At 43.9% G+C, this 52,436-nt stretch carries 55 protein-coding genes; 23 read left to right on the forward strand and 32 right to left on the reverse strand.

Going from position 1 to position 52,436, the window contains the following annotated elements; translation table 11 throughout:
* The first annotated feature begins 332 nt into the window (after window positions 1-332).
* The 3 genes from I2D69_RS14350 to I2D69_RS14360 all read left to right on the forward strand — a co-directional run bounded on the left by I2D69_RS14350 (window position 333) and on the right by I2D69_RS14360 (window position 4,063).
* Window positions 333-2,402: a CHAT domain-containing protein gene (locus I2D69_RS14350; RefSeq protein WP_195380117.1), complete on the forward strand. Its 2,070-nt coding sequence runs from the start codon at window positions 333-335 to the stop codon at window positions 2,400-2,402.
* 187 nt (window positions 2,403-2,589) lie between these two features.
* On the forward strand, window positions 2,590-3,213 hold the full coding sequence (locus tag I2D69_RS14355; protein WP_195380118.1) for a hypothetical protein: 624 nt from the start codon (window positions 2,590-2,592) through the stop codon (window positions 3,211-3,213).
* Between the two features lie 187 nt (window positions 3,214-3,400).
* Window positions 3,401-4,063, forward strand: a complete 663-nt coding sequence (locus I2D69_RS14360) for a hypothetical protein (RefSeq protein ID WP_195380119.1) — start codon at window positions 3,401-3,403, stop codon at window positions 4,061-4,063.
* A 31-nt stretch (window positions 4,064-4,094) separates the two neighbouring features.
* Here I2D69_RS14360 and I2D69_RS14365 read toward each other — a convergent pair whose 3' ends face one another.
* From I2D69_RS14365 to I2D69_RS14405, 9 genes are all read right to left on the reverse strand, one after another.
* Window positions 4,095-5,603: a recombinase family protein gene (locus I2D69_RS14365; protein WP_050005656.1), complete on the reverse strand. Its 1,509-nt coding sequence runs from the start codon at window positions 5,601-5,603 to the stop codon at window positions 4,095-4,097.
* Window positions 5,604-5,692: 89 nt separating this feature from the next.
* A complete protein-coding gene (locus I2D69_RS14370) occupies window positions 5,693-5,869 on the reverse strand; it encodes a hypothetical protein (protein ID WP_167541534.1) in 177 nt (58 codons plus the stop codon).
* Window positions 5,870-6,002: 133 nt separating this feature from the next.
* Window positions 6,003-6,206 (reverse strand): hypothetical protein, encoded by a 204-nt coding sequence (locus I2D69_RS14375; RefSeq protein ID WP_242853486.1) that lies wholly within the window; start codon window positions 6,204-6,206, stop codon window positions 6,003-6,005.
* A 507-nt stretch (window positions 6,207-6,713) separates the two neighbouring features.
* The gene (locus I2D69_RS14380; RefSeq protein WP_195380120.1) at window positions 6,714-7,136 is read right to left on the reverse strand and encodes a sigma-70 family RNA polymerase sigma factor; all 423 of its coding nucleotides are present in this window, start codon (window positions 7,134-7,136) and stop codon (window positions 6,714-6,716) included.
* 457 nt (window positions 7,137-7,593) lie between these two features.
* A complete protein-coding gene (locus I2D69_RS14385; RefSeq protein ID WP_021651276.1) occupies window positions 7,594-8,670 on the reverse strand; it encodes a hypothetical protein in 1,077 nt (358 codons plus the stop codon).
* Complete coding sequence (locus I2D69_RS14390; RefSeq protein WP_044961423.1) at window positions 8,667-9,542, reverse strand: ABC transporter ATP-binding protein; 876 nt, start codon at window positions 9,540-9,542, stop codon at window positions 8,667-8,669. Before I2D69_RS14390 ends, I2D69_RS14385 begins: the two co-directional genes overlap by 4 nt.
* Window positions 9,543-9,629: 87 nt before the next feature.
* Window positions 9,630-10,808 carry a HAMP domain-containing sensor histidine kinase gene (locus tag I2D69_RS14395; protein WP_044961421.1) on the reverse strand — a complete coding sequence of 393 codons (1,179 nt, stop codon included), beginning with the start codon at window positions 10,806-10,808 and terminating at the stop codon, window positions 9,630-9,632.
* Window positions 10,796-11,470, reverse strand: a complete 675-nt coding sequence (locus tag I2D69_RS14400; protein WP_021651273.1) for a response regulator transcription factor — start codon at window positions 11,468-11,470, stop codon at window positions 10,796-10,798. The genes I2D69_RS14395 and I2D69_RS14400 overlap by 13 nt, the downstream gene beginning before the upstream one ends.
* Before the next feature lie 42 nt (window positions 11,471-11,512).
* Entirely contained in the window at window positions 11,513-11,698 is a 186-nt protein-coding gene (locus I2D69_RS14405) for a helix-turn-helix domain-containing protein (protein WP_050005652.1), read from the reverse strand.
* Window positions 11,699-11,845: 147 nt separating this feature from the next.
* Here I2D69_RS14405 and I2D69_RS14410 point away from each other — a divergent pair, with 147 nt between their 5' ends.
* Window positions 11,846-12,211: a helix-turn-helix transcriptional regulator gene (locus I2D69_RS14410; RefSeq protein WP_004064252.1), complete on the forward strand. Its 366-nt coding sequence runs from the start codon at window positions 11,846-11,848 to the stop codon at window positions 12,209-12,211.
* A gap of 169 nt (window positions 12,212-12,380) precedes the next feature.
* Here I2D69_RS14410 and I2D69_RS14415 read toward each other — a convergent pair whose 3' ends face one another.
* From I2D69_RS14415 to I2D69_RS14525, 23 genes are all read right to left on the reverse strand, one after another.
* Window positions 12,381-13,796, reverse strand: coding sequence for a relaxase/mobilization nuclease domain-containing protein (locus tag I2D69_RS14415; protein WP_195380121.1), 1,416 nt, complete (start codon window positions 13,794-13,796; stop codon window positions 12,381-12,383).
* A gap of 79 nt (window positions 13,797-13,875) precedes the next feature.
* The gene (locus tag I2D69_RS14420) at window positions 13,876-14,166 is read right to left on the reverse strand and encodes a CD1845 family protein (RefSeq protein ID WP_118564839.1); all 291 of its coding nucleotides are present in this window, start codon (window positions 14,164-14,166) and stop codon (window positions 13,876-13,878) included.
* A gap of 174 nt (window positions 14,167-14,340) precedes the next feature.
* Window positions 14,341-14,682, reverse strand: coding sequence for a plasmid mobilization relaxosome protein MobC (gene mobC / locus I2D69_RS14425; RefSeq protein ID WP_021419845.1), 342 nt, complete (start codon window positions 14,680-14,682; stop codon window positions 14,341-14,343).
* The gene (locus I2D69_RS14430) at window positions 14,682-14,864 is read right to left on the reverse strand and encodes a DUF4316 domain-containing protein (RefSeq protein WP_003500078.1); all 183 of its coding nucleotides are present in this window, start codon (window positions 14,862-14,864) and stop codon (window positions 14,682-14,684) included. The genes mobC and I2D69_RS14430 overlap by 1 nt, the downstream gene beginning before the upstream one ends.
* 12 nt (window positions 14,865-14,876) lie before the next feature.
* Window positions 14,877-15,467, reverse strand: a complete 591-nt coding sequence (locus I2D69_RS14435; RefSeq protein WP_217498479.1) for a hypothetical protein — start codon at window positions 15,465-15,467, stop codon at window positions 14,877-14,879.
* A 132-nt stretch (window positions 15,468-15,599) separates the two neighbouring features.
* On the reverse strand, window positions 15,600-16,001 hold the full coding sequence (locus I2D69_RS14440; RefSeq protein ID WP_195380122.1) for a cysteine-rich VLP domain-containing protein: 402 nt from the start codon (window positions 15,999-16,001) through the stop codon (window positions 15,600-15,602).
* Window positions 16,002-16,199 (reverse strand): hypothetical protein, encoded by a 198-nt coding sequence (locus I2D69_RS14445; protein ID WP_005927616.1) that lies wholly within the window; start codon window positions 16,197-16,199, stop codon window positions 16,002-16,004.
* Entirely contained in the window at window positions 16,196-16,843 is a 648-nt protein-coding gene (locus I2D69_RS14450) for a DUF4366 domain-containing protein (protein ID WP_195380123.1), read from the reverse strand. The genes I2D69_RS14445 and I2D69_RS14450 overlap by 4 nt, the downstream gene beginning before the upstream one ends.
* The gene (locus I2D69_RS14455) at window positions 16,830-17,096 is read right to left on the reverse strand and encodes a DUF4315 family protein (protein ID WP_005927622.1); all 267 of its coding nucleotides are present in this window, start codon (window positions 17,094-17,096) and stop codon (window positions 16,830-16,832) included. The genes I2D69_RS14450 and I2D69_RS14455 overlap by 14 nt, the downstream gene beginning before the upstream one ends.
* A 22-nt stretch (window positions 17,097-17,118) precedes the next feature.
* Window positions 17,119-18,786 carry a C40 family peptidase gene (locus I2D69_RS14460; RefSeq protein ID WP_195380124.1) on the reverse strand — a complete coding sequence of 556 codons (1,668 nt, stop codon included), beginning with the start codon at window positions 18,784-18,786 and terminating at the stop codon, window positions 17,119-17,121.
* Window positions 18,787-19,065: 279 nt separating this feature from the next.
* Window positions 19,066-21,393: a VirB4-like conjugal transfer ATPase, CD1110 family gene (locus tag I2D69_RS14465; RefSeq protein WP_243026484.1), complete on the reverse strand. Its 2,328-nt coding sequence runs from the start codon at window positions 21,391-21,393 to the stop codon at window positions 19,066-19,068.
* 19 nt (window positions 21,394-21,412) lie between these two features.
* The gene (locus I2D69_RS14470; protein WP_003500106.1) at window positions 21,413-21,799 is read right to left on the reverse strand and encodes a PrgI family protein; all 387 of its coding nucleotides are present in this window, start codon (window positions 21,797-21,799) and stop codon (window positions 21,413-21,415) included.
* A gap of 44 nt (window positions 21,800-21,843) precedes the next feature.
* The gene (locus I2D69_RS14475) at window positions 21,844-22,497 is read right to left on the reverse strand and encodes a hypothetical protein (RefSeq protein ID WP_195380125.1); all 654 of its coding nucleotides are present in this window, start codon (window positions 22,495-22,497) and stop codon (window positions 21,844-21,846) included.
* Between the two features lie 9 nt (window positions 22,498-22,506).
* Window positions 22,507-23,148 (reverse strand): septation protein SpoVG family protein, encoded by a 642-nt coding sequence (locus I2D69_RS14480; protein WP_195380126.1) that lies wholly within the window; start codon window positions 23,146-23,148, stop codon window positions 22,507-22,509.
* Between the two features lie 42 nt (window positions 23,149-23,190).
* A complete protein-coding gene (locus tag I2D69_RS14485) occupies window positions 23,191-24,057 on the reverse strand; it encodes a VirB6/TrbL-like conjugal transfer protein, CD1112 family (protein ID WP_005927637.1) in 867 nt (288 codons plus the stop codon).
* Between the two features lie 40 nt (window positions 24,058-24,097).
* Complete coding sequence (locus tag I2D69_RS14490; RefSeq protein WP_016306504.1) at window positions 24,098-24,313, reverse strand: Maff2 family mobile element protein; 216 nt, start codon at window positions 24,311-24,313, stop codon at window positions 24,098-24,100.
* A gap of 89 nt (window positions 24,314-24,402) precedes the next feature.
* Complete coding sequence (locus tag I2D69_RS14495) at window positions 24,403-26,226, reverse strand: VirD4-like conjugal transfer protein, CD1115 family (RefSeq protein ID WP_195380127.1); 1,824 nt, start codon at window positions 26,224-26,226, stop codon at window positions 24,403-24,405.
* Complete coding sequence (locus I2D69_RS14500) at window positions 26,223-26,693, reverse strand: PcfB family protein (protein WP_173829575.1); 471 nt, start codon at window positions 26,691-26,693, stop codon at window positions 26,223-26,225. The genes I2D69_RS14495 and I2D69_RS14500 overlap by 4 nt, the downstream gene beginning before the upstream one ends.
* 91 nt (window positions 26,694-26,784) lie before the next feature.
* The gene (locus tag I2D69_RS14505; protein WP_173829576.1) at window positions 26,785-27,834 is read right to left on the reverse strand and encodes a hypothetical protein; all 1,050 of its coding nucleotides are present in this window, start codon (window positions 27,832-27,834) and stop codon (window positions 26,785-26,787) included.
* A gap of 14 nt (window positions 27,835-27,848) precedes the next feature.
* Complete coding sequence (locus I2D69_RS14510) at window positions 27,849-28,562, reverse strand: antirestriction protein ArdA (protein ID WP_195380128.1); 714 nt, start codon at window positions 28,560-28,562, stop codon at window positions 27,849-27,851.
* 4 nt (window positions 28,563-28,566) lie between these two features.
* The gene (locus I2D69_RS14515) at window positions 28,567-29,652 is read right to left on the reverse strand and encodes a DNA cytosine methyltransferase (protein ID WP_144100237.1); all 1,086 of its coding nucleotides are present in this window, start codon (window positions 29,650-29,652) and stop codon (window positions 28,567-28,569) included.
* The gene (locus I2D69_RS14520; protein WP_003500157.1) at window positions 29,639-29,995 is read right to left on the reverse strand and encodes a hypothetical protein; all 357 of its coding nucleotides are present in this window, start codon (window positions 29,993-29,995) and stop codon (window positions 29,639-29,641) included. The genes I2D69_RS14515 and I2D69_RS14520 overlap by 14 nt, the downstream gene beginning before the upstream one ends.
* Before the next feature lie 309 nt (window positions 29,996-30,304).
* The gene (locus I2D69_RS14525) at window positions 30,305-31,693 is read right to left on the reverse strand and encodes a ParB/RepB/Spo0J family partition protein (protein ID WP_195380129.1); all 1,389 of its coding nucleotides are present in this window, start codon (window positions 31,691-31,693) and stop codon (window positions 30,305-30,307) included.
* A 462-nt stretch (window positions 31,694-32,155) separates the two neighbouring features.
* Here I2D69_RS14525 and I2D69_RS14530 point away from each other — a divergent pair, with 462 nt between their 5' ends.
* The 19 genes from I2D69_RS14530 (at window position 32,156) to I2D69_RS21175 (ending at window position 52,376) form a co-directional block, all read left to right on the forward strand.
* On the forward strand, window positions 32,156-32,476 hold the full coding sequence (locus tag I2D69_RS14530) for a helix-turn-helix transcriptional regulator (RefSeq protein WP_202017102.1): 321 nt from the start codon (window positions 32,156-32,158) through the stop codon (window positions 32,474-32,476).
* 133 nt (window positions 32,477-32,609) lie between these two features.
* Window positions 32,610-33,167 carry a transposase gene (locus I2D69_RS14535; RefSeq protein WP_202017103.1) on the forward strand — a complete coding sequence of 186 codons (558 nt, stop codon included), beginning with the start codon at window positions 32,610-32,612 and terminating at the stop codon, window positions 33,165-33,167.
* Entirely contained in the window at window positions 33,152-34,696 is a 1,545-nt protein-coding gene (locus tag I2D69_RS14540) for a YifB family Mg chelatase-like AAA ATPase (RefSeq protein ID WP_173718819.1), read from the forward strand. The genes I2D69_RS14535 and I2D69_RS14540 overlap by 16 nt, the downstream gene beginning before the upstream one ends.
* Window position 34,697: 1 nt before the next feature.
* Window positions 34,698-35,453 (forward strand): DNA-processing protein DprA, encoded by a 756-nt coding sequence (gene dprA / locus I2D69_RS14545; RefSeq protein WP_173718820.1) that lies wholly within the window; start codon window positions 34,698-34,700, stop codon window positions 35,451-35,453.
* Between the two features lie 489 nt (window positions 35,454-35,942).
* Entirely contained in the window at window positions 35,943-36,293 is a 351-nt protein-coding gene (locus tag I2D69_RS14550; protein ID WP_173718821.1) for a hypothetical protein, read from the forward strand.
* Window positions 36,294-36,695: 402 nt separating this feature from the next.
* Entirely contained in the window at window positions 36,696-37,676 is a 981-nt protein-coding gene (locus I2D69_RS14555) for an Abi family protein (RefSeq protein ID WP_173718822.1), read from the forward strand.
* A 506-nt stretch (window positions 37,677-38,182) separates the two neighbouring features.
* The gene (locus I2D69_RS14560; protein WP_173718823.1) at window positions 38,183-39,196 is read left to right on the forward strand and encodes a hypothetical protein; all 1,014 of its coding nucleotides are present in this window, start codon (window positions 38,183-38,185) and stop codon (window positions 39,194-39,196) included.
* 257 nt (window positions 39,197-39,453) lie between these two features.
* Window positions 39,454-42,189, forward strand: a complete 2,736-nt coding sequence (locus I2D69_RS14565; protein ID WP_173718824.1) for a hypothetical protein — start codon at window positions 39,454-39,456, stop codon at window positions 42,187-42,189.
* Window positions 42,189-44,738: a hypothetical protein gene (locus I2D69_RS14570; protein WP_173718825.1), complete on the forward strand. Its 2,550-nt coding sequence runs from the start codon at window positions 42,189-42,191 to the stop codon at window positions 44,736-44,738. The genes I2D69_RS14565 and I2D69_RS14570 overlap by 1 nt, the downstream gene beginning before the upstream one ends.
* A gap of 200 nt (window positions 44,739-44,938) precedes the next feature.
* Window positions 44,939-45,814, forward strand: a complete 876-nt coding sequence (locus I2D69_RS14575; RefSeq protein ID WP_173718826.1) for a hypothetical protein — start codon at window positions 44,939-44,941, stop codon at window positions 45,812-45,814.
* Between the two features lie 139 nt (window positions 45,815-45,953).
* The gene (locus tag I2D69_RS14580) at window positions 45,954-46,256 is read left to right on the forward strand and encodes a hypothetical protein (RefSeq protein WP_173718827.1); all 303 of its coding nucleotides are present in this window, start codon (window positions 45,954-45,956) and stop codon (window positions 46,254-46,256) included.
* A gap of 595 nt (window positions 46,257-46,851) precedes the next feature.
* Window positions 46,852-48,174: a diadenylate cyclase gene (locus I2D69_RS14585; RefSeq protein WP_173718828.1), complete on the forward strand. Its 1,323-nt coding sequence runs from the start codon at window positions 46,852-46,854 to the stop codon at window positions 48,172-48,174.
* A 103-nt stretch (window positions 48,175-48,277) separates the two neighbouring features.
* A complete protein-coding gene (locus I2D69_RS14590; RefSeq protein WP_227199183.1) occupies window positions 48,278-48,469 on the forward strand; it encodes a hypothetical protein in 192 nt (63 codons plus the stop codon).
* A gap of 182 nt (window positions 48,470-48,651) precedes the next feature.
* Window positions 48,652-49,386, forward strand: a complete 735-nt coding sequence (locus I2D69_RS14595; RefSeq protein ID WP_173718829.1) for a hypothetical protein — start codon at window positions 48,652-48,654, stop codon at window positions 49,384-49,386.
* Window positions 49,387-49,564: 178 nt separating this feature from the next.
* Window positions 49,565-50,008: a hypothetical protein gene (locus tag I2D69_RS14600; protein ID WP_173718830.1), complete on the forward strand. Its 444-nt coding sequence runs from the start codon at window positions 49,565-49,567 to the stop codon at window positions 50,006-50,008.
* A gap of 1 nt (window position 50,009) precedes the next feature.
* Window positions 50,010-50,693 (forward strand): hypothetical protein, encoded by a 684-nt coding sequence (locus I2D69_RS14605; protein WP_173718831.1) that lies wholly within the window; start codon window positions 50,010-50,012, stop codon window positions 50,691-50,693.
* Window positions 50,694-50,704: 11 nt separating this feature from the next.
* Window positions 50,705-51,100, forward strand: a complete 396-nt coding sequence (locus tag I2D69_RS14610) for a protein-export chaperone SecB (RefSeq protein ID WP_173718832.1) — start codon at window positions 50,705-50,707, stop codon at window positions 51,098-51,100.
* Window positions 51,101-51,419: 319 nt separating this feature from the next.
* Window positions 51,420-51,815: an AAA family ATPase gene (locus I2D69_RS21170; protein ID WP_331464915.1), complete on the forward strand. Its 396-nt coding sequence runs from the start codon at window positions 51,420-51,422 to the stop codon at window positions 51,813-51,815.
* Between the two features lie 105 nt (window positions 51,816-51,920).
* The gene (locus I2D69_RS21175) at window positions 51,921-52,376 is read left to right on the forward strand and encodes an AAA family ATPase (RefSeq protein WP_331464914.1); all 456 of its coding nucleotides are present in this window, start codon (window positions 51,921-51,923) and stop codon (window positions 52,374-52,376) included.
* Window positions 52,377-52,436: the final 60 nt, after the last annotated feature.

Here is a 52,436-nt window from a genome sequence, read left to right on the forward strand (position 1 = left end):
ACGGAGAGACAAGATAGAAGAAAAGCGGTTGTATTACTTGGAACTGGAAAAACTGTGCCAAAAGAGTTAAAAGAACGTTTGATGAATGATACATTGAAACATAATAGAAAGAAAAATAAAATGTAAATTTTCTGAAATTTAGATAATCAAAGTTATTGAAACTTTGATTGGGCATCGAAAGTTTTAATTATCTGGCGCATTGATTATTAGGGGGCGGTTCTTGATGGACTGTCCCCTAAAGTCCTTTTTCTTGTATGTTATGAATCTTTTTAGAGGTACACGGTACTAGCTATTTACCGTATACTTTGTAGTGTAGAAATGAGGGAATATAAATGGAATATTATTTTACATATTTTATAGTGTTCAAAAGTAATGAAAATGGTTTTAGTGGACCTATAGTTTTGTTTAGAAATTTAGAATCGGTAAAAAAGAATACTAATGGGACGATGCATCTGTTAGATGATGATTTGAATGGAACATTAGGTGCAATAGAGTATATAATGCATTTGCCTAGAAATGAATTTGATGTATATGATTTAGATGAAGAATTTATGGCATCATCATATGATACACCGCATCAAATTGTTCTTGTTCCAGATTATGTACTTGTTAATTTGAAGATAGATAATATTGCTCCCACTATGTTCATTTTAACTGAAGATTGCAGTAAAGATATAAAAAACAACTGTGAGAAAAGAAAACCATTGCTAGGAACATACTATACTCATGAGTTAAGCCAAGAATTGATCAAAAAGCAGTGGGAAAAAATTTGGCTGTCAAAAAGAACAAATGATTTTGAATTTGAGGAAGTTAAGGATATTAACATTCACTTTAGGTTAGAAGGAGAAAAACTAAAAGCATTACCGGCTCTTTATATTAGCCGACAATTTGGAAAAGCAAATGATTTACTGTTTGAGATATTCAATTGTAGTGAGATAGAAAAAAAGTGTATTGACATACAATGGAAAAACATATCGCATCTTAACGCCTTGATTTCAATGAAAAAAAAAGGTATAACTTGTTGGGATGATAAAGTATATGACGATGAGATTGTTAAACAAATGTATAAATTTGATATTAGTGTTGTGATAACTTTCCCCGGTATTCCTAAATCACAAAAAAAGTATGGCTTATCTGCCTGTATATTATCTGAAAATGAAAAACAAGCTATTAGGATAATGGGAGTACATAGAGCAATTGCACGTGGTGGAATTTTAATGGAATTATCATGCGCAGAAGAAGAATTATATAAAAAATATGGAGAACTTGAACAAAGATGTAAGAATGGAACAAATAATAAATATGTTTGGAAGACATTTAGCGATTTAGGAAAGCTACTTGGTAGTTGTTTTAATAGTTTTCAAATAGAAGTTCTAAAAAGAGCAAAAGATATTACTATATTTTCTGATTTTCCAATAGGATTAGCAATTTTAGAAAATGATGAAGTTCCATTGCAATGTTATAAAAGTATTTCTTATAGACCGTTGACCCCATTAACTAGACAATTGCAATTGGAATTACTTAAAAAAAACCAAGTTTATTTAGGAAAAAAATGTAAAGTTGCTATAGCGGAATGCATTATCAATAATGATGAGAATAAATATGTATATCTAATGAGTGATTTTGTGCGTAGTACATTGATTGACATGGAAAAAAAATATGAAGGTTTCTCAGTTACCTATCAACAAACTTATAGTGTTGAAAGTATACTTGAATTTATTAAGAACAATCAGGACGCAGATATATTATACATTTCAGCTCATGGATATTATAATATCAAACAAAATATGGCTGGAATAATGGTTGGCGAAGAATTTTGGATGGCTTCTGAGGATATCAATGTACCTCCGATAGTGATTTTAAGTGCGTGTCATTCTAGTCCAAGAGGAATGGGGGCTGTTAACATAGCAGATATGTTTATTCGTAATGGGGCTATTTCGGTTTTAGGAACATTTATTCCAGTAAATGCACATAGAAATTTGATTTTAATGACAAGATTGTTTACATATATTGTTGAGGCTCAACGAAAAAGTAGACAATATAAGACATTAAGTGACGCATGGTGTGGAGTAGTTGCGACAAATGCTATACATGAATTAATGTCTGAATCAAAAAGTTTTAATAAGTGGATGCATGATACAAATAGTAAAGGAAAGCCGAGAATAATTGAATTTCAATTAGAAAGGTGTGTTGGAAAGTTACGGCCAACACATATTTACTCAGATACTATAAAAATCATTAAAGAAATGTTAGCGGAAGAAGGTATGGAAGGAAGGTTTGGAAATATACTTAATACACGAGATTTTTTCCCAGAATCATTCTTTTATCAATTTATTGGGTATCCAGAAAATATTTTTTTATATAATGATATTTTTGAAGAAACGTACAGCAACCTACTTTAATGATTTTCATTTACGTGGATAAGATAATCAATGTCTTTCTACCCTTAAAGAAGCTGATCTTTTATCTTTTTATGGAGCTTATTTAAGTTTTGTTGGTGCGTTATCATTAGGCTTTTTCTTATATAAAAGAGAAGAAAAGATTTCATGTGGAGAAGGGATAAGAGAAGCTGCATTTTTAGAAGAAGGAATGGAAGAAAGTTCAAAAAAGTTTATGAATATAGAGTATTATGCTAAGAACGGAATTACGTTACCAATGATTCCACAATGGGAGATGTATTATAACAGTTTGGCAAAACATATAGGATATCAAGGTGCTGCTTTATATATGGAATTAGTGCACTTTTTTGAAACTGTAAGTAAATTAAATAGTGCTATTGAAACTAGGTCTGTAGAAGATGTAAGAATAATATATGAAGTATTTTTACAGTATGAATACTATAATTGTGGAGAGTATAATTATGTAGAAGCAAAAGGTGCATTGAATGCAATTTCTAATGGTAAATTTGAATTAAAGACTTGGATTGATGATGAACTGGATATAATACATGAATTAGAAGAAAAATATTATGATGTTGTAGAATTGTGGATTTATAATTATATGGCTATACATCAGATTGATGAGTGTAAACTTGTAATCATTGAGAAGGAATTGGTAGATGAGCTTCTTAAAAATTTAGAAATAGAAAGATGGATTAAATGTGAATGTGAAAAAAGAAGAATTGTTTTTGTTGTGGAGAATATTTCTTATGATATGTCTGTTAAATCTTCAATTTTAAATTATTCCAGTGGAACATATAGTAGGAAATATTAATAAAATGGAGAAATTTAATATATTTACTGTAGGAGTATTGTGATTTTTGTCGAGTTTAGTCGTATATATTATAAATAATCTGAGATGTATTGTAGTGTAAACGGGAGGAAAAATATGTTAAGTGGTCATTTGGTAAACTTTTATGGCATTAAAGAATTTAATAGGCCACAAATCAAAGGAGGAAACTTTGAAAGATTTTGAAGCATTTATAAAAACGTATTCAACTAGAGATTTTATATATTTTTTTTCTCAAAAATCTGTTGAAATATATAGAGAGCATATATATGGGGATGAAACCACTTTCGGATGTTCTATGACTTTTCCTTTGGAGTATTTTCAATATGGATTTTATTATAGAACTGGAAATGTGATGTTGCTTGCATGGGATATTCCTAATATGGCATATCTTTCCATTATAAACGCAAATGATTATAGAAAAAATGTAATGACAGAGGAAATGGTTGGAATAGGAGTTAACTTATATAGGGAATACGAAAACAAACATTCTGGAAGTGAGTATCTAAAAAATGCTGGATTGCCTGATATACACAAATTTGTAATGGGTATGAGTTATGAGCAGTTTAAGTATAGAAATCCTGAATGGATATATCAGAATTTTAATCGCAATTATCACATACTTATTGGTTCATCTAATATTAACCGGAATAAGCTCGTAGATGCCAATATGATTACAAAAGAACTTTTTGAACTTACTGTAGAAGAAACTCTGGCAGTGGAATGGACTGTTTTGTGGTTATGTTACAATTGCCCAGCACCTTTGAGTTTATCCGAAAAAAAATATAGAAAAAAAGATGAAAACATCGGTGTACAAGGGGTACAAACAAGATAAAATAGAAATGAGGGGCGATAGAGCGGAAATGTCAGATTTTCCACTCTATCTGAACACGGTCGCTGGTGGCCTTGATCGTAGAGATCAAACCATCGGCGGCTTTTCTTTTGTCGTCAAAATCTATGCTGTCCCAGTTGTCGAGATAATAGGACAACTTCTTTATCTGCTGGGGCGATATGGTTTCAACACTCAATTCGGCGATTGCCTTTGAAATAGTCTGGCGTCGGGTGTCCAGTTCTTCAATTTTTTTGTTAGCGTAGGCAAGCAAGGTCGCATTGGCTCCGGTCAGCGTATCCAGCAGCTTTTCAATTTCTGCCTCCACCTGTGCCAGTTCCACTTGATAGGCTGTCAGTTTCGGATTGACTTTTTCCTCCCTGCCGTGGAGTATCTGAAAATCTTTGAACTTTTCCTGCATGGCCGAGAAAATGAATTGCTCAAATTCTTCTTTGCGGATTTTCCCGCAGCCCGGACAGCCTTTATTTTCCGTCCGTTTGGTACAGCGGAAATACCCGGTGCTGTTTGGTACATGGGTGGCTTTCAGAGCATACCCACAATGACCGCACTTGATTTTTCCGGCCAGCCAAGTGTTCTTCGGTTTTCGTCCCTGCTGGAAGGTGGTATTTGCCATAAGTTTTTTTCGACATTTCAGCCATGTGTCAGAGGAAATGAGTGCTTCATGAGGAGCGATAACAAGTATCTGGTCTTTTAAGCACCTGTCCTTGTCCTCCTTCACATCCCGTCCCTGATAGAGATAGCAGCCGTTTGTTCCGGCAAAGTCAGAAGCGTCATTGACAATCGCTGCACCCTGACTCTTGAAAAATTCGTACAGATCCAAATCAGCCTGTGCGTAAACGGGGTTTCTTAAAAGCTGGGAAAGAAATGTACGGAACATGGATTTGCCATAAATTTTTATATCATGTTCCTCGAAGTATCGGGTAATATCTCCGAAGGAGGTTTCCGGTTCGGCGTACATTTCAAACATCAGCCGTACATGGTCGGCGGCTATGGGGTCAGCAACCATTTTCTTTGTGCGGATACCCTCTACCACAGTAGGCTCTAACTGATAACCGTATGGAGCCTGCCCGCTCATGTGGAAGCCTTTCAGGCACCGGGAATAGTAGGCGTCTGTGACACGCTTCTGAATTGTCTCACGTTCAAGCTGGGCGAATACAATGCAGATATTCAGCATGGCCCGGCCCATCGGGGTCGAAGTATCAAACTTTTCCGTGGAGGATACAAACTCCACATCGTACTCTTGAAACAGCTCCATCATCGTTGCAAAGTCCAGAATAGAGCGGCTTATACGGTCCAGCTTGTACACGATGACCCGCCGGACCTTTCCTTTGCGGATCTCGCCCAGCAGCTTTTGAAACTCCGGTCTGTCCGTATTCTTACCGGAATAGCCTTTGTCCTTAAATACCCGGCAGCTCCCGCCTTTCAATTCATACTTGCAAAAGTCGATCTGACTTTCAATGCTGATACTGTCCTTGCGGTCTACTGACTGTCTTGCGTAAATACAATCTTCTCTGATAAATTCCATATTGGGCTCCTTTCCTTGTTGGAATGGAGCTACCAACCTTACAACTATATTATACCATCAGCAGCCCCGGACAACAATGTTGCGAATGATTAGGGAAATCTGTCCCCATATTTGCTGAACACCTCAAAAAGACAGCGCTCAATTTCTTTTTTGCGCTGTTCTTTCTCCTTCGGGGGAAGTACCGGCGTGAGGCTTTCCAGCACAATGATCTTCCCTTGAAATGCGACAGACTTTGTTTCTCGTTCATAAGTGACAGCTTGCGTCATTGAAAACCTCCTTTGCGAAAGTGCGTGTATATGCCAGCCTTTCCCACTTGTCCCGTGGGGAAATGTCAAAAGACGGCACCCAGCAGGTGCCGCCCTTTGAGCTTTCTCCACTTCGGGTCGATGTGGCCCGAGGTCAGTAAGGACCGGAATGGTACTTTTCTTTGGCGTCCTCCACGCTGTTGAGGTCAAATACTTCATAAAGCTGCCCCACAACACGCCGTATATCCTTCTTTGAAAATCCGCAGTCCTCCATTGCCATAATGACATAACCGCGGCAGGCGTCATTGCTCCATTCGTCCGTTTCCAAGCCGGGGATCATTCCAAACGCATTTCCCATAAAGTGCTCCTTTTTTGAAAAGATGGGGAGCCGCGCCGGATCGGTTGGCCTATCATCAGACAGCATTGCCGGGGGCTCCCCATAGGTTTTCACTTCATTTCAGACACACCGGACGGACATAGGCTTCATGCCCCATAGTATTTCAACTCTCCCCATTCTGATGGCAAGGCGTTCTCATTGCCTGCGACGGCTCACGGCTTGCAAGGCCGCTTCAACGCTCGGACTGTGACTAAACGCAAGTATCCGGGTTCTGCGCCTGTTCCGGTGGAGCCAGCCTTGCCCCACCTATGGCATGGACCTGTTCGCTCGCTCAGTTTTACAAAGACTGTATTCTTTGAAATCCGAGGTCATGGCGGGTCTGTCACACAGCGCGTTCCCCTTCGTATCCGGGTGTCTTTTTATTCAATTTTCAATCTGCATGAGGCTTGTCTGAACCTCGGGCCATTGTGACCCGAAGTGTTTTGCCTCTCATAAGCCATTTCATTTTCCGGCCTAAATCGGTACGCCTTACAAAGAATTTTTCAAAATTTTTTCTAAGCGCCGCAGACCTCGCTCGATTGCGACACGAACCACTTTTTCATGGACGCCCTCTGCCAGGGCAATGTCCTGTTTGGTCATGCCGAGAATGAAATGAGCATAAATCCGTTTTGCCTGTTTGTCCGGCAGACTGGCAATCGCTGCGTGAAGTTCCTGCATGGTCACTTTCCGCTCATACAGTTCATGGGGAGATAAGGCAACAAAGACAGCTTCATGCTCCAGCCCGTCATCCCGATCAAGGGAATAGTAGGCTTTGTGGCGGTATGTACGCAGCCGGTAGGCAGCCTCTTTACGATCAAACTCTTTGAACATTTCTGCAACTTCTTCCGATACTTCCATGAAGCAATCCGATGTATAGAATGGGTAATAGTCCCGCAAATTGATAATAGTCATATTGACCTCCGTTTCGGTTGTTGGTTGATGAGTGACCGAAACGAAGGCGGCGGGGAGCGACACTGGGGAATGACTTCGGGCCAACATGACCCGAAGCAGCCCCATAAGAACACAAAAGCGCCCGGGCGGCATGAAGCCACACGGACGCATGAAATGACATAACAATTAAGGTTCCAACAAATTTCGCATACATAGCCGGAATAACCCGGAGGCGGAGCTATGCTTTTTTTAACTGATGTAGGTCATGGGTACTATGAAAAAAGGCAAAAATAGACACGGCGGCAATCCTCCTATATGCCGCCGTGGATTTACACGGTGTTAGGTCGTCGTTGGTTTAGGATAGACGAAAAGAAACGGCGGCTCTGAAAATCAAAGCCACCGCTTCATGGGCGTGTGAATGTGTCTGCTTTACGACGGCTTTTTTTCTTTTGCCGTCGTGCGGCAGATTATTCCATATTTATGAAACTTGGTGCTTCGCAAATATATGGCGAGAAAAACCAGCGCCAATTCCCAAAAAGATCAATGCCGTTGGGATTGCCCATATCGCATACAGCATACCGTTGCTCATTTGTTCCACCGATAGAAGCGAAACAGCCAGAACATGGTAGACAGGAAGAAGCCCGACCAATCGGAACAATGGATTTGTTTCCGGGATCGGCAGCAAAACCGGGAACAGAAAAATTGCCATTGCCGCAACCAAAGCTACAATCTGATTTTTACTGATTGCAGACATCAACAATGTAATTCCTGTAACGCTGATGGTACAGGTAAATGCCAACAGGATTTGATATTTGAGCAGCGTCCCACAGGTGATATTAAAAGGGATAAATGCTTCAACATATTCGCTGGGAGCAAATAGAATACTGCAATTCAATCCTTCCGTTCCGTAAAAAGCACGCGCAAGAAATAAGTTAAAAGCTACTATCAGCGCAGTGGTGAGAATGGCGGTGAGAATGCCAGCTACTACCTTTGCAGTAGCACATTTGGTTTTTCCGTATTTGCTTGTCAATATGATATTGTCAACGCCTTCATACTCGCCGGAGAAAATCGGAGCAAGCATGATGATAACCGCAAGAGCAAGCGCGATAAAAACCCGCACCATGTTTTTACTTGTTGAAAGCCAACCATCTACATAGCCAATTTTGATTTCTTCATTACCGAACACATCGGAAACACTCAATCCGTTCCAATTTCCGTTCAGATCTGAAAATCGTGAAAAGGCTGCGGATTGCATGGCGTTTTGGTAAATATAGGCCGCATTCAACCCATGCAAATCTGATGTCGGCGCAAAATCAGACATCATTTGTCGCACTTTTTCATCGGTCAGGATTCCTTCATACTTTGCTGCGATTTCCTTGTCGATTTCTACTGCTGCTTTGCCGGAACCTTCACCGGCGTTCTGGTCAAAAGCGTATTTGTTTTGATAGGTGGAAAAAGAAAGCAAAGCAGAGAATAGAAGTATCCCGATAAGGGTAACCATAGATAAACGCTTGGAAAAAATCTTCCGCAGTTCAAAATAAATTAGTTTTTTCATTCTTCACAGCCTCCTTTGAAATAGAACAGGTACAAATCTTCCAAAGTAGGCTGTACCCTTACTGCATTTTCCATCGGCGGACGATCTCCAACAATCCGCAGGATTGTCTGGTTTTCGCTGGTATTCCGCAGATTGCTTGTATTATAGGAAGCCGCGTATTTTTCCGCATAGGCAGTCGGAACCGTACATTCCCATACTTGACCGTTGATTTCAGAAGTAATCTCCTGCGGATTTCCAAAATGAATGATTTGCCCGGACTTCATCATAATGATTTCCTCCGCGATAAACTCCACATCGGAAACAATATGCGTAGACAGGATTACAATGCGGTCTTTGGAAAAGGCACTAATCAAATTGCGGAAACGGACGCGCTCTTTCGGGTCAAGCCCCGCCGTCGGCTCGTCTAAAATCAAAATGCGGGGATCATTGAGCATGGCTTGTGCAATCCCTAAACGCTGTTTCATGCCTCCCGAAAAAGTTTTGATTTTGTGCTTACTTTCCTTTGATAAATCTACCGCTTCCAGCAGTTCTTTTGATTTCTTCCGCGCTGCCTTCTCGTCCAAGCCTTTTAGGGCAGAAACATATAGCAGGAAGTCAAACGCTGAAAAGTCCGGGTAATATCCGAAGTGCTGGGGCAAGTAGCCCAAGAGGCTTCGATAGCGTTCACCCAGCCCAACAGCATTTTTCCCATTCAACAGTATTTTTCCGGAAGTGGGATTTTGGATATTGCAAAGCAGCCGCATTAGCGTTGTTTTTCCTGCGCCATTTGCGCCCAGCAAGCCGTAGACACCATTAGCCAGAGTAATATTCAAATCGTCTACGGCGATTTTGGAACCGAACTTTTTTGTCAGTCCAACTGTCTTTAATTCCATAAAAAAGCTCCTTTCTCCATAGGGAGCAATAAAATACTCTCCATGTGTTTTCATGGAGAGTATAGCGGGTAAATATCTATTTTTTATCTACAAGACAGGAGTTTTGAAGAAGGCGGAAACTTTTGCTCCCACTTCGGTATTTTCAATCCTCAGATAACCGTTATGGTGTTCACAAAGTAGCTTACAAATATATAACCCAAGTCCGAAATGCTCGGAATGGTTGCTTTCCCCTGTGAAGTACGGATTTGCGGCTTTTTGTAGGCTGTCTTTATCAAAACCATTCCCATCGTCCGATACGGAAAGCAGCAAACCGTTGTCATGCAAGGCGAAAGATATTGTTACCAAAGTACGGGCATACCGCACAGCATTAGAAATCAAGTTGTTGCATACCTGTGAGATAAATGCACTGTCAAGAGATAGCTGCAAAATAGGGATGTCATTTTGTAAAATCAACTCTTTTCCGTTTTTCGTACAAACGATTTTTGCGCTGTCATATAAAGAAGATACCAACGGTTGCAAGTCAATCAACTTGTAATCCGGCTGCGTATCTTCCATACGCCTAAGATTGCTCATACTGCTCACATAGTTTTCCATACGGGAAATATGCTTTCCCATTGTGGCGGCGGTTTCCCTCGTTTGGGAATTGTCGCTGGCTTGCAGCATTTCATTATAGCCTTTTAGTACCGTCAGAGGGGTACGCAAATCGTGAGCAAAAGCGGCGTTGAGTGCTTTTCTTTCTTCAACTTGCCGCCACATTTTAGAGAAATTATCCGCAAGGGTTGTCCGCATGATTTCAAAGGACGCGCAAAGCTGCCCCAATTCATCGTTGCTGTCATAGTCGATTGAAAAGTCCAAATCATTGTTCGCTATTTTTTCAGAAGCCGCCCGCAGTTCAGCAAGCGGTTTTTTCAGTTTATTTTTGTAAAACAATAGCGCAGCCGCTATGATACAGAATGCAGAATAAATAGGGGGTGTAACGGTTGGCAACAAATCTAATATAGCAAGCAATTGTTCGTCTTGTTCGTTCAAGACAGGCAGCTCCTTATAAATATAAGTTCCTTCTCCCAAACGTTCCCCCTGTTCATTCGTCAAGTAGTATTTTTCGCCAGTATTAGGGTACTTTTCATTGATTTTATCGGCGACAGTTTCACATACAGAAGCAGTCATAATTGATAGGGCAAGAGCGAACATAACAAAGAGAACAATATAGAGTACAAGACTTTTACGCAGAGATAAATTTTGTACGGGTCGCATTATTTTAACCATTTATATCCGCACCCCCAAACTGTTTCAATATATACCCGGTCTGTATATGCCGCAATCTTTGTTCGTATCCTGCGGATATGCTCTGCCACAACGCTGCTGTCGCCCTCGCTGTCATAACCCCAAATACGCTCATAAATCCGTTCTTTATCAAAGACCTGTCCCGGATTTTGAGAAAGCAGTTCCACAATATCAAATTCCTTTTTTGCAAGACCGACACGCTTATCGCCAAAGAACAAGCAACGTTCCGAATAGTCAATCGTCAAATCACCGGAAAACTTGACTTGCGCTTCAAAGTTGTGTCGCGCTTCCCGGCGCAGATGAGCGCACACCCGCGCTTCAAGTTCCATAAGTGAAAAGGGCTTCACAATGTAATCGTCGCCGCCAACAGCAAAGCCGTTTACCTTATCTGTATCTTCGATTCGGGCAGTCAGAAAAAGGATTGGGCAGGATATGTGATCGCGGATACGCTTGCAAACCTCTAACCCGTCCGTTCCGGGCATATTGATGTCAAGCAAAATAATATCCGGTTGTTTTTCCACTTGCTTTAGTGCTTCTGCACCATTGGAAGCAGGCAAGACACGAAAGCCCTTGCTTTCAAAAAAGCTGCCGAGCATAGAAACAATATCGCTTTCATCGTCAGCAATCAGTATCTTTGCATTCATTATGCTCACCTCCTAACAGCAAATATAGCAATCCTTTTTCAATTATTTATCTATTTTCCGAAAGTCTTTTGTACGAGCATCCATAGGCTTCTCCGCAGTTTTAGGGAGCAGCCAAACACCGGCCATTTTCACAGCGCCGAGGATACGCCCTCCGGCACAATAATAATTTACCCTACGAGGTGTCACGCCCCACTTTTCGGCAGCCTCTTTCAATGTCATATAGTCCATTTCGCACCTCCACAGGATATATTATAGTTCTCTACCTCGAATAATACAAGTTAGAGCCTACACGGATGCGAAATAAAATAATACTTAATGTAAAATCTCATTACATTCTCATAATTCAACCCGAAATGTAGAATGATATAGGGTGATATGAGAATGAACCAAGATGAAAGAAGGTTTGACTTTCACGGCCTCGGAGCGGCTCTCAAACGAGCCAGAGAAGAAAAGGGCTGGACACAAGCCTATGTTGCGGAATTAGTAGACCGTGACTCCCGTACCATTATGAATATTGAGAACAAAGGTCAGTATCCCAGTTTCGACCTTTTTGTTAAACTCATTACTATGTTTGACGTTTCAGTTGACCAGTTTATTCATGCGGACGGAGGGGCAAGGTCAAGCTCTTGCAGAAAACACATTGATGTGCTGCTAAACTCCATGAATGAAAAAGAGCTTGTCGTGATAGAAGCCACAGCCGAGGGTATTAAGAAAGCCAGAGAAACGGAGGTTCCAGAATAAGGGCCTCTGTTTTTTTGCGCCATTTTAGGGGCTGCCGCTAAGTGGCAAGCAATGCCTCTGTGGCCACAAGTGGCACAAAGGCGGCTTGTTGGGGCTCGCCCCAAACCCGTATCTTCGGGCCAACATGGCCCGAAGTGTCAGCGTCGCTTTGCTCCTTGTTTTCATAACCTTAACGCTCCTTTTCCTGCTTTCTTCCCGGTTCGGTGTAGCCCATCAGAGTGTCAATGTTCGCTTTGATCGTGACGATCTCCTGCATATCCCGTCGTGCCTTTTGATATTCTCCATAGAGCTGTTTTTTCTTTGCTGTGAGCTTACGGCCTTCTTCCTTCAGCACATCCATTTTGGGGAGCTTCGCCCCGCCCAGCAGAGAGCGCATTTCCGCTTGTGCAGCCCGGTACAGTTCAAGGTCGGCCTCATGCTCCGCAAGGAATTTCCGGCTGTACTTCGTCGCCTTATACTGCTCAAAGACTGGACGGGTTTTGGCATACTGAACCGTTGCGGCCTTTAGCCCGGCATTGGTTTTCATGGCCTGCTCCGTCTGCTTGACCTGTTCGGAAATAACATGGAAACGGTCTGCCGCCTCGGTGGCTTTCTTCGCCAACTGCTCATAATCGGTCAGGTTATTGTCCTGTATATAGGCAAGAGCGGCGGCCATCTGCTTAATGTTAAATACCTTCGCCCAGCGTTCATATCCCGGCCCCTTACCGGCAGCCAGCTTTGCTTGAATATCCACCGCCAGACTGATTTTCCGCTCCGAGCGCCCGGGGCGTTTTTCTTTGCCCTCAATGGCGGACAGAACATCTTGCAAGTCGTAGCCGTCCCCCAACGTGGAGGCACGCAGACGGGTGAAGCGTTCCTGTCCCTGCCCGGTCAGCCGGAAGCTGATACCGCCGCCCCGAACCGTCTTGACCTCATACCCGGCCCGCTTCATCAAATTGAGAAATTCGTCCAAATCAGCGGGGCGTTCCGCCAACGCAGTATCAATGGCAAGGCGCAGCCTGTCCTGATAGGAAAGCGGCCCTTTCCGGTCTTTCTGCCACTCTCCATAGTTCCGATACTTGCCCTTGCTCCGGGGCTTCGGGTTCTCCACGATGGATAGCCCGTTTTCAAGGCACAGCCTGTCAGAGAGCCGCCGAAGGGCGAAGCTGGAGCCCCAAAAATTTCGGAATTTCCGGGTGCAGTCAAGGGTGGTGGAGTTGTAATAAATGTGACAATGGATGTGCTGCTTATCGGTGTGCGTGGTAACGATAAAAGCGTGCCGCCCCTTTGTCCAGCGCATAGCCAGCTCATAGCCGATACGGTTCGCCTCCTTCGGGGTGATCTCGCCCGGATAGAAGGATTGTCGTATCTGATAGCACAGCACATTATTTTCTTTCTTCTGTTCCCGGCCCGTCATAGCGGCATAGCTGGCCTTTGCCAAAAGGAACTCGTCCGCCACGGTGGCCGGATCACATTCATAAGCGGAGATATACTTTCCGCTTTCTGTTTTCTTCGGGTCCTTGCCATAGTCCAGACAATCCCGGATAGCCTCAGCAATCGTTTCGCCTTCGCCCGCATGGCGCTGTAACAAAGTTGTGGTAGCCAAAAATCATTCCTCCTTTCCATGAGAAAGGGGCGGCCCATTCAGACCGCCCCGACTTCGGGCCAGTATGGCCCGAGGCTGCTTAACTTGCCAGAAACCGGTACAGAGCGGATTTGCCTCCGTCCAGCGCCCAAAGAAGGGAGCCCGCCGCCGCTTGCAGTCCATACGGCGAAAGAAGGAAGGCAAGAAACAGAAATACAATCCCGCCTATGGGCGTCGGCGTGAAAAAAAGAGCGACACCCAGCACCGCCAGGATCACAGAGGCAATCGTCAGCAGGACGGCACAAATCTCAAACAGAAACACCAGCAGAGCCGCCAGAAGGGACAGCGCCAAAGCAAAGGGAGCAACCAATATTTTCAGCAGTATCTTCATCTTCAAAACCTCCTTTATCTATCCTTTCTACCTCTATTTTATCATGCCTGCCCGGGGACATAAATGTTGCGAAAGATTAGTAAATCCTGTCCCAAACCTTCGGGTCATGCTGGTCCGAAGTGGTAAAAAAGAGCAGGGCGGCAAGCCCCGCAACGGAAGCCTGCCGCCCTCGTCTTACTTTGCCACCAGCTCGGAAAGCTCCCGCAGCACCTTTGACACCTCGCCCCACAGCTTTTCATAGTCCCGCTTCAATCCGTCGATTTCCTCCGGGTACACGCCGTAGGTATGCGCGTGTACGGCGACCTGATTGAGATTGTTGGAACAGCGTCTTTGCAGAGAGATCAGCTCTTTTATGGGCGCAAGGTCAACGTGCAGGATATACCCGTTCAGAGCCATCTTCCGCACATAAGCCCCGGCATTGGAAATGCCCGCCTCGGCCATCCGCTCATGGATGGCCGCCAGCTCGTCCGGCGTTACCATAACGTGCAGATGGACATTCCGTTTGCGGTTCTCCATCAGCGTTCCAGTTCCCGGCCTTTCCGGCGCTCTTTGGGCTCCTTTACCTTGTCCAGCGGCTTTGCGTCCAGCTCCGGGGGCGTGGGCGGGATGGGCGTATTGTTGGGTACGCCGTCGATCATGTTGCAGTTCTGCTCCGTGGAGAGTTCGGCGGTTTTCAGATAGTTGTCTTTTTCGTGCATAACGATCCTCCTTTATCGTTCCTCATGGTTTTTATGGCTCCGCTTCTGGCCGGGCTCCTTCGGGGGTTTCTGCCCTCTGGTTCCTTCTTTAAGCCGGGCGGTAATGGATGGGCGCACCCGGTCAGGATTGCCCGGTGCTGGTTTCAGCTCGTAGTCCTCCATCTGCTTTTCGGTCAGCGGCTTTGCATAGGTCAGTTCGCCCCATGCCATCAGCCTGCCGTCTGCCACAGGACGCCGCCTGTCGTCATCGTAGTTGACGATGGAAAGAGGCTGGTTATCCGGCGGCTTCGGGTAAGTTCCTATGTCCACGGGCCGCTGGGTGGAATAATAGCGGTAAACGCCCTCCGGTCCCAGCTCGGTATGCTTGACCGCCGCATGGTAAAGCTGCTGATAGTCGTCCACCCGGCGGTCAAAGTCCCTCTGCGCCCACGCCTGACTGGTTCCATAGCGGCCCCAGTAGTAATCCCGATGGCCGTTTTCCCCCTCGGTAAACTGCCAGGTCACAAAGGGGCTCGGCGCTCCCGGATTATGCCCCAGCGCAAAGCCGTGTCCGGTTTCAAAGGTGGCAGCTTTCAAAATCACATATCCTTGTACTGTCTCCAAGAGATCCCTCCTTTCTGTGCCTCGGGCTAACATGACCCGAAGTGCTGGATGTTACGAAATAAGAGGGCAGACCGGGGAGAAATGTAATAAGATATTCCCACCCCGGAAACACCCTCCAAAAAGCCCGGAATGTCAAGCCTTTGGAGGCGGCAAATCGTAACAGCCGCCCGGCCTTTTCTCCCGCATTTTCCTCATGCGTTCCCGGCTTTTCCGGCGGTTCCCTTCGGCTTTGCAGGCGTCGGAACAGTAGGCTTGACGCCCCTCGGGCAGAAATACCTTTCCGCAGACCGCACAGGCCCGCAGCTCCGGGGAGATGCCTTCCGTTGTCAGCGCCGCTTGAAGCTCCGGGTCAAGGGGCAGGACAGCCTCACGGAAATAACGGCAGTACGCCCCTGTCCAGCACTTGTGCAGCATATAGCAGGCACAGTCCAGAGGAAGGCACAGGCCGCTTTCCCGGTCATAGTTGGCGCACATCCCCGTGACAAGGGAACGGATTTTCTTCTTCTCGTCACGGGTCAGCTCCCGGGCGTCCATTTAAGACTTCGGGCCACGATGGCCCGAAGGGCGGGGCTCCACGATCAGCGCCCGGAACTTCTTCCGGCACTGTTTTTTCTTTCCTTTGCACTCCTTGTAATAACGGCATCCCTTACAAGGGTCGTCATTGTCCCAGCCGGGGTGCGGTACTTCCTTCATCATTCGTTCAAAAGGGCTGCTTGTAAAATTCATTCTCATTCCTCCGTATCTTCCTCCCATGGCGGGGTATCTTCGTCCTCGGGTTCCTCTGCGATCTCCTCCAGCTCCCCGTCCTCATATTCGCAGTAATCATCTTCCAAATCCGGGGCTTCATGCTTCGGCTTGTAAATCTTGAAATAGTAACCAATTCCACCGCCGGCCAGCACCACCGCACCGATCAGGAGCAGAGAGAGAAGGGGACTGTCCTTTTTCTCCGGCTTGGGTTCCGGTACTTCCTCCACCGGTTCAGTGGGCTTTGGCTCTGGCTCAGGGGTCACTTCTTTGGGCGGTTCCTTACTCTGTTCAGCAAGAGGCAGAAGGTCGTCTGTGGTAACGGTATTGAGGAAATAGACGTTCTCGCTGGTTTTCTGTTTGTCGATCACCAGATAAAACACGCTCTCGTCTGCTGTGGTGATGGTGTAGAACTCCTTTCCATCCTCGTCGGTGGCGTTGTCCACCACGGTTCCCGTCCCGTCCGGGGTAAAGGGGTTCTGGGTTTCCGGCTCTGCTTCGGTTTCTGCCGGGGCGGGAGCTGTCTCCGGCTGCGGCTCGCTGCTCTGGGCGTAGGCCGGGACCGTAAAGATCAGGCAACACAAAAGGCTGGCAGCCATCGCCGCCAGCCTGCGGTATTTAATTTTCTTCATGGGCTGTGTCCTCCTTTTCGGGTGCCTCCGGCTTCGGGTCAGTATGGCCCGAAGCGGTAAGGCTGTTTTTGGGGTCATTCAGAAATGCCATCAGCTGGGCGGGCGTCAGTTTAAGGGAGCGCACCGCCTGCACGATCTGGCTGTTTTCTTCCTCCTGTTTCTGCTTTTCCAACTCCCGGATTTTGGCCTGCCACTCAGCAGCCTTCTCCCGTGCTTTTTCCAGTTCCTTATCGAGCTTGTCGATCTTGTTCATGCAAGGACTCCTTTCCTCTGGCTCACAAACGCCCGAAGGCATAGAAATGTGTCTGCCAGTAGCTTGAATTGATGTTTGCGTATTGGATGGGCGAACCACAATGAAGCATCATCCCGCCGCCCACATAAATCCCCACATGGGATACAGGGCCGGGGCTGTCATAGGTTCCCGTGAAAAAGATAATGTCGCCGGGCTTTGCCTCGGAGGGGGAAATGATAGCACACTGGTTGTAAATGCCCTGCGCCGTGGTACGGGGCAGGTTGTGGACGCCGCTGGCCGTGTACACCCAGCAGACAAAGCCCGAACAGTCAAAGGAGGTGGACGGGCTGGAGCCGCCCCACACATAGGGCCAGCCGATGTACTTTGTGGCTTCTTCCATGAGCGCCGCAAAAGCCGGGTCATCCAGCGCCTCGCCGGGTATCTCATAGCTGGGGCCGGTATCTTCGCCGCCGTTGTAAATCCCTTCCCACAGATAGGGCTTGTTGCCTTTGAGCTGCTGCATAACGGTGTAGATTTCCCGCTGCTGTTCGTTAAGCCTCGGCAGGATCACGGCAGGCAGTGTTTTGTTTGTGAGGGTCACATTTAAGATGTAATACTCATAGGGGACTTCCTCGGTGGTGGTTTCCCCGGTCTCCGGGTCAGTGCTGGTTTCGGTGCGGTAGCGTATCTCGACTTCCTCTGTCAAGGTCAGCTCATACTGTGCCTCGAAGATTTCTCGCAGTTCGTCCTGCACCTGTTCCCGGAAATACACATGGTACTTTGCCGAGAGATAGGACGCCAGCTCATAGGGGTTATGGCCGATCTCGTCCACGGAATAGCGGTACTCGTCATAGCCGGGATGGGTGCTTTCAATGTTCGCTACCGTCTGCGCCAGCTCGTTTTCCAGTGCCGTGTAGTCCTCGTCTACGCCCAGCAGGTCCGTATCCTCCGAGGCGTAGGAGGTGCCGGATAACGCATTGGCAAGGCCGCTGCCAAGCGTGGGGAAGATGGAGCTTACCGCCGACACAAGAAAACAGAGCAGCAACAGCAGGAGCAGGACCAGCACCGCCACGGGATGGCGGGTCACAAACTGCGCCGCCCGCCGGGTCGCAGTTCCCGAAGCGGCAGCGGTTTTCTTTGCGGCCTTTGCGCCCTGTTTTGCAGCCGCCTTTGCTTCTTTGGAATACCGGCGTTTCAGTTTCCATTTCTGCTGCACACGGGAAAGCGGATTGCTGGCAAGCTCTGGGTGCTCGGAGGCCATCTTTTGAAAATCCACATTGGCCCGGGCTTTTATGTCCTTCCGTTCCCACTTTGCCACCTTCCGGGCCGGGTGTTCCCGGTATCTCCGTTTGGCATACCGGGTCAGTTTCCGGGCTCCGGCCTCGGCCACAAGTTCCGACTTATGGGCTCCTTCCACACCCACATTTTCATGCTCAACTTCGTGGATTTTGTTGTGGAGATAAAACCATGCTTCGGTGCGGGCTCCCCGGACAGCTTTCTTCGCAAGCCCCGGCGGCTTCTTCGCTGCCCGTTTTGCCTCGGTCTTGTCCAGTTTCTCCCGGGCCTTTCCCAGCTTTTCCCCGGCGTGTTCCGCTTTTGCCTGTGCTTTCTGGTACTTGTCCTTTTTGCTCCCGGCCTTCTCGGCGGAGCCCTCCAGCTCCTGTGCCTTGCCGGTATCCTGCGGCCTGCTCGCTTCATCTTCCTGCCTCATGCGGTCAGAGGGACGGCTTTTCCGTCTGTCCTCTTGAAACTTGCCGCTTTTGGACTTCGGGCCATCATGGCCCGAAGGACTGTCCTGCCCGGTATCCTCGTCCTTAAACCGCAGGCGTCGGGATGGTGCGGGGGAAGGCCCTTCCCGTTCAGCCGGTCCGGGGCGATTGCTCCCGGTATCCTCCGTCGGCCCCGGCCTTTGAAAATTCCATTTATCCGGTTTCTTTCCGATGATGTATCCCTCCTTTCCAAACCTCGGGCCAGCATGGCCCGAAGTGCGTTATGCCCGGTTCATTTCCTGTTTTTTGTCCTCCGGGCGGGTGGTCATAATGGCGTACAGCTCGGTATTCTGCGGGAAGCGGTCAACAAACGGGATGGTGGTATTCCCGAAGAACAGCAGCCCTTCGCCGGAATTGGTATGGGTCACATAGGAAAGCTGGTGGGGGCTGATCCCAAGCTGTTTGGCTAAAATCTGCCGGTCGCCCTGTGCCTGCGAGAGCAGCACAAGGAAGTCCGAGTTTTCAAAGATATTCTCGATCTCCGGGCTTGCCAGAAAATCCTTTACATTCTGCGTTAAAGCACTGGGAACGCACCCTTTTTTTCGCAGCATTTTCCAGATCGCCACACAATAGCTTGCCGTCAGACGGTCACGGAGCAGCACATGAAATTCGTCAAAGTAACACCATGTGGCGATACCGCGGAGGAAATTCATGGACACCTGCGAGTTTACCAAGTCCTGCATAATGAGCATGGCAATCGTCCGAAGCCCGGCCCCCAGCTTTTTTAAGTCAAGGCATACCAGACGGCGGTTTAAGTCCACATTGGTTTCATGGTTGAACACGTTAAGGGAGCCCGACACATAAATTTCAAGGGCCGTCGCCAGCCGCACCGCCTCGCCCTCCGGCTGGGAACAGAGCAGGTCATACAGGGTTTGGAGGGTCGGCATTTTGCTTGTTTCCGGGTCCTGCAAGTGTTCCCGGTACATCTGGCGCACACAGCGGTCAATGACGGTACGCTCCACCGGCTGCAAGCCGTCCTTGCCGCCGACGATCAGCTCCATCAGCGACAGGATAAAGTCGGCTTTCAGCGCCATCGGGTTTTCCTCGTCAAAGCTCAAATCAATGTCCATCGGATTGATGTGGTGGGGGCTGTCCGGTGCGATCTCGATGACCTGTCCGCCCAGCCGCCTGATAAGGGGCGAGTATTCGCCCATCGGGTCCACCACGATAATGCGGTCTTTTGTGGCAAGGAACACGTTCACAAGCTCCCGCTTTGCGGCGAAGGATTTACCGGAGCCCGGCACACCGAGGAACAGGCCGTTGGGGTTTTTGAGCTTTTTCCGGTTTGCCATGATGACGTTATGGGAAAGGGCGTTGAGCCCGTAATAGACGGCTTCGCCATCCATGCGGAGCTCCTGCGTCATAAAGGGAACGAAAATGGCCGTGGAGCTGGTGGTCATGCCGCGCTTGATCTCAATGCCGTTATGGCCCAGCGGAAGGCTGGAAAGAAAACCGTCCTCCTGCTGGAAGTCCAGCCGCTTCAAGGTGCAGTTGTATTTCTGGACGATACCGGACACCGTGAACAGGTCGTTGTCCAGCTCCCGGCGGGTCGGGGCCATGTTTACCACAAGGAAGGTCAGAAGGAACATTCTTTCATTCCGGCTCTGTAAATCTTCCAAGAGGGTCTTTGCGTCGTTGCTGTACGTTACAAGGTCAGGCGGGAGTATGTCCATGTCGTACCCTGACCGGGCTGCCTTTTTTTGTTCCTCCACTTTCATCTTGTCAATGTCGGAGACTTTGGCCTTGATGGATTTTACGGCGGCGGCCTGATCGACGGTCTGGATATGGAGGGTAATGGTCATTTCCGCATCCATTTCCAAAAGCTCCGCCAGCAGCTTGTCCGAGAGCTCCGAGGCCAAAATCTGCAAGTAAGAGGCAGCGCCCCAGGTCGTCCCCACCCGGAACAGTCGGCTGAAACGGAAATCGAAGCTGTCCGGGGCGATAAAGTCTTTGGTGGAAAGCCCGGTTTTGGGGATCATATCCCATGAAAACCGGAAGGGGGAGCCGCTGCCGGGGTGGAGTTGCCCGTGAAGAAGCTCCAGCCGTTCCAGCCCCGAAAGGGAACGGCACTTGACGCCCAGCTTTTTGAAGTTCCCGCAAATGTCCGCCTCTACACGTTCCAGCCTTGCCCTGGCGGTGGGAAGGTCGTCCACGTTCACGCCGAAGGTCAGGAGCTTTGTGCGGACAATGCCGTTGTTGCTTTTGGCGATCTGGTTTTCCAGCATTTCCACATACTCACACCGGACGCTGTTGTAATCATCGTCCTGCATGGGGATGTTCACGCTGTACCGGCTGCCCGGGCGGCTCCGGTGGTTGAGGAAGGAAAGCTGGAACGGAAGGCTGCTGTCAAAGTAGTTGAGGCAGGCGCTCCACCCGTCAAAGATGGCTGCCTGATCTTCGGACTGTGCGAGCTGGTAGTTGATGTCCTCGTATTCAATGGTTTTGGTGTAATAGCGGTCCGCTACCCGGCACACCCCGTCCCGGTACATTTCCCGGTAAGGGAGGGTCTGCTGGGCGGTGGTGGGAATGTTCTTTCCTTTCGTGAACAGGCCGGTAAGGCCCTGCTTTTCAGGCTTTCTGCCTGCGGGCTTTCCGGCCCTTCTGCTGTTTCGCAATCGGCTGCGCCTCCTTTCTGGCGCTAAGCAGCGCATAGAAGTTTTCGGTTTTGTAAGGCCGCACACGGGGATAGAGGAACCGGGTGCGGATGATGTTTTTCAGCACTTTTTCCAGCGGCAGACCGTCTCGTTCATACATAGCCAGAAAGAAGAACGGGAGCATGAGGCCGATCATCAGGAACATGGCGGCACTGTTCCCGATACTGCCACGGGAAAACAGGTAAGCCGGGAGGCCCACCGCCGCTGCGCTGGAAAAACAAACAAGCTGGCGCTTCGTTAGGTTGAAGGCCAGCTTTGTCTTGATTTTGGAAAGGTCTTTTGGTACTGGCACATAGGCCATTTTGGTACACCTCCTTTATTGCTTCGGGCCAGCATGGCCCGAGGTTATCTTGCGGCCTCTTTGGCCGGGGCTGTGCTGCGGGCAGCTTCGGCGGCCTCTCGTCCGCTCTGCCTTGCCCGCCAGTATTCGGGGTGATACTGCCGGATGGACTGATTGAGTTTTTCTTCAAACTGTCCTTTGTCCTTAATGCGGTCAGGGATTTTCCACAGCTTTTTGTCCAGCAGCTCCCGGAGCACTACGCTTTCCTGTGCGTCCTCCTCATAGCAAATATAGCCCTTGTCCTTGAAGCCGCATTTTTTGGCCGCTGGGGAGAGAACGGCGGCTACCTCGTTTGCCACCATCGTTCCGCCGTGGCTGGCGGTAGATACCAAAAACACCCCCGGACAGAGGGTTTCACAATTCTGCACCTCGCCCCACGGGGAGCTTTTCGGCGCATGGAACATTCCGCCCGTCCGGCTCCGGTCTGCCTGCATGAGCGCCGCATTTTCCAATATGGCGCGAAGTTCCGGGGAAAAATAGGCATATTCCCGAAGGACACGGGCAGCCTCCCCGCCGCAGGCGTTCATCAACAGGGTATAGGCGTCGCTGTCCGCTTTGGTATAGCGGCCCAGCAGTTTTCCGTCGTAATAGCAGGCCGCGTCATAGCCCGTCCGTTTGCGTGGCATGGTTTCCGCCTCCTTTCTGCTTCGTGCCAGCATGGCCCGAGGTCAACGCTCTGCACTGCGGCTGGGCTTTTCCTTCGGAGGCCGCTCTGCCTTTGCCTGTTCGGCAGCCGCTTTTCCGGCTTTGAGCTGGTCGCTGATGGACGCACGCCCCACAGAGCCGCGCTCCGCCATCTGTTCCAGCTTTGCCTCATAGGCTTGCAGAACAGCAGTATTGAGCTGTTCCCGGAACTCCTTTGTGACAGGGTAGGCCATATCCCGATAGCCGCCTTTGCCGTCCGGCTGGCTGGGCATCCCAAGAAAGAGGCCCTTGCTGCCCTGTACGATTTTCAGATTTTCCACCACAAAGCAGTCATTGAATTTCACGCTGGCAAAGCCCATCAGATTTTTCACAGGTTCGATGACCCGCACGCTTACATCCAGCTTCAACGGTGCGGCCGGGGTGGTGTTTGCAACCTTTTCCTGCATGGTTTTCTCCTTTCCGGCGGGAACAAGGTTCCCGTCCTTGTAGTCATAGCCTTCCGCCCGGAGTGCCGCCAGCGTGTCCGCCGATACGCACCCGGACAGTTTCAGATCGGTTTCCACCATAAAGCGCATGGTGTCTGCTTTAGAAAATTCTTCGGGGAGCTTTCCATAGAAAGCCGGGTGCGGCTGTCCGTCCGCACCCTGTTTGTAACGCCGAGGCATACCGCCTCCTTTCCGCTTCGGGTCAGCATGGCCCGAAGTCTCTTAATGGCAGCCGAAGATGGATTTTGCAAGACTGCCTGTTTTGAATAAGGTAAAACACAGCAGCACCGTATATCCCACGCAGCCCCAGATCGCCCCGATGGGGTCGCCGTCGGTGGCGATACTCTGGATCAGCACCGCATAGATGGCGACACAGACTAAGATCAATAGACCTTGAAAGCCCACCGCAAAGAGGGAGCGGAAATAGTTCTGCCCCATGTGTCCGGTTTCCCTGTTGGGGACTGTGGCAAACGGGATAGGCGCTAAACTTGTGAGTAAATAAATTTCAATCATACGGCCATATACGATGACGAAAATCACGATGTTTAAGGCAATCATGGTAAGCTGGATCAGGAAGGACTGGAGCCAGAGTCCGAACAGAGGGCCTAACTCCATCGCCTCAAGCTCTGTCCGCAGACTGTCCAGCACATCCGGCGTGATCTCTGTCCCGTTCTGGATAATGCCCGCTGACTGCTGTATCACATGCTGGCTCACATCAAAGACCGCCAGCACGATATTGAAGGTATTCGTCAGGATCATCACAGCCACAAAGGTTTTGAACACCCACTTAAAAAACATCCATGTGTCAACTTCATGGAGGTTGTTGCGTTCTATGAGCATCTGTATCAGTTCATAGGTCATAACAAAAGTGAGGATGACCCCGGCGATTGGCAGAATGGCAGTTTCGGAGATCTGTCGTATCATGGAAAAGACCCCGGCGTTCCAGTCCGCCGGGGTCGTGCCTACCTGTGTGGCGATCTCGCCAACGCTCTGATTGACGTTATCGAAAAGGCCATCCAGATTTCCCATGATACCATCGACGAGCAGACCTTTCAGCCATTCAACGATTGCGTCGATGATAAAGTCCATACATCAGCTCCTTTTCTGGAAAAGGGACAACGGGTGACACTTAGCTGAACAGGCCGGACAGCAGAGGGATAAGCTGAAGGCCGATCAGAACGACACCGCCGCCCGCCATGAGCTGCTTAATGCCCTGTGATTTTGCCGCAGGGTTATCCGACCCGTAACCTTCCAGAAGGTTGATGACGCCCCATACCGCCAGACCAGCGCCAAGAGCCATGACCAGAATTTTAAGAATGTCGATTGCCTGATTGAAAAATTCCATATACGTTCCTCCATTTTGTTTGTTTGATGGTTTTGGGTACAAAAAAAGCCGCCCACATCGGCGGCGCTTCGGGTCATCATGGCCCGAAGTTACACAAACTCGTCGCTGTCCAGATCATCGAAATTCAACAGGTCAGCTTCTTCGTCCGTGTCGGAGCCGTCCACTTCGTACACCGTGTATTCGTCCTCCGGCTTTAGTCTCAATGGCCGGTGGCGGAACAGGCTTTCCAAGCGGAAGGCGTTTTTCTTTTTATCAAATTCGGCTGTGTACTTGTAATTCGGGTGCTTTTTCAAGTCATACTTCGGGGACAGGAAAGGCGGGAGCCCCCGAAGCTGCAAGATACATTTATCTCCGGGCATGGTGGTGATCTCGCTGGTGGTCATCAGCTCCCGGCCAAGCCGCTGCATATTCTGGCTGTAACTTTCAGACTGTCCACGGCTGCGACCCTCGGTCTGCATGGAAATGGTGGCCTTGCCCAGCCAGTTTTCCGAAATATCCTTTAGGGTGGAAGCCTCCCGGCCTCCGAGGAACACGATACTGTCCATGTTTCCCATGATGGTTTCGGAATGGTCTTTGTACAATGCCTTGCACTGGCTCATTGCCTGATAAAAAAGCGTCAGGCTGATCTCACGGGAGCGGATGACAGCCACGATTTTTTCCAGCCCCGGCACCTGTCCGGTGTTGGCAGCCTCGTCCCATAGCACCCTCACATGGTAGGGCAGACGCCCGCCATAGGTGTTGTCAGCCCGTTCACACAGAAGGTTGAACATCTGCGAAAAAGCGAGGGCAACCAAAAAGTTGTAGGTGGTGTCCGTGTCGCTGATAAGAAAGAACAGCGCTGATTTTTCATCCCCCAGCTTATCCAGATCCAGTTCGTCATAAGACATGATCTCCCGAAGCTGGGGAATATCAAAGGGAGCCAGTCTTGCACCGCAGGAAATCAAGATGCTTTTGGCTGTCTTGCCGCTGGCGAGCTTGTATTTCTTATACTGCCTCACGGCGAAGTGCTGGGGGCTGCGACGTTCCAACCCGTCAAACATATAGTCCACCGCATTTTTGAAGGTTTCGTCATCCTCCCGGACTTCCATGCTGTTTATCATTTCCACCAGCGTATTCATGTTGCGTTCTTCCTCCGGCCCCTCAAAGACGATGTAGGCCACAAGGGCGCAGTACAAGAGGGTTTCAGCTTTAGTCCAGAACTCGTCGCCCTCCTTGCCGTCGCCTTTGGTGTTGGCGATCAGAGCAGTAACGAATTTCAAAACATCGCTTTCCGTCTTGATATAGGCCAGCGGATTGTAGTGCATGGATTTTGAAAAGTCGATACTGTTGAACACCCGCACCCTGTATTTCTCCCGTTGCAGAAACCGCCCGCACTGGTCGAGGGTGCCGCCCTTCGGGTCTACCACCACATACGAGGAATGGGCTTGAAGGAGCTGCGGGGTCAGCCAGAACCTTGTCTTTCCCGAGCCGGACGAGCCGATGACACAGGCGTTTAGGTTCCGGGCATTGGCGGGAATCTTCGGGCGGGTGTTCATGGTAAGGAACTCCGTCCCGGTCAGAATGACATTGTTCTGAAATTTAGGGTCAACAAACGGCTTTATATCCTCCTTTGTTCCAAAGCGGGCGGTGCCGTACTCCGCATCCCGCCGGAATTTTTTCGCCTGCCTGATCTTTGACTGTATCAGCAGATACACCCCAACCGCACCGGCAAGGCCCACCAGCAGGTCAATACCGCCCAGCCCCGGCCAGTAGGTTTCAAAGGCTTTGGGGAAGGTATCAAGCATCCCCACGAGCTTTGTCCCGAAGTCTGTGCCGGGGGCGATCCGGTAGGCCGTCCCGATTTTGGAGAAGAACCAGAACACAAAGAGGTACGGCAGGTTTGGGAGCACATATTTTCTGATCTTGTCACTCAACGTCCGTCCTTCACCGCCTCTCTGGTCCGCTGCTTTTCCTTTGCCTGTGTCCTGATCTGCTCCGTGAATTTCCGAAGCTGGCCGAGGATGGAAGCCTTGTCCTGCTCTTTGTTCAGCACCTTTGCGCTGTACTTCTGGAAGGCCGCCGTGATAGCGTCCGCCTGATTGGCTTTGAAAAACAGCAGGTAATGGCCGGGGCTCACTTTATGGAAAGCGTAGTCCACATGGAACTCCTTCGCAATCCGGTCAAAATCCTTTGGGGCTCCCACATAGGGCATGGTGCTTTTGCCGCCATAGTGGTTCATCAGCTTTTTCACGCTCTGGCGTCCCTGCGGGGTCAGCGCCTTCCGGTGGTGCTTTTGCAGTGCCCGCGCTACCTTCCCAAGAGCGGCAGCCAGCACTTTTCCCGTGAGCTTCGTTGTCCTGATCGAAAGGGCAACCGTTTTTTTGTTTACTTCTTCCTGCATAAAACCTCCTTTCCGTCGGGGTCCCCGCTATCCGGGAGGCCCCCGTACAATCTCGGGAAACAGAAAGCCTCGGGCCAATGTGGCCCGAGGCTTACCGCTCGGCATCCCTGCCGGACGGAGCTTTCTTTTCCGGCTCCGTCTGGACTTTTTCGCCCTGTTCCCGCATGGTCTGCAAGATAGAGGGCTTCTTTTGAAGCTGGGAGGGCTTTTCGCCGGACAGCGGCTTGATACATTCCAAACGGTCAGCCGCCCGGATGGCGTTGTCCGTGAGCTGCCTCTGCCATGCGCCCACGCTGGGAGCCCAGCGAAAGCCGCTGCTTTTCAGCTCGGCCCGGGTGTCTGCGTCAGGCTTTCCATCAAAGAATACCTGCAAGCGGTTGTCCTCCCGGTTCATCTCCACACGGCCCCCGTCGAACTCCCAGCCGGAAAACTCCCGCTGTGCCTGTTTGGAAAGCTGTTCGATACGGGCCTTTACCCGGCGGATCTCTGCATTGTTGTTGGTAAGCTGGTAGCTTTCAAAGGGCCTCGGATCGCTCCGCCAGCTTGACGCCATGCTTGCTTTCAGCTTTTCGATCTGGTCCGGCACCAGCAGCGCACAGCCATCCAGCTTGCCATGCTTGCGGTAATAGGCGTTGACCTCCTTCATAATGAGCTGGGAGCGTTCCAGCCCGTCCAGCTTCTTCTGGAGCTTTTCAATCGCTGCCGGGTCATCGGCGCTGATCCCGCCCATGCCGGTACTGCGTATCTTATCCAACAGCCCTTGAATATACCGCCATTCCTCCATGTTGCTGTCCCGGGCCCGGTTCTGTTTTTCCTTCTTTCCCACCGGGAAATTGGCAGGTCCGGCGATCATCATAGAGGGAACCCTTGCGTCAATGGCAAAGCCCTGGTTCATGTTTTCGGCCAGCTTGCGGGCGTAGGTGTCTAACAGATGGTCGATCTTCTCATGGTACATGGGGTCCACCCGCGATTTCTGCTGTTCCGCTATGGCGGCGGCCTTGTCCACCATTGCCCGGTATTCCGCCGTTGCGCTCCCTTCCTTGTAGTCGGAAAAGCTGTTCATTTCTTTTGCCCGGCGGGCGGCTCCTTCATTGATAGGGTAATAGTTGATGGTATGCACCTCCTTTATGCTTCGGGCCATGCTGGCCCGAAGTCCTACCGTTCTTCATGGGAAGGCTCCGCCTTGTCCTTTTTCGGAGCGGGCGGAGCCTCTTGAAACCGTTTGAGTGCGGCGAGAATGGAGTGGACAGGCTCGGCCTTTTCGGGATAGGCAAATATCCGGTGTTCCGGCGGGATGTCCTGCGGTCCGTGATAATACTCCTTGAAGCCCTCCGGGACTGCCGACACATACCCACCGGGAGCGAATACGCCGCCCTCGTTGATACGCACATCCCGCCCGTATGCCTCATAATCGAAGTAGTTCTGAATGTACTCCGGTATGTCGATAGTCCCAAGCTCGTCGGCGTAAAGACGGCCCAGCCCTTCATCATCGGAAATATCCGGGTAAAAGCGGTAAAGGTCAAGGTTCTGCGTCAGGTTTATCAAATCCTTCACGCTCCTTGTGTGGTTTCCCAAGACAAGAGCGGCTTCAAAGGTTTCCAGTCCGCCCTTATCCCGTACTTCCAGCAGGGCGTGGCCCAGCTCGTTCAGCTCGTCGATGTTCTCACATTCGTAGAGATGATCGTAGAGCCCCAGCACATCACTGTCAAAGCTGGTAAAGAACACTTCGCTGTACCGCTTCCCGTCTATCCCGATTTTGGCAAGGGCGGCCTGCAACTCCTGTGTCGTCATGGGGAAATGTACCGTTGTCCCTACCTCAATCCCCATTAAGGGGTATAGGGCTGTATTGGTTATATAGGCTTCAAACATGGGCTTATTCCTCCTTTCCGGCCCGGTCAGCCAGCACCTCATAGATCCCGGCCATAATGTAATCGGCACAAGGGAGGGCAATCGCATTTCCCAGCGCCTTGTAGCGTTGCAGAGGCCGGATCTCCATGCCGTCCGCCCCGTACTTTGTCCAGCCCTCCGGCAGCCCCATCAGCCGTTCACTTTCTGTTTCCGTCAGAAAACGGATACAGCCGCCCTCCGGGTCGCCCTCATACCAGAAGGCAAAGGGCGTTACATCACTGGCTAAAAGAGTGGGAAAAGGGTCAGTTGGTAATCCGAAGCTGTTTCGGAAGGCCGTTTCTTCCTGCCTTTTTGCCGCTCCCCGCATACGGAAGCACTGAAAGGGGTGGATGACTGGTATCTGCCGCCCTGTTTCAAAAGAAGCTGTTCGATCTCCTTCGGCGGCGGCCCGCCCGCCCTCTCCGCAAGGCGGAGGAAGTGGGAGCATTGGACGGGGCTTAAATAGTATGTCTGCGGCACGTCTGCCTCCAAAATCCGCCACGACGAAAATCCGCTGCCTTCGTGCCAGCCTTCGGGAGCCTGCCCAATACTGGGCGTCCATGAGTCGCCAGCACACATCAGGCGTTCCCCCTCGCACCATTCCGGCGTTTCCCCATCTTCCCGAAGGAGGCATTGGAACTTCGGTGTCCGAGAAGGCGGATAAGACGGCTCTAAAGTCCATCCGGTCATTTGTAGAAAACGCTCCCATGACGTTTTCCCAAACAGCGATAGCTGGATATAGGTTATCAGTAGCATCCCTCATTTCCTGTATGATACGAAACGCCTGATAGAACAGGCTTGATTTTGCCCCGGCAAGGCCGGAGCGGTTGCCAATCAGAGAAAGGTTCTGACAGGGGGAACCGAAGGTAATTATATGGACAGGTGGGATTTTCCCGCCGTCCACCTTCGTAATATCCCCCAAATGCACCATGTCGGGAAAGTGCCTTTTGGTTATGGAGATGGGCGCTTTTTCAATCTCGCTGGCCCATACCGGACGGATACCGCACCGGGAAGCAGCCAGAGGGAACACGCCGATCCCGTCGAAAAGGCTTCCCAGCTTAATGTCCGGCATGGCCCGGGGTGCCGTGTCCCTTCACGGCAAGCACCCCTTCCAGTGTGGTCGCCGCAATGCCCAGCCGCCCGGCAACCGCAATATCGTTTTTTACATCCTCATCCACAGCGCTGCCGCAGACGATCAGGGTGTGGGAGCGCCGCAGCATATCCCGGCGCATATCAATCCCGGCCTTGTGTTCCTCGGGAACGCTGTCATTCAAAAACAGCGGCAGATACAAGAGCGGGCAGATCGGGGAAAAGCCCGCCTCATAAGCAAGACGGCAGTAGTGGGCCGCCAGCTCCATATCAACATCCGGCTCGCCGCTCCATGCGGCGGTCAGGTACGCTAAAGGTCGTTTCATTGGTTGAGCCTCCATTTCTGTTTTGGTTTAGGGAAAAGCAAGGTATCGCCCAACCCCTCCGCCCCTTCCCCCGGGAAGGGGAACGGCTCTGGAGAATTTATATCCCCGTCGCTTGACCGGGAAAAAGCATAACCGGGAGAAATCCGTCAAGGGTGCCTCTGGCACCGCCTGCGGCGGCGCTGCCCTTGACTGATTTTCCCGGCTATGCTACGGAATAACTGGCGACGGGGAATAATTTATATCTCCAGAGCTTCGGGGCGCGGGGCAGAGCCCCGCAATCCTCGGGCCATGCTGACCCGAAGTTTGGGCTTACTTTTCCTGTTCGGTTTTCTTCTCCGGCTTTTCATGTTCCTTCTGCTGACCCTTCCAGTCGTCCAGCAGCTTGATGATCTGGTCCTTCATTTCCCTCGGCGTAGTTTCCTTGCCGAAATACTTGCTCAGTTCCGCACCTGTCAAAATCACTTTGTCTACCTCCTTTTTGTCCTCCATCATAATGCCGTCGATCACATCCCCGTTGAGCAACTTCTTTTCGTCCAGCTCACGCATACGCTTTGCCTGCGCCTGCGAAGGAGAGGACTGCTGGCTGTCAATGGCAACGGCGATATAGTTCTGGTTCTTCTTGCCGATATAGGAAAGCTCCACCGCCGTAGTAAAGCCCAGCTTTTTTTCATCCATCAGCTTCATCAGGTCGGGAACCAGCTCATTGAGCCGGATATACCGCTGCACCTGCTTGACCGCCATCTTATTGCGCTCGGCTACAATTTCGTTGGAGCGTTTTCCTGCGTCCTTCGGGTCAATCTGGCCCGAAGTGCGGGAGCCCTGGTGCTTGATGGCCTCAAGCTGCATTTTCAAGGCTTTGGCCCGCTCACTGGGGAGGATTTCTTCACGCTGGTTGAGATTGTCCTCGACCATCTGCGTGATGGCTTCATCGTCCGTCAGATTGCGAACAATACAGGGCATATCCGCATATCCGGCAAGCTCGCTGGCCTTCTGGCGGCGGTGGCCGGACACGATCTCATAGCCGCCATCCTCACGGGGACGGACGATAGCGGGCTGAGTCACGCCCTTGTCCTTGACGCTGGACACCATAGCCCGCATTTCTTCATCATCCCGGACCTCAAAGGGATGGTTCTTGAAGGCGTAGAGCTCGTTCAGCTTGATATAGACGATCTGCTCCTTGCCCCGGCGTGGAGCATCCTTTGGCTTTTCGGGTCCTTTCGGAGCGGGAGCGGCCTGTATCGTTGGAGCCGTTTTTTTCTCCGGTTCCTTTTTGACCGCCTTTTCCGGTTTCTGTGCGGGAGCTTTGGACTTCGGGGCTGCGTCCTTGTCCTTATTTGCTTTCGGGGGACGGCCCCGGCGCTTCGGCGGTTCCGGCTCTTTGGGCTTTTCCTGTTTTCCCTCAGCCTTTTTGGGAGCCTCCGGCTGCTTTTCCGGTTTCTCCACTTTTGTCGGGTCAGGCTTTTCCACGCCGGGAGCTGCCGCCCGTTCCTCTGCTTTCTTTTCTTTCATAATTTCAGCGAAGTTATAGACAGAAACCTGTGGGTTCTTTACCTCCGGTTCCGTCTTTTTTTCCGGCTCCGGGGAAACGGAAACCTTCTCCGGCTCTTTTGGGGGAGTAGGCGGTGTTTCTTTGCCCGGTCCGGTATCCGTTACCGGCTGTTCCGGCGTTTTTGTGGTTTTATCATCTGCCATAAGCATTTACCTCCTGTTTTTTGGCATGAAAAAAGGGGCTCAACTTTTCAGTCAAGCCCCCGTGGGAAGTTCCTCCTTTCTCCGCCATGATACAAAAATACCGCCCGTAGTCTCGTTTGGGCGGTACTTTGTGTAAGATTGGCAGTCCATTATTAAGTTTTTTATTATGTTCCCTTTGTACACCGTTGCAAGGATTTTAACAAAGAATAATATAGAGCGGATTATTGATTATTATTCTGTAACTTATGAACAAGTTAGAAAATCGCCATTGGGAAAACAGATTTTTTATAGCAAACCGTTTGTTATTACTCAGAAGAAAAGAGAAAAGCTTGCGGTAAGTATTTATTTGGTACAGAATACTACCCGGGGTCAGACCCCATAAAGAAAAAATAAAATTTTCAAATAGTGTTTGAAAAATATATCATTTGTGATATAATCCATATAGTGCAAAACGAGAGGAAATGAGATATGGATTACGATATCGAAATGAACCAGAAAGATTACCAAAAAGAAAAAGAAATTTGCTCGAAGCGTTTAGCGGCATATACTGAGGCAATTCAAAGGATTACATTAGAGAAATCCTCAAAGGTAATAGACGATCTTGTAGAGGAAAGGCATCGGCAAGGGCTGACACAACAGGATATAGCAGATATGACAGGAATTCGGACCTCGAATGTGGCACGTCTGGAAAAAGGGAAAAGGATTCCGACATTAATTATATTGCAGAAATATGCTTCAGCATTGGGAAAGCATATCGAAGTAAAGGTATGCGAAGGAACAGAAGAGTAAATGTGGCAGTAAGGGAAACAGTATGTTTCCCTTTTAAAGAAAATATCATAGATGATAGTATAAATAAAGATAAAGGAGAAAAAAGATAGCAAGAAAATTGAGAATATGGTTTCCAGGAGCAATTTATCATTTGATGGAGCGGGGAATACGGAGACTGGAAATCTTTCAAGATGAATTTGATTACCAGGTATTTCTGGAGATATTAAAAAAGGAATCGGAGCAGAAAAAATGTAACATACATGCGTACTGTCTGATGACAAACCATTTCCATCTGCTTGCAGAGAGTCAGAACGTAGAAATTGGGAAGTTTATGAAGAGTCTTGCTGGAAAATACGCAATGTATTATAACCACAGACATTCATATAAGGGACATGTTTTTGAAGACCGATATAAATCATGTCTGGTGGAAACAGATGAATATTTCTTACAGACAAGCCGTTACATTCATCTAAATCCAGTTAAGGCGAAGATGACAGAGCATCCTGAAGATTATAAATGGAGTTCTTATCGAACTATTATAAATCTGCAGGATGATAAGATTACAGAAAAACAAAAAACACTTTCCTATTTTGGGAAAAAAGGGGTTTACGCTTATCGGGACTTTGTGGAAAATGCAGCGCAGAAATATTATATAGAAGAGAATGAAATCAGAACAGGAATGGGGGAAAACGAACTATGGCTTCCGTGGTAAAATGTTTTGCAATCGATGGAATTGATGGTTATCCAGTTGATATAGAAATAAAAACACTGGAAGGACAGCCAATGATTTCGATTATAGGGCTGGGAGACCAGGCAGTGAAAGAGGCATCGGAACGTGTACAGGCGGCAATTGATGAAACTGGATATATCTTTCCCAAAAAACGTGTGATTATTAGCTTGGCACCGAGTGATAAGAAAAAAAGTGGTTCTCATTTTGACCTCGCTATGGCAATTGGTGTCTTACAGCAAAATGAGGATATGGCAGTTAAAAATATTTCTGAATATGGATTTATAGGAGAACTTTCCCTAGATGGAAGATTGCGGGCTTGTCATGGAATTCTGCCAATGATTATTGCAGCACAGCGTAATGGAATAAAAAAAGTCATCATTCCAGTAGAAAATTTGAAAGAAGCTAAACTTGTCCAGGGAGTAACGATTATCGGACTACAGAATTTGAGTGAGGTAGTGCGCTTTTTAGAGGGAAAAAATGTTGATGTAAATCGTATGTCAGATAAGATGGAGCAGGAAGATTGGGAAAAAGTAGTAGATTTTGCTGATGTGAAAGGACAGAAAGAATTGATTGATGCAGTCATATTAGCGGCAGCTGGAGGGCATAATATGCTGATGATAGGAGAACCAGGGTGTGGGAAAACAATGATTGCACAGAGGATTCCGACTATTCTTCCGGAAATGACAGAAGCGGAATGCCTGGAAGTTACAAAGATATATAGCATTTCAGGAATACTTCCAAATGGGCATGGTCTGATAAGGCATAGACCATTTCGTGCTCCGCATCATAATGCGTCATTGAATGCGTTGATCGGTGGTGGTGCGAATGCGTTGCCGGGAGAAGTGTCGCTTGCACACAATGGAGTTCTTTTCTTAGATGAACTTGCCGAATTTCCAAGACGTACTTTAGATGCGCTGCGGCAGCCTATTGAGGATAAGCAGGTATGTATTTCAAGAGTGAATGGAACACATACATTTCCTTCTAATTTTATGTTCATAACAGCTATGAATCCATGTCCATGTGGTTATTTTACAGGATCAAAATGCCGATGTACAGATTATGAAATTATAAAATACAGGGGGAAAATTTCCGGACCTATTATGGATAGAATTGATATCCAAAAGGAAGTAAAACCGGTAAATTACTTTGAACTGGAACAGGAACAGGAAAGTTATACTATGACTTCAAGGGAAATACGGGAGAAAGTAAAAAAAGCGAGAGAAATTCAGCAAATCAGATATCAAAACGAGCCAGGAATAAACTGCAATGCACAAATGTCTACAGCATTGCTGCAAAAATATTGTGTCTTAGATGAAAAATCCAGACAGCTTCTAAAAGAGACCAGTGAGAAATATGGTTACAGTGCCAGGGTAATACATAAATTACTTCGTCTGGCAAGAACCAGTGCAGACCTGGCTGAAGTGGAAAATATTCGGCTGGAAGATGTAAAAAGAATTTTAAATTATAGGGATTTAGACAGAAGTAATAATAAAATGCTGGTGGTGAATTGAAATGAAGTATTGGATCTGGCTTTCTACATTGCCATATATAGGAACTGTATCTGCCAGGAAAATTATTACTGTTTTGAAAAATCCGAAAAATGTATATTACAGTTCGGAAGAAGAGTTAAGAAAAATAGGAAATTTAACCTTACGGCAAAGAAACAGTATTTTAATGAACCGAGAATTAGAAAATGCAAAAAGAATTATTGAGCAGTGCGAAAAACATAGAATCTCACTACTTCCGATAGAAAATCCTTTGTATCCTAAAAGAGCCGGAAATTGCAATGATGCACCGATTATTTTATATTATAAGGGAACGATACAGAGGATGGATAAAACTGTTGGAATTGTGGGCGCAAGACGATGTACACAGGAAACCAAGAGGGCTGTGGCAGAATTGGCGGTGGCGTATACAGAAAAACAGACTGCAGTTATCAGTGGGATGGCCAAGGGAGTTGATTCCTATGCACATACGGCCTGTCTAAAAGCGAAAGGTTATACAGTTGCTGTGTTGGCAAATGGTCTTGATATTTGTTATCCCAGTGAGCATGAAAAATTGAAAGAATGTATAGAAAACAAAGGTCTGGTTATTTCTGAATATCCTCCAGGAATAAGACCAACGAAATATACATTTCCAAAAAGAAATCGATTAATCAGTGCATGGTCGGATGAACTGATTGTAGTTGCTGCAGGAAAGAAAAGTGGTGCGTTGATCACGGCAGATTATAGTAAAAAATATGGAAGGAAAATTATTTATTGTGAGTAAATTGGCCAATTACATAGTGCAATAGGAATTGATTGCATTACATTTTGATGAGAAAAACTATAAAGAAGATATTGTGATAATGCTGAATATTTTTATATGTGGCAGACTTGTTTCCTAATCTGTGATATGCTGAAAACATATCTTCACATGATACAAGAGAAAGAAGAGGGAAAATGAAGTTTAATTATTGCTACAGAATTACGTATGAGGCTGGAGAAGTTTGTGAGAGACGCCGGGATCAATTATGTAAGTTTGAAATACGAGAATAGTCAGGTGACTATTTGTGATTCATAGGAAATGTCCGCAGAATGAAGAACTTCGCCAAATGTTGTAACAGTTTCCTGATTTTCTCTAGCCATAGCAGTCCTTCCTAATATATGATGATTTACAATATATCAGGAATATCGAGGCAAGTCACTACGCTATGTTATGAGGCGCTTACTGAAAAAGTTAGCTTGGCTGTCCGTTGAGGATTATGGAGCAACAGTGATGGAAATCATTGTGGCAAGTGCAATGAAAGGCTATCTGAGGCGGATGTCAGAGGAAGAAGCCTTGAAAAAGGTGGAGAGTATCATTGAACCAAAGATAATCCAGCTGTTCGGTGAAAGTGGCGCACCGATGCCAGTGCAAAGCCATGTTGATGGTGCAAAGTTCGCTGCGTTCATCGATGAGGCCGTAGCGGATTCGATACGAGAACTGGAAGTGAGGGAAGATGATATGTCCGGAGTCAGTATTGTTGTTTTGCAGAATGTAGAGGGAAAGAGTATGGTTGAGACAATGAGTCCGGAATTTGTAGGATTCATTGGAGATGCGTATCGAAGCCTGAAATATGAGAGGTGAAAACGGTGCCTTTTTGAAAGACTTTTAAATATAGTTGATATTTTGAGTGAATTTGAGTACAATATAGAAGAATCAAAAGATTCCGTGTGGCGACACGTTAAAGCTGTACTCTGGCTGGGGAGGTTAATTACTGGCACTTTGTGATGCTCGGCATGGCATTGAGCCCACACTAGGGATATATGGTGAGTCCGTATCGGGGACTTAAATTACTGATGACTGGTGATACTCGGTAGGGTATCGAGGCTGACAGCCAGCATAAAATCGCCACTGATTATAAAATATACTCCAGTGCCCGATGGAACTGGAGTTTTTCTATATTCACCAAAATAGAATAATATTATGCTTTAGCAGATCTTAAGAAAAAGAGCACTCGAACAAAAGAGTTGGAAAGAACGATTTAAGATGAGTAATAAAATAAATAAACCAATGATGACTTCAGAGTCGCTTGTTGCAAAAATGAGGGATGAAAAGGGAATTACATTTAAGTATGTTACTGAAGAGAAAGCAGAAGCATACCTGACGGATATTAACAACTATCTTCGTACGGCTGCGTATCGACAGAATTATTCTAAATATACCCGTGGTGTTAATACGGGAAAGTACATAAACCTTGATTTTACATATTTACAAGAGATGTCAACAGTTGATATGCATTTTCGATTTCTTATCAATAGAATGTGTCTGGATATAGAACAAGCCTTGAAAGTAAAACTGGTAAAAGATGTTTCAAATGATGCAAATGCAGACGCTTATAAAATAGTTGAAAATTTTTTATTAGGGAATTCCTACATAGTAAAGAGCTTGGAATCAAGAATTATGTCTCCGTTTACGGGTGATTTAATACAGAAATACTTTGATGTACAAAGGGTGTATAATCCGAGTAAGGGGTGGCATGAACACATAATTCAAGGCTATGATGATTGTCCAATATGGGTTTTGTGCGAAGTTCTAACGTTTGAAGAATTTTTGCGGCTTTATGATTTCTATTATGGAAATACAGCAGCGGTTTCTGGTGCGATTCTTGGATTAGTAAGATGTCTGAGGAATGGATCAGCACATAACAATTGTTTACTGGCAAATTTATCGCACGGTACATCAAAACCTCCGCGTGAGATTAAAGATTATGTTAAAAAGATGGGATCTATAACAACATCTCAAAGACAGAAGAAGCTTTCCTGTAGACCTATGCTTGAGTTTGTTGCATTGGTTTATACATACGAATTAGTTGTGACACCAAAAGTAAAACTTCATAGAAGTGAAGAATTGTATAATTTGTTCTTTAAAAGAATGGTAGAGAAAAAGGGCTTTTTTAAAGACAATGATCTGATAAAAACAAATTATGAGTTTGCAGGAAAAGTAATACGTGAGTCATTGTGCAAGTGAAAATAATTCTCTTGAAAACTTTGCACAGGGGTTGACTTTCAAGGGAAAATCGCATATAATAAGAGCAACATCAAAAACTGATTACAGTTTTTGCACGGGGCGACGTTACGACGGCGTCCTAGTTTTTTTATACAGAAAGTTTTTTATCACAGAGATGTAATTTCCGATGATAAAACGTCTGCCCACTGGCGCACTGTGTAGAATCCCTATATGGTACGCTGGTGGGCTTCTTTTTTGTTTCTATCCACATGAACTACAGACAGCACCTAGGAGTGAGCCGAAGTGTAGCTGTGGCTTAGGAGAAAACATTGTGGAAACCATGAACCCGGAATTTGTAGAATTCCTTGGAGATGCGTATCGAAGCCTGAAATATACAAATCATTTAGAAAAGCCTTGAAATAAAACTGGAATCGAGTATCCTTAAAATTAGAAAAAATGATATTTACAGTTATATTACAGAGAATACGAAAGCTGTTCAGCTTCAGGCGAGTAAATTGCTAGGCGAATTGAGCCAGAAGTATCCGGCAGAATCTACGGAGAATGCAAATGCGGAAGAAAAAACTGTTTCAAGGGAAGAGTTAGTTAAGAATGTAAATAAAGCTCAGGATGCATATGATATAGCAGAGGAAGAATACAATGCATCAAAAACATTAGTGGAAAGCTATAAAGCTGAAATGGATTCTTATGCTGCTTCAAGAAATGGTACAACTTGGCACGATAGACAAGACGCATGGCAAAAAAAGTACGATGAGGCAAGAGGGGATTGGGAGACAGAGAAAGGTAATTTAGGGGGAAAACAGAAAAATTATGAAAACGCAAAGAATGCTTTAACTGAAGCTCAGAGTGTGTTAGAGAATTATAAGGATCCTCAGGAAAAAATAATTGCGGAATTTCTTTTAGAAATGTTGAATGTTAATCCAGATCCAACTATATTAGAGTCATATATTGAAGAACTTAATAACAGAATCACTGAGTTGAAAACGAATACAGATATTATCGGAAATTATAGTGAATTAGTAGCAGATACCCAGGTATTAACTGTACTTGTGAAGAATTATGTGTTTTGGGTGAAAGAAACATCGGAGAATGATTCTGAAATTAATACAATGCTGGGAGAACTTGGAAAGGAAATTCAGATTCCAGACCCTGACTCACAAACATTTAATGAGCAATATGCGTCATGGGAAGAAACTTGGCAGAATAGGATAAATTGTCTGGAAAACTTAATTCAGGAATTACCCCAATTTTTTGAAAGCCAAAAAAAGGAATTAAAAAATACGGTGATTAACACTGAACTCCTATCGGAATATAATGCAAATGAAAAAATGAGTATACTGGATGAACTAAGGAGAAGTAAAGTTTCGGATATTAATGTTATTGAAAAGGTTTGTTCTTTGTTATTCGGTAAATATCGTGGAATCGCATGGTTTTCTCTGGGACTGGCTGTATTTTTTGATATATCTTCATTGCTGGCTGGACTTTTTATTTATGGACTTTCAAAGAAAAAGGCTAAGAATTAGAGAAGTAGAAATGCAGAAAACATTTGAATTCGGTAACACAGAGGAAGGCTTCGAGACGATTGCCAAGATATTCTTTGAGCAATTGACTCAAGAGCTGGAGAAAGCGTATAATGATCACATAAAATAACGCTGTACAGAATGCTGAGAGCGAACTATGAGAAAGATGATGTTGTTCAGTTAGGATAAGTACGAAGGGAGAAAAGAGCTAAAGGATAAGGCACTTAAAATACAAAAAGTCAAAGGAGAAAATAGAAGCTATGAAAAATGAAAAAATATTAACTATAATTAAAGGACAGGAATTTAAATTAAGCCTCAAAGACAAGATTGAAATAAACGACATTTTTTATGATCAATATCTGGAAGCTGCAGCCATGCTGGAGAATATCGTGGCAAATGAGGAACGCGATAAACAGCCAGATTGGAAGAAAGCGGAGACGGAGAATAATATTATTGCTTTTTGCGGAGAACGTGGCGAGGGTAAAAGCAGCGCAATGTTTACTTTTATTAATGCAGTAGTTAACGAGAAAGAGCAAAAAGAATCTACTATATTTGCGCAGTGCGAGAATGTCAAAAATACTGTTTTTTCAGAACCTATTGTTATTGATCCTTCTGCTTTTGATAATGTACATAATGTTTTAGATATTATTATCGCTTCGCTTTATCGGAAATTTTCTGATAAATACGATGTTTCACCTGAAAGATTTGCTAATTATAGAAGGGAAGAGTTATTAAACGAATTTCAAAAGGTATATAAGGATATTTCTTTGCTTAACGATCCTGTTAAAATGCTGGAAGAGGAATATGATTACGAGGGAAGCATAGAAAAGATATCAAAGATGGGGGAAAGTCTGCGGTTAAGACGTGACTTGAGTAATTTGGTGAAGTTATATCTGGATTATATGATGACGGAAGATTCTCGTAACCAATATACTTCAAAAAAACTTTTGATTGCAATCGATGATCTGGACATGTGCAATGCCAATGCGTATAAAATGGCTGAACAGATACGTAAGTATTTAATTATTCCAGATATTGTCATAGTGATGGCACTTAAAGTGGAACAATTGCAGCTTTGTGTTCAGGAAGAGAACTTCAAAAATTATAGTAATGTTTTGAAAAACCAGGGAAAAATTGCAGGTGCAGTGATAGATGTGGAAGATATGGCAGAGCGCTATATTGCCAAACTGATTCCGAAGTCCAGAAGGATTTATTTGCCAAATGTTAGATATATAGAAAATGCGAAAATTGTTTATCAAAAAAATGAAGAGGAAATTATTTATGCGGATAAGATAACCAATTCATTGAATGCTTCTTTATTGGATTTGATATACATGAAAACTGGAATGCGTTTTTTATTAAACGACGAAAAAATGAATTGGCTACAGCCAGATAATTTACGGGATACTGTGAATTTAATTAGTCTTCTTGGAGATATGAAAGTTCCAGAAAATGACAGTGAATATCTTGATAACATTGAGAAATTTACGGAGTACTTTGAGAAAGAATGGATTCCGCAGAATTGTGAGTTGGTAAATTATAAAGAGGTACAGAATTTAATTAGAGTTCCATATTTACAGTTGAACTCAGAAGTCTGGTATTTTTTGAATGAAAATTATAAAAAGTCTGATAAAAAATACGTTCTTCCACCGGCAAGTTTTCAGATGGAAAGAACAAATTGTTTTTTCTGGATTTTAAACTGGTTTACTACATATAAGAATAGTATGTTTGATAAAAAAGATAATAAATTTGCTTATATGTTTGAAATTTTGTATACACTTAGATTAAATAATTTGCAGAGAAGTAGATGTTATGAGGAATTGGGAGAATTTATAGGTGGATATATATGGGGGCCATCATTTGATGATATAATTCCGAATGCAGCTGGCGACAATCCAATGGTAAGATCTAGATTCTTTTTTTCGACAATGAGTGTATATAATCTTTTTTCGGAAAAAGTTGGCAATGCGTTTAATATAACTAATGAATTATTAGATCCTAACAAAGACTATATATCTAAGCTGTCCGAAAATGATAAGGAAAAAGAATATAAAATTTTTAACTGGGTAATGTTGGGGCTTTTTTCTAATATCTGTAAAGAGATTACTGATAATATCGAAAATCCTCCGATGGTTAGATATATATATAACTCAAATATAATTTTTTCTAATTATAGATTAAATAATCCATTGCAAATATGTTTAGAAAATTATATTATTGGGATTTGCAGTTTGGAAAGTTTGTATAAGAAGTTAAATATAGAAATATTAGGAATTAGTAAGGAAGATTTTCAAAAAGTTATCAGAAGAATTGAAAATGATAACTCTAATAAAATTCATGCTTTCAGAACAATTTTTTCAAACATAGACTTAATAATGCGATTTCATGAATATTGTTGGAAAAATAGACAGTCTAAAGAATCAGGTAATAAAGATGAACGTGGGAAGACAAGAGCTGTAGTGGACCGATTTTTTAGAAATATAGAGCGGTTTTATAGAGAATATATTGATAAGAATTTTGAGGAAAAGCTGAATAACCTAATATTGAGAGATTCGGATGGAGAAGAGGCTGTAATCAATATTAGCGAATTATATGCAGATCTCTTACAGAGAAGTATAGAAGAATCTGTATCATTTGAGGAAAAGCAGAAACAAGACAAAGTGAAAGAAATGATGGATTCTTTGGATTTTGATGTTCAGCCAGACGAACCATTGCAAAGTGTATCTACCTATTTGAAAAATAAATCTGCTGAAAATGTTCTAAAAAATGTTAAAAATATAATTCATAATATGAAGCGCTATCAAGTAAGGCATAAAGATGAAAAAGTGGAAGGAGATAATGCAGGGTTCATAATAATGCGGGAGTATGCAATTGATTATTACCAAAGGGTTGCTGAATTTTGGGTAGAAAATCCTAAATTAGATATACCAGAGGAAATGAGTAAGGAATATAAAGATATAGCAAAAGATTGCAGTAAGTACAACGAGGAAAAATAATGGACATAGAACGTGGAAATATAGAAATTGTATTTCAGAAAATTCCATATATGTATGTAATAAAAAGCCAGCAGGAGATGGTGGATTACTGCTCCTATAGCAAAATGGAAAAGGATATTTACATGCGTTATTCGTCAGATGTGTTTTCCTACGCAACAGATGACGAGCGTAGTAACAATTATTCATTTATGTGTAGTCAAATGAAACTCCAGACCAATCTGTGGAAAAACGATGTAAGTGAAGATATTGGAGTGTTTCAACTGGTGTTTTCTGTGGCTGATAAAATGCTGCGCCTGGACGGAAATGAGATTAAATGCAAGTTCGATCAATTGCTGCGCTGGCGGGAAATTACATTACTGATGGGGCAGGACTTTTTCACATGCGCATATCTGGCATATGATGACTGGAAAAAAGGATATAATACCCAATATTTTGCCTGGCTTCCGATTATTAGAAGTGACAACAGCCGATTACATAATATTTTGGACCAGGGAGTAGCTGAAAATCATTTTCACTTGAATGGTTCCACAAAAATTTTTGAACTAAACTGGTTATGCCTGATGAATTATATTTCAGGCAGAAATGCTGAGTTTAAGAAAATAACCAGAACAATGCAGATACAGCGAAACGACAGCTTTGACAAAAGAGGGGGAAAAGAGGATTTTTATACAGAATGTCTGAGAGCTGCTTTATACAGGGTATATTTATTTTTCCTGATAAAAGAAAATTCCCACATGTTTGAAATCGCTGAAGCATTGATTAGAAAAGTTGAAAAAGGAATATCGTTACGGGAAATAACAAGTGATATTCAGAACCTGATCGCTATGGCTGGAAATCTTTATGGAGCGAAAATTAATGGTGTGGTTTTAGACTATGCTCTTGAAAATGAGATGATGAAGTACAACGACAATGTGTGTCGGCTATTGGCTGGGGAACGTAAATTTTTATACTGTTGTTATAGAAGTGTTTTAACAGGAAAATTTGACAGATTTCAAAAAAATATATTCTATGCGTACTTAATTATGCGCACAGATTTCAGAGGTGAATTGATCCAGAGCAATAAAAAGATTGGATTTGGTAATTTTTCAGATTATCAGGACCGAAAAGAGTTTTTTATTGACGGACATAAGCCATATGAAGACGAATTAGTGCGATTAGCGCTGAATGAATCTTTAACGAAGAAAAATATGATTTCATTGGAGGCGAGAATTTGTCCAAAAAATACTTCTGCCAAGTTGATTAAAAATCTGAAAAAATATGAGTGCATTGTAAAGTCAGAATCAGTAAATGATGGATATGATAAGCTAATTTATGTTTTGCATTTTCCTAAAATGTTTGATGATTCATTTAAGGATGGAGTACCGAGAAATAACAATGTACGCAAAATGGCAGCACGCCAGGCCAGAAGTATAGTGGCAATGTTAGACAAAAATGGAGAGATTAATCAACATATCAAGGGAATTGATGCATGCGCCAGCGAAATTGCATGTCGCCCGGAAGCATTTGGGCAGGTATACCGCTATTTGACAGCAAAAAGAGTGAAGGTCGAAAATGCTTCTCGTTTTTATAACTGTGAGGATGTACAAAATCTTCAGATGACCTATCATGTTGGTGAGGATTTCTTTGATATTACAGATGGCTTACGGGCGATTGATGAGGTTTTGCTGTTTTGCAATTATCGAAGAGGCAGCAGGTTAGGTCATGCATTGGCTCTTGGAATATCTCCTGAAAAATACTATGCAATGAAGGGATATAAAGTTGTTCTTTCAAAACAAATTCTTTTGGACGATATTGTCTGGCTGTATTGCAGGTCTGGTGAATTAGGCTGTTCGTTAGACGAAAAATTAAAAACGAATTTGATTGAGAAATATACATCATTGTATAAGGAAATTTATGAGAACAACGTTGGAAATGGTCCCTGTCCATCCATACATGAATACTATCAAAGCTGGAAATTGAGGGGAGATAATCCTCAGTGCTATAGATTAGAAGAAAAGGAATTTAATGCAGCTTTGGAAAAAATGGAATTGATCTATTTCGACAGATTTCGTTTCAACCCGCGAGTGGATAATGACCTCAGAAGAAATAAGCGATATAGGGATTTGTACTATTACTATCATTTTAATAAAAAGGTTCGGGAAAAAGGCAATGAAATAACCGAATTTAAGGTTACGAAAGAGTATATTAAATTAGTCCGTACCATGCAGGATAAAATGATCGCTGAACTTGCCTGCAAGGGAATTGGCATTGAAACAAATCCCTCTTCGAATTATTTAATTGGAACAATAAAGAAATACGAAGAGCATCCGATTTTAAGGTTTAATTCACGAAAGCTAAAAGATACGAACACTGGTGAAAATCTCTGTGTATCAATAAACACCGACGACCAGGGGGTATTTGACACTCTGTTGGAAAATGAATATGCCTTGATGACTCTGGCATTAAAGAAAGCAACAGATGACGATATGAATGCTTTGTATGATATTGAGGATATTTATGAGTGGATTGATTATGTGAGAAAAATGGGAATCAATCAGGTGTTCTCGTAGTGGTAATACAATTTGATAATTTTCGAAAAGAGATGTCTGGAAAATGGAGGGCATCTCTTTTTGATAAAAGTGTTTCAGATATTTTGGAACCTACGCTATTTTTGTGAGTTTTGTTATTTTTCACCGTATATATTTATAGATAAGTATTTGTTTTGGGGGAATAGTGGAGAAAATGAAAGAACAAAGAGGAGAATGGATAAATGAAAAAGAACAATAGTCTTTTAGCTGCATTATCCGCGCTCAAAGTAGTAACCCAAACTCTTTTTAAAAAGATGCCGGTTCTGTTTTTAGTTGTAGTTTATTTGGTTGATTTAGGTATTCGCGGTTATTTGGCTGCTGGATTTTCAACTACATACTTGTTGGGAATGTTAATCCTTACACTATCCATCGGAATATATGTTAGCACCAGGAGTTTTTCAGAAACAACGCTTAGCTTTGTACTGGGGATGTTAACTATTTATTCTATTGATTGGAAAAAAGAAAATATTTCTTTGTTTATAATTTTGTATTTGGCGTATATTGTTGTAACGTTTTGTATTTCATCTGTTAGGTTAGCTGCAAAACAGGAAAGCATTTTAACACAGGCTGCCTGCAAATTAGATATAAGTAACTATAAAGCGGTTTATAATCGGTTAAAAGTTATTTCCGAAAAATCTACAAAATACAGTCAATTATCCATACTGGGAAAAAGTGAAATTATTCGTTACTTAGCGTTCCGTCAGGTTAATATTGATGAATATGAAGATGCAATCAATATAATAGAGTTAATTAAAAGTGTATGTCAGGCAGAAATAACGCCCTGCTGTGAGATATATTATGGCTTCTATACTTACTGCCGTAATCAATCTCCAACATCTTCGGGCATCGCAAAAAAAGTGGAGAGAATGTTCGATAAGGTAACCACACTTACTATTTCTTATTCGGAATTCTTTGAAATTTTCGCACAAACTAAGCGCATATTAGTTGAGGAAAAGCTGACGTTTGATAAGTATTTGCTTGAAATCAGTTTGATGTCATTAAAAGGATATAGTAGCACAGATATAAGTGAAATAATGAGAGAAAATTATCTGAAATGAATAATGTGCCTAAAAGAATAGGAGCTTCCTGTATACTTTAAAGAGTAAAAGGAATTGACTAAAAAGAATACCTCAAGTAAATTTAGATTATTACTGACCGGCCAGTTAGTAAAAATCTAAAGTACAAGAGGTATCTGAAATGAATGTTAAAACAAATAAGACAAAAAAGCAAGCAAATGTAGAAAATCAGGCAGTTAATCTTTTATCAAAAGAAGAACTCTGCAAGCGGATTGAAGATGTTGAAAAAGAATTAAAATCGTATACCTGGAGAGAACTGGAAACAAACGGTAAATTTGCAAAAAATGATAAACTTTCCTTTATCAAGGATGACATGCTTATAGTTGGATGCGATATAGGCAGTGAAACTCATTATATAAGAGCAATCGACATCCGAGGAAGGGAATTAAGCAGAAAAAAGACTATGATCCGCAAAAAATGTTAAAGGACATCAAACGGCCAAAAGCTGCATTAGCCGCAAAAGCAGCATAAAGAGCAAAAACAGTGAATACTTCCAGAACTCTGTCGAGTCTGTGATAATCCGAATTGGAGACTGGACAGGGTTCTGGAACAGAAACCCGTAAACGATGAGGTCTGAAACGGACCACATCAGCCAAAAGACTAACAGGAATCTGTAATGGTATAGCGTCCACTGAGTAAATCAGTACCATAATAGATGAATGCAGGTCAGTAACAATCGAACAGAAAAAAACAAGAGCTGTAGCCGGCATCGGTGTTTACCATGGGGCATGGACCCTGTTTAGGAGCTTGGCTGGCACTCAGTGTATGGTAGATGGGACGAAGGAAGTTGGGACATGATCCCTTTAGGCACGGAAGGTTCATCATCATAGTTGATCAGAGGGAAAATAGCCTTTATAAAGCAAACAAAAGGGATGCTTTTAAAACTATATCCATTTATCAGCTATTCGGTACATGATACTACGATATCCATCACTCCCGGCTCTGTTTTTGAGGTAAATAAAAATCGTCAAAGCCTATAAAATCAATAAATTTAGGCTTGACAGAATAGGAAGAAAAACATGGAGTATATATACGGAAATGCTGATAAGTATAAAACTCGTATAATGGAAGAATATGCGAGGGCTTTTTATAGGGAAATGCAATTTATAGATCCTATATCCAAAAGTATAAAAGGTTTTTTTCGGATTCTTAGATGCTGCGATGATAAGGTAATATGTTATCGGCATATAGATGAAAGCTTAAAAGAAGACTTAGAAAATATGAATAACGGTTGTTCAAAAATGACCCTGGGAAAAAATTGGTTTATTTCTGCGATAAAGCATGATAAATTTGAAAATAGTTATACGTTTGCTCTGTATAATGGCAGTGCAGAAATTATGACGATGAAGGAATACATTTGTTATCAAGTGAATTACTTTTTTGAAAGTCTTCTGGGGTTAGCAGAAAAAAAGAATGGCGATGTTGAAATTTCTATAAGGAATATGATATATGAAAATGCAATTGCGTTTGTGGATAGAAAAATTAATAACACTATAAATATGGCAATGGGCCCGCGCGTAATGTTGGCTGAAAATATTTCGAAAATATCTTATTTGCATTATGAAGGGAATAAAGTAAATAAGAAATATATAGTTTGGGGGATAAAAAAAGAAGATTGTGATATAATTTTTTCAAATGATATTATGTTTAACGATGAAACTAAACTAAACCATGATAAGCAGATAAGAAAGTTATTAGAGATTACATATAAAGATAAAAATAACGGGCTTTATCTTGGATGTTGTGGAAATAAAGTAGAAGGGTATATATCATCAGAAAATCTTAAAGGAGAATTGTATCTAGTAGAATTTAATGGCACTGGTAAATGGTCTTTTGGCTTCCAAGGAAGTGAAAAAAATAAAATAATTTTTGAGGATAAAAAAGTTAAACTTTTTAAAGATGACGATAAAGTAACTTTCTATTTGGCTTATAAAAAAATATTTGAAGAAGATACAAATATAGACTATGTATGGAAGATTGTAGAAAGTGCAAGAAGGCAGAAACATGGAACGATGTTGCTCTTTACAGAAAATGCATTGAGTGAATCAGAAAGATTACGTGAGGCGGGATATCAAGTTTCTGTGAAGGAAATGGTGAGTGCTAGAAGTATTGAAGCACTTGGAGAAATAGACGGAGCAATGTTGCTGGATCAGTATGGAAGGTTTTATATGATAGGAGTAATATTGGACGGAACGATGCCACCTAAAGGAGTAGACAAAGGACGTGGTGCGAGATATAACTCAGCTGTCAAATATTCTTACAGTCATAAAGAAGAAAAACATTTACTTATTATAATTTCGGAGGATGGTTATTTTGATATGATAAACTATAATTATATATGATGTCTCTTGGAGGGGCGTGAAATTTATTTATGTAGGTGAATGATACATGATTAAGAGAAAGTTTATTTAGCCAACGAATGAAGAAATCAGAGAAAGAGAAAAAATGTATAAAGAAGCTGCTTCGCTTGGAATTGATCTTATGGGATACGATGACTCTGATCATTCATCTACGGAGAGACAAGATAGAAGAAAAGCGGTTGTATTACTTGGAACTGGAAAAACTGTGCCAAAAGAGTTAAAAGAACGCTTGATAAATGATACACTGAAACACAACAGACAGAAAAATAAAAGGTGAATTTTCTAAAATTTAGATAATCAAAGCGGACTGTTCCTTAAAGTCCCTTTTCTTGTATGTTATGAATTTTTTATGGAACGTTAGAAAACTGGTGGATTTAAATTTTAGTATATTTTAGAGGTTGAAGATCGAGTTGGGGGAGCGTTGATAGGCGTTTATAGAAAGAAGTGGAAGGAATTCGTATGGATATTTTAGGAGAATTAAAAAATACATTAACTTTTATTGCAACCCATATTAAATCGGAATATGTAGCACTTTTCTCTGTAATGGTTACAATTATTATTTATATTTTTAATAGAAAAGCGGAGCTAAAGTATAAGAAATATGAAAGTCGTCGATTAGAATATGCAAAATTGATTTCATTGCTCAGAATTGCATTTACCAGTCAAGAAAAATTGCAACTGAATAATGAGGGGAAAATAGATAAAGATTTACAGCTACAGTTTTATGATGCTGGATCTTCATTGATGTTATATGCTTCAAAGAAATTGTACAAAGAATATATTTTCTTTAGAGAGTTTTCAAATAGTGAATATATAAAGTCAAGTAAATATTATGATCCCCAAATGATAATTTATATTGTAGCAAATATACTTAGACAAATACGAAAAGAGGTAGGTTTATCAGCGCTTAATCAGATTTCAGCAAATGAAGCACTAGGATTTTGGGTAAATGGTGTTGCAATGAATCCGAAGCAAAAGAATATAGCGCATCAAATGAATTATAAAATAATTATGCTTAAAATTGATTTGTTTTTTATGAATCGTATTCATGGTGTATTTATCAATTGGTGTTTTTATAAACTTATAAAACCAGTTGGAGGAATTATTTATTGTATTTTTAAGTATATTTTGGGAGGCACTGTAATAATATTGAAAAATTTATTAAACAAGCAAAAGGAAATCAAAAAAAGTTAAGATAAATTAGAAGAATATTAAAAGGTTGTGCTAAGCAGAAGAATAGGCTAAATAATGAAATGTTTTCGAAATAAATCGACATTGACACTCTAAACTATGTCTGCTATATTGCAATTATATGAATGTATTTGTAATTGTATTTTAGAAATAAAATATGTTAGTAAAGGGAAATGATAAAATGAGGATTGAGAAAGAATTGTGTCAGAAGTTTCCTACTGTTTTAAAAGATAAATTATTGAAGAATGAAATTGAATTTCCAGAGACTACTAAATTTGAATATGAAGATTTATACACATATAGAGCTGTAGAAAGAAATTGGGATGATAATCGACCTGTTTCACTGGAAGATTTTAAATCTTATTTTGAATTAGGAAAGAAACCCAAGAGACCAAGAGGCGTGGGTGGGGATATTACGAAGGATCCACACTATTATGGTGTTTCCAGTTTCCTGGATAGAAGAATAGTTGAACAGAAAATGAAATTTCCTAATCCCAAAAAGAAGTTAGCAGCAGGATATGTTTATAGCGCGGGTGGACCGCAGGATACAAGGGAAGAACATGTATGTTGGTGGCTTTATACTGGTGCTGATGTTAGTGGATTTAAGTTGATTGAGGAGCATTAAAATGAAAAAGGAATTATGTTTTGTTATTGATTCTGTAAAGGTATACTTAGAACAAGTTCTGGTAGATTATATAGATGTACCTATTTTTTTCTTATGCAAGGGAAATGAGCAGTATTATTTAGCTTTATGTATAGATATAGACGAACTGGAATATATTGTAGTGAAGCCATCTTTGCTAGAGGTATATTATCTGTTGCATGGTAAAACTCCTATGAGAGATGTGCTATTAAAACAAAAGGAATATTGGAATATAATATCTGGCGAAGAGATAGTTTCAGATGTAGTAACGAGGAGAAGTATTGATTCGCTGGACATTGCATTGTTGCCAGAAGAAAATGCGTGTTTTCAAATTCTAACAAAGCAAATGAGAGAATTTGTTCAAAAATTTGATAGTGAGTTTTTTGCAAATAAATATTTTGATGAAAAGAATGAAAAAGTTGATATTAATGAAATTCTCGTAGGTTTTTCTTTAGAAAACTTGATTAGAAATATAGATCAATTTACGGAGTTGGTGGATTATAAAATGCAAAAGACTATACAAATTAATTTACCTTCATATGATGAAAAATTGAATTATATAAAAGAAGCGGAACGTATGAATAGTAGCCAAATTACCAAAAGTGAAATGGCGGATGTATTTGAATTAAGTGAACAGCAGGTAAATGATATAGCAACTGCTGCATAAAGGATGATAAAATGAAAAATATAGAAAGTGTTTTAAAGTTAAATAAGATAGTTTTTGATAAAATTGAGTTTAATAGATTAGGATTTAAAAATGATAAAGAACTTGAATTTGAAATCCAATCTAACATATCACAAAGATCAGAAACGGAAATTTATAAGGTGACTTTGGTTCTAAAGGGAAAAAAACCAGAAGAATATACTTTGGAGATTAGTTTGTCTGGATTTTTTAGCGTAGAATCAGAAAATGAGTTAACAGATGCGTTGAAAAATTCACTTGTTGTAAAAAATAGTGTAGCGATTATGATGCCCTATTTAAGAAGCCAGGTTTCATTAGTGACTGCGCAGCCGGAAGTAGAATGTGTTGTGCTGCCTGCTTTTAACATTAATAAGATGTTGGATAATGAGTAAGTTTTTGATTTTTTTGGATAATCAAAGTTCTTGAGGGGTTGCCAAACTTATTGAGTAAGTGCTTAAATTTGGGGTAGCTTTACCGCGTCTGTTTTAGAACTCATAATGATAGTAAATGGATTTTTACTACACTCCGCTTGATAGGAGATAGAAATTTACTGGTACTGGAAAAGACCTGACCTTATGAATCAATATAAACAAAACTTAGTGAATTCATAAACACGCATAAAATTATTGAGACCAAAAAGTTTTCATGGTATCATTATTAATAGAAAATAATGATACTGTGAAAACTTTTTTATATAGGAGCGTATGCGAGATGGGAAGATTTGTGAATCCGGACAACAGTGCTTTTCAGGTTGCATTGAATTCCAGAATTTATGTGGATAAAACTGGTATGATCGAATATATGAATCACGTTCTGGATACTACAGATGCGTATATTTGCAACAGTCGCCCCAGGAGATTTGGGAAATCCTATGCGGCGAATATGCTTGCAGCATATTACAGTAAGGGCGCAGATTCTGAGCAGATGTTTTCCGGTCTCTCAATCGGGAAAACACAGAAAAAGTATCTTAACAAATATGATGTAATTCACATTGATGTTCAGTGGTTTCTGGCAAATTGTGAAGATAAGAACAAAGTGGTACAGTTTATTACAAAAAGCGTACTGGATGAACTGCGTGAAATTTATCCAGAGTGTTTGATTCTCTAAGACGGTTCTTTGTCCGATGCTCTTTCAAGAGTTAAGAATCAAACAGGACAGAAATTTGTCATTATTATTGATGAATGGGATGTTTTGATTCGTATAGCATAAACAATGAGCATTGGGGTCAGACCCCATAAAGCGGTTAAATATATTCAACTTGCATATCTTACTGGCATTCTTCCAATTAAAAAGGAAAAAACTCAGTCGGCATTAAATAATTTTGATGAGTTTACAATGCTGAGCGCAAGCAATCTGGCTCCGTATATTGGTTTTACAGAAGCTGAAGTGAAAAAGCTGTCAGAAAAATATCAGCAGGACTTTGCTGAAGTGAAGCGATGGTACGATGGCTATCTTCTGAAGGATTACCAGGTTTATAATCCCAGAGCCGTTGTCAGCGTAATGCTAAGGGGGGAATTCAGGAGTTACTGGTCAGAAACAGCATCCTATGATGTGATTGTGCCTTTGATTAACATGAACTATGATGGGCTGAAAACAGCTGTTATTGAGATGCTTTCCGGAGCCGAAGTCAAGGTGAATGTGGCAGCTTTTCTGTTGATTTATACTTAAAACTGACCCAGTTTTAACGAGGAAAATTGACCCACCTACAGCAGTGGCAATGAGTAAGTA

The sequence above is a fragment of the Ruminococcus sp. D54t1_190329_F1 genome (assembly GCF_015551645.1).
Taxonomy (GTDB): Bacteria; Bacillota; Clostridia; order Lachnospirales; family Lachnospiraceae; genus Blautia_A; species Blautia_A faecis.

Bases quoted from the DNA above. Each gene is read 5' to 3' on its own strand.
- I2D69_RS14350 (WP_195380117.1), top strand. From the start codon at position 333: ATGGAATATTATTTTACATATTTTATAGTGTTCAAAAGTAATGAAAAT.
- I2D69_RS14355 (WP_195380118.1), top strand. From the start codon at position 2,590: ATGGAAGAAAGTTCAAAAAAGTTTATGAATATAGAGTATTATGCTAAG.
- I2D69_RS14365 (WP_050005656.1), bottom strand. From the start codon at position 5,603: ATGGAATTTATCAGAGAAGATTGTATTTACGCAAGACAGTCAGTAGAC.
- I2D69_RS14370 (WP_167541534.1), bottom strand. From the start codon at position 5,869: ATGACGCAAGCTGTCACTTATGAACGAGAAACAAAGTCTGTCGCATTT.
- I2D69_RS14375 (WP_242853486.1), bottom strand. From the start codon at position 6,206: ATGGGAAATGCGTTTGGAATGATCCCCGGCTTGGAAACGGACGAATGG.
- I2D69_RS14380 (WP_195380120.1), bottom strand. From the start codon at position 7,136: ATGACTATTATCAATTTGCGGGACTATTACCCATTCTATACATCGGAT.
- I2D69_RS14385 (WP_021651276.1), bottom strand. From the start codon at position 8,670: ATGAAAAAACTAATTTATTTTGAACTGCGGAAGATTTTTTCCAAGCGT.
- I2D69_RS14390 (WP_044961423.1), bottom strand. From the start codon at position 9,542: ATGGAATTAAAGACAGTTGGACTGACAAAAAAGTTCGGTTCCAAAATC.
- I2D69_RS14395 (WP_044961421.1), bottom strand. From the start codon at position 10,808: ATGGTTAAAATAATGCGACCCGTACAAAATTTATCTCTGCGTAAAAGT.
- I2D69_RS14400 (WP_021651273.1), bottom strand. From the start codon at position 11,470: ATGAATGCAAAGATACTGATTGCTGACGATGAAAGCGATATTGTTTCT.
- I2D69_RS14405 (WP_050005652.1), bottom strand. From the start codon at position 11,698: ATGGACTATATGACATTGAAAGAGGCTGCCGAAAAGTGGGGCGTGACA.
- I2D69_RS14410 (WP_004064252.1), top strand. From the start codon at position 11,846: ATGAGAATGAACCAAGATGAAAGAAGGTTTGACTTTCACGGCCTCGGA.
- I2D69_RS14420 (WP_118564839.1), bottom strand. From the start codon at position 14,166: ATGAAGATACTGCTGAAAATATTGGTTGCTCCCTTTGCTTTGGCGCTG.
- mobC (WP_021419845.1), bottom strand. From the start codon at position 14,682: ATGGAGAACCGCAAACGGAATGTCCATCTGCACGTTATGGTAACGCCG.
- I2D69_RS14430 (WP_003500078.1), bottom strand. From the start codon at position 14,864: ATGCACGAAAAAGACAACTATCTGAAAACCGCCGAACTCTCCACGGAG.
- I2D69_RS14440 (WP_195380122.1), bottom strand. From the start codon at position 16,001: ATGGACGCCCGGGAGCTGACCCGTGACGAGAAGAAGAAAATCCGTTCC.
- I2D69_RS14445 (WP_005927616.1), bottom strand. From the start codon at position 16,199: ATGAGAATGAATTTTACAAGCAGCCCTTTTGAACGAATGATGAAGGAA.
- I2D69_RS14450 (WP_195380123.1), bottom strand. From the start codon at position 16,843: ATGAAGAAAATTAAATACCGCAGGCTGGCGGCGATGGCTGCCAGCCTT.
- I2D69_RS14455 (WP_005927622.1), bottom strand. From the start codon at position 17,096: ATGAACAAGATCGACAAGCTCGATAAGGAACTGGAAAAAGCACGGGAG.
- I2D69_RS14460 (WP_195380124.1), bottom strand. From the start codon at position 18,786: ATGAGGCAGGAAGATGAAGCGAGCAGGCCGCAGGATACCGGCAAGGCA.
- I2D69_RS14470 (WP_003500106.1), bottom strand. From the start codon at position 21,799: ATGGCCTATGTGCCAGTACCAAAAGACCTTTCCAAAATCAAGACAAAG.
- I2D69_RS14475 (WP_195380125.1), bottom strand. From the start codon at position 22,497: ATGCTGGCACGAAGCAGAAAGGAGGCGGAAACCATGCCACGCAAACGG.
- I2D69_RS14480 (WP_195380126.1), bottom strand. From the start codon at position 23,148: ATGCCTCGGCGTTACAAACAGGGTGCGGACGGACAGCCGCACCCGGCT.
- I2D69_RS14485 (WP_005927637.1), bottom strand. From the start codon at position 24,057: ATGGACTTTATCATCGACGCAATCGTTGAATGGCTGAAAGGTCTGCTC.
- I2D69_RS14490 (WP_016306504.1), bottom strand. From the start codon at position 24,313: ATGGAATTTTTCAATCAGGCAATCGACATTCTTAAAATTCTGGTCATG.
- I2D69_RS14500 (WP_173829575.1), bottom strand. From the start codon at position 26,693: ATGCAGGAAGAAGTAAACAAAAAAACGGTTGCCCTTTCGATCAGGACA.
- I2D69_RS14505 (WP_173829576.1), bottom strand. From the start codon at position 27,834: ATGGCCCGAAGCATAAAGGAGGTGCATACCATCAACTATTACCCTATC.
- I2D69_RS14510 (WP_195380128.1), bottom strand. From the start codon at position 28,562: ATGTTTGAAGCCTATATAACCAATACAGCCCTATACCCCTTAATGGGG.
- I2D69_RS14515 (WP_144100237.1), bottom strand. From the start codon at position 29,652: ATGCCGGACATTAAGCTGGGAAGCCTTTTCGACGGGATCGGCGTGTTC.
- I2D69_RS14520 (WP_003500157.1), bottom strand. From the start codon at position 29,995: ATGAAACGACCTTTAGCGTACCTGACCGCCGCATGGAGCGGCGAGCCG.
- I2D69_RS14525 (WP_195380129.1), bottom strand. From the start codon at position 31,693: ATGCTTATGGCAGATGATAAAACCACAAAAACGCCGGAACAGCCGGTA.
- I2D69_RS14530 (WP_202017102.1), top strand. From the start codon at position 32,156: ATGGATTACGATATCGAAATGAACCAGAAAGATTACCAAAAAGAAAAA.
- I2D69_RS14535 (WP_202017103.1), top strand. From the start codon at position 32,610: ATGGAGCGGGGAATACGGAGACTGGAAATCTTTCAAGATGAATTTGAT.
- I2D69_RS14540 (WP_173718819.1), top strand. From the start codon at position 33,152: ATGGCTTCCGTGGTAAAATGTTTTGCAATCGATGGAATTGATGGTTAT.
- dprA (WP_173718820.1), top strand. From the start codon at position 34,698: ATGAAGTATTGGATCTGGCTTTCTACATTGCCATATATAGGAACTGTA.
- I2D69_RS14550 (WP_173718821.1), top strand. From the start codon at position 35,943: ATGGAAATCATTGTGGCAAGTGCAATGAAAGGCTATCTGAGGCGGATG.
- I2D69_RS14555 (WP_173718822.1), top strand. From the start codon at position 36,696: ATGAGTAATAAAATAAATAAACCAATGATGACTTCAGAGTCGCTTGTT.
- I2D69_RS14565 (WP_173718824.1), top strand. From the start codon at position 39,454: ATGAAAAATGAAAAAATATTAACTATAATTAAAGGACAGGAATTTAAA.
- I2D69_RS14570 (WP_173718825.1), top strand. From the start codon at position 42,189: ATGGACATAGAACGTGGAAATATAGAAATTGTATTTCAGAAAATTCCA.
- I2D69_RS14575 (WP_173718826.1), top strand. From the start codon at position 44,939: ATGAAAAAGAACAATAGTCTTTTAGCTGCATTATCCGCGCTCAAAGTA.
- I2D69_RS14580 (WP_173718827.1), top strand. From the start codon at position 45,954: ATGAATGTTAAAACAAATAAGACAAAAAAGCAAGCAAATGTAGAAAAT.
- I2D69_RS14585 (WP_173718828.1), top strand. From the start codon at position 46,852: ATGGAGTATATATACGGAAATGCTGATAAGTATAAAACTCGTATAATG.
- I2D69_RS14590 (WP_227199183.1), top strand. From the start codon at position 48,278: ATGTATAAAGAAGCTGCTTCGCTTGGAATTGATCTTATGGGATACGAT.
- I2D69_RS14595 (WP_173718829.1), top strand. From the start codon at position 48,652: ATGGATATTTTAGGAGAATTAAAAAATACATTAACTTTTATTGCAACC.
- I2D69_RS14600 (WP_173718830.1), top strand. From the start codon at position 49,565: ATGAGGATTGAGAAAGAATTGTGTCAGAAGTTTCCTACTGTTTTAAAA.
- I2D69_RS14605 (WP_173718831.1), top strand. From the start codon at position 50,010: ATGAAAAAGGAATTATGTTTTGTTATTGATTCTGTAAAGGTATACTTA.
- I2D69_RS14610 (WP_173718832.1), top strand. From the start codon at position 50,705: ATGAAAAATATAGAAAGTGTTTTAAAGTTAAATAAGATAGTTTTTGAT.
- I2D69_RS21170 (WP_331464915.1), top strand. From the start codon at position 51,420: ATGGGAAGATTTGTGAATCCGGACAACAGTGCTTTTCAGGTTGCATTG.
- I2D69_RS21175 (WP_331464914.1), top strand. From the start codon at position 51,921: ATGAGCATTGGGGTCAGACCCCATAAAGCGGTTAAATATATTCAACTT.